We start from the raw sequence: 57,671 nt of genomic DNA, 5'->3' as shown, positions 1-57,671 counted from the left end.
TGAGCAAGCTGATTACAAAATATAATCTGGAGCGTAAGTGTTTTTCTTTGTATTTTGCGCGAAGCGAGAAAAATGACATCAATAAAATAAGACAGATAAAAAAGAGGATTGCAGCAGTATAGTGTATATACTGGGGATGATTAAAAGATATATGCATAATCCAGTTTGGTGCATCGGTGCATTTAACTTTATCTTCGAAACTACAAATTGTTGGAAATAAGGCTACTAAAAGCGCAAAAACACCTGCTGCTTTACTAAGCCAGAATTCAGTATCTCTTCTACATGTACCTGTCCCATTATAAGATGCCAAAGCAAAAGCAACTGCAATCAAGCACCCGACGAAAATATCACGTGAATCTGTCCAATAGGAGACACTAATAGATGACATCTCACTCCAGGAGTATCCTGAAAGCCACAATACGGCCCACGGCATCAGTAAGGCAATCAAGCCTATACCTTTACGCACGGTTTTATGATTGATTATTCGCATTGGTTTTACTTCTGACTGCATCTGAAACCCCTTCGTTGCACACCATGAATTACATATCATCAGTTAGACAACCACACCGTCCCATTTTATATTTCAAACAGGCTGTAAATTATGTGAAATGGGATTCAAACATATCGCATAACGCTAACCTATCGAGATTCAATAATAAAAATCGCCTCCAAGAACCCAGTACAACGGTCTTACTCAGATTATATTTGGCAAATATGAAAGTCGGTCTAAAGGTTGAACATATTCAGCTAGGTCATTTCTCTCACACAAGTTACAATAATTACCCATCAACACTGAGACATTTTATTGCATTCTCTTTTCTCCAGACTTGTTATGGCGACCTCTTACACGTCCGTTTTTTATTGTATATCCACTATTAAATCCAAGGGCTTACATCTATTTTTAAGACAAAATCTGCATAACGTGACTCAATGACCCTAAGTCGCTCACTGACCTCTAAACCTGTCGCTTGTAATGATTCATACTTCAATTTTAGTGAAGTGTATTCAGAGCTTATAGTGCAACATTTTTGTTAATGAATTTTACACCCATCCAGCTATGTAAACCAGCTAGTGCGCCTCCAACTAATGCCATATAATCGGCTTCTATAGTAAACTTTTCAGCCACCATTGCCGCACCGAAAGCAAGAAGAGAACCACCCGCAATTAAGGTCAGATTAGGGATACACAATATACGTAACCATCGATCGTATTTTATTGCTCCTTCGGAGCACTCTAATATGCGTTTGGATATCAATACATTCCTTATGGATTCATTACTCTCTTGATTGTCTCCCGACATAACTTACTTCTCTATTTACTCTATGAGTTTATTGAGGGTTGACCAAACTTGAGCCAAATCGAGAGTATTTCAATTTAAACCAATTCAATAATACACTCATAAAATTGGTTGTTCACCGACTACTCCTAAGGCAGCAAAGAGGTAATTAAGTCAATGGCATCGTCAATAAGTCCAGTGGCCACTACCCATTTTTTGGCATTACGTATATCGTCTTTAAGTTCCTTAATTGCTATTTTTGTTTGTTCTTCAGCACTCTTAATTCTTTCAGTAATAGCCTCAGCATTATCAATCCAGTCTTTCATTTGAGCCTGGATGAGTTTATCTCGAAGCTTGCTCAATTTTTTTCTTCTTTTTTTTAATTTATCAACAAGCTTGTCATTACCCGCATCGATTGCAACAAATCGAGCTTCTTTTATCGCGACCAATAAATCATTAATGTAGGAAATTAAATCTAATCTTGTTTCGGCATTCATGATTACGACCTTTCTATTGAGTGACTAGAGTAGTGGATGCTTTTTTAAGACCATCAACCGCTTCACGCATTGATTTTGCAGCTTCTTCTTTTTTCGTTGCTATCTCTAACAGTGAAGAAGCAATTTCCTCTAGCTCCTTCGCTTTATCTTGCTTGTCGATCACATTAGGATTAGCGTTGGCAGAAATACGAGCTGACACGGCTTGGGCTTGGGCTATAGAGGCATTGTATCTAGCTTTGTTCGCATCATATTCGAGTGCTAATGCCTCAGACTCTATTGGCTCAATTTCCAAGTTGATTAATGTGTTTTTGTTATTATTTCCTAAAGTGTTTGCTAACGATTTCAGCTTTTGCCCTTGTACTATCAACTCAGTTACAGCATCTAAACCGGATGTTTCACTCTCTGCCGCATTGACTAATGATTGATGTGCCAATGGAAAAGCAAGAGCCCCTTTATTTAGCGCTTTCAAGCTTTGTACATGCATATAATAATCCTGGTTCAATTTAATCCATTGGTCAATATAGCTGCCAATGTCAGGGTCACCTTTAGTGTGTTGTATTTGTTCACCAATATGATCAGACAATAGTTCAGAAGACGAATCGTACTCAGAATAACTTGCTTCCAAAATAGTATTAAGGGCTAAAGACAGGTGCTTTGAAAAAGCGACAACATGCTCATGATTGTCTTCAATTATCGAAACTACTCGCTTTTTGCGCTTCTGAGCTAAGTACTCTTTAAAAGCACTAACGACAACCGTAGATACAATGCCAATATTTTCAGCGCTTTGCTCACCAAGCGAACCATCCAAGGCGACTAGCCCTGAAAAAGCATTAGCATTTAACTCTGTTGCCATTACGGTTAATTCTTCTTCTGTCAGCGTTTCTGAAGTAGCTAGCTGATGCAACATGGAGGTATAGCCAACCATTGCAGATGTAAGATCCCACAATGCTACCTTATAGTTTTCATACATTAGATAAGCTGGCAGATTTTCGAACATAAATCTGTTTTCTGATTCTCTTGATTTTAATTTCAAAAGGTGAGACTTTCCAATTTCTTCCATTGAGTCTTCCGTCTCCCTTTTAGAGCGAGATAGTCGCTGAGGAATGAGCACATCCATAGCTTGGTTGGTTCCCTCTCGGAGGGTAAGGGATGATTTTTGAAATGCTTCAAACGGTTTTGGGTTGGGGGCTGATGAACTGCACCCAACCAGCAGGATTGACATCGAAAAAAACGCTACTGCTAGTATCTTTCTAAAAGTAATTAAGTTTAACATTTCAGCATCCTTCGGAAAAAAGCTCCCCATATGAGCACTAAAAAACAGCGTGCTAAAGAACTGAACAAAACAGCAGAGAAGAACGAGTCCTGGACTTACGCTCAGATAGCACTAATTGCATTCAACAATAAAAACTTTATATATCAATCAAATAAAACAAAAAAGACAATAATAACACTAGTCTGAATAATACTGACAATTTAATAATTAACTGCAGTACCTAGCGGTTACTTATAGGTATGAAGTCACTTTATGAGTAGTATTCCATACAGGTGTTCTAAAGACTTTCTATAAGTACTTGTGCTATAGTTGTTATGTATAAGCATTTAAATCAATTCTATAAGGAGTATTAATATGCTAGGTCCATTACCTCCAATCACATAATAGGCAAAGATTTTGTACAATCATTGTTCCATTAGTAATGGTTACTAACAATTTAAATATAGCTTTCGTTTAACATTACTTCATTCATATTTAGGTAATTAACATAATGTTAATTACCTAACATTCGAAATATGTAGTATTGGTAATACTAAATACCTAGCAATAATCATCTAAAATAAAAGGCAATGGTTTAAGTTTATTAAATTGCTCTTCTACCCCATCACATTTTGCTTTTTCCAGGAATTTTTCATCCATATAGAGTTCCTTAACAAGAACTAATAAATCCCCCCCCAAGTTTTTAAAAACTTTAACTGTTTGTTTTTTTCTTTCTGTAGGTAATTCTCCAAACATGTCAGTACCGAGTAATTTATAGTAATTGTAAAACTGCTCGGTCTTCTCTGTTATCTTGGTGAGTAAAATAAGTTGGTCATGCCCAAACTTGTGGCGATGATTCATCATATTCTGATAAATACTTATATTTAACACTACACTCACAACACACCTTGGGTACTTTGACTTACCTATTTCTAGTATTTTCCCAATGGTTTCATTGCTAGTCATTAATTCTACACTTTCTTTTACATAGGTTAGTTCTACAATAAAATCAATAAACGCCTCTTTATGAGATCGCTTGTCACAATAATACGTTTTAACGAATTGATACAATTCTTTAGCAGCATAAACTGCCACTCCAGAAATTACCACTTGTTGAAGCTTATTAATACTTTCGATAACTTCGACTATTTGTCTATCCTCCCCAAACATTATTCCACCAGTTTTTTATAGATGATGATAGGCGAATAAGTTTCTTTCCTAGCTGTAGTAGGCCTGTACCGTCTTGAATATCTATTCACTCAACTAGGGTAAAATCAATTCTGCTGTATCAAACTGTAAACATATTACAGCCTCATAATACAAAAAATTAACAATGGCAAATTTAACTTAACCACTTAAAAATAGCCAGCGAAGGGTTAGGAATGTGGAGCTTGTACAATACCTGTACCTACATCCTCTTCTTCAATATTTGGCTCAAGGGTGTCTGTTGTCCCACTGGCAATAATTTGAGCTATTAGAGAGCGACTTTCAACACTACCATTCATTTTACGCTGACGCTGTGCCCACAAAGCCGCAATACCTGCCACATGAGGTGTTGCCATACTTGTACCGCTCATACTAGTTAGCCCTCCACCGAGTGCAGCAGACACAACACCTACTCCAGGAGCGGAGACATCAACCTGATTATTTGAGAAAGTTGCCTCTTTGAATCCAGTATCCACTTCACCTAACGCTCCCACAGCAATAATTCCTGTTCCAGCAGCAGGAGGTGCCACTGCAATTTCATAATCAGGCCTTTTACTTTCATTGCCTGAAGCAGCAACTATTACGATTCCATCACCAAAAGCACTTTGTGTTTCCACAAACCGTGCTAATTCTGTAAAAAGATTTATGTTTTGACGATATGCTTCCAACGCCATTGATGTGACAGGGTTTATATCGTATCCGTAAGTATTTACCAATAAATCTACGTAGCCAGGGAAATCAATACCCAAAGACATTGAAATAATGTTTGCTCTTTCTGAAATAGCCCACTGTATTGCTTGAGCAATCGTAGCGGACGACCCACCACCGTCACCAAGTACTTTACCAATTACCGCTCGGTTTACACCCTGAGCAACTCCAATCCTTATTCCCTCGACATCACGCCCGAAAATTGTCCCAGCACAATGAGTGCCATGCCCATGAATATCGGCATCTTCCTCAGACGTAAAGTTTCGTTGAACAAGCGAAATACCATTAAATGCAGGATGCGTTGAGTCAATTCCTGTATCTAGAATCGCTACAGTGATGCCTGAGCCATCGTAAGGAGACTCAGAAGCCCGAACAGCTTGAATCCCCCATGTTGAAGAAGACAATATGCCCATATCTATATCTTTTTTTTCAACTGGGTTTATTAATTTTAATGGCATAGGCGGAGCAATAGCGCGAACACGTGGATCTCGGCGTAAATCTCTACGCTCACGAGTTGATAGTTCGGCTTCAATCAACTCTATATCATCAGAAGGTAAGTTAAACGCCTTCTCCTTTATAAAAGAACCAAGGTTATCCATGGTAGGAACCAAAATGTTTTTAGTGCGTAAAATTATACATTTACTCTCACTCATTTTTATCTCCCGAACTCTTGCTAAAGAATCGACATTTAAAATCTGCTTTATATACTATCGCTTAAGTGCAGTATTTTGTTGCATAGGTAACCTCCCATCACATAATTACCACTAAAGTATCTTTAAAATCAGGATAATAACTACAACTCATATTTTCTAATATTAAAACTATAAGGAAATAATCATATCAAATATTAAAGCGACATTTTATAGGTTAGCTTACTCTAACAAAATTGCATGATTATCTAGTCAATAGTTATGTAGATTGTAGTAATTTTGATTCCATATATAATGGAGCGAATTAGTGATATCCGAGATCGTACTGGCGCTCTGTGGAAAAAACATGTTAGTGGTTTTTCTAATTTAGACATTAATGAATTGATTCAGTTAATAAAAAACAGCCTCTGTTGTAGTCTCGAGTGAAGAGTAATACCTATTACATTAATTATATGATCTAATTATTGTACTGTTCATCAACGACACTACAGCTATGGTCGACATATCTTTCATTAGATAGCTTGCTCACAAAACTACAAATGAGCGACTTCGTATTCGCTATCTTGCCATTATGCATTTCCTCAAAAGGAAATCTCGCACTGAGATAGCACAATATCTAAAAGTCCGTAGTCGTAGTGTCAATATTTGGGTGAGTAAGTATCTTAATGCTGAGCTTGGTAGCTTAGTGGAGAAACGCCGCTCTGGAAGACCAATAGCATTAACCGATGCTCAACTCAAACAACTAAAAAGTCATATTAGCCAGGCGGAAAAGTACCCTGATGGTGGCCGATTACATACTATTGATATACAGCGATATATCACCAATCATTTTGATGTCCATTTTAAGATTAGTAATGTATATCGACTCTTGCATCAATTAAACTTTTTCTGGATAACTAGCCGGTCAAAGCACGCAAAACAACCTGAAGAGCATCAAGACGCTTTTAAAAAACTTCCAGCTGGAAACAATCCGTAACATCCAAGGCCATATCTCACTTGAGCAAGTCGATGCTTGGCTTCAGGATGAAGCTCGATTTGGCCAACAAAATACGACAACACGAGTAGGGGCGGAAAAAGGCTCTCTCCCGCGAACCATTAAGCAGCAACAATTTGAATACACTTATCTATTTGGTGCAGTCTGCCCCTCAACAGGACAAACAGAGGCTATCAATGCCCCATGGACGAATAAAGAAGTGATCATCGAGCATCTAGCTCTCATATCAAAAGCGACACCATTAGGAAGACACGCTGTCATAATTATGGATGGTGCAGGTTGGCATACGACAGACACATCGGCTGAATCTTCCAATCTTACAATAATAAAACTTCCACCATACTCGCCAGAGTTAAACCCTATAGAGCAAGTATGGAGCTGGCTGAGGCAGCATAAATTGGCCAATCAAGCTTTCACTGGTTATGACGATATTGTAGATAAATGCAGTCGTGCTTGGTGTGATTTTATAGCACAAGTCGATTTAGTGAAAAACTTATGCTCCAGTGCATGGATAGAATTGGTAAAGTTAATTAATGTAATTGATATAACTATGACTGCCCACTATTTTATAGACCAACCTCAACAAATAATGCATAGGTTACTAAAATTATTGATCATTAAATAATTGATACAATTTAATTTCCCAGGGTGAGATTGTGAACATTTCAAGATGCTCGGCATAAGGGAGCATTAGTGACCATTGACACGCAAGTACACGGCATAAACCCGCTGTAAGTACGCTTTTACCTGCGTCTGATGTTGTTCCCTGAACCATTAATGCTTGTGTGGTTAGTTGCATCTGTTTCTCATTATGTATTCGTTTAATATTTGGGTTTTATTTTCAGCATATATAATGAAAGCGCTCGTTAATACGAGTAGTAAATTGGTACATAATACTAAAAATCTAAAATTGTTGCTGTGTTGGCCATTGGATCTGAGGCCAATCTTTTCCTTGTTTATCGTGAAAAATAGTGACACGGTAACGTGCAGCATAAGGCAGCTGAATGCGGTGTAGATAACTCGCATTTTCTGGCATTTCTAATAAAATACGCATCAGCTGTCGCATTACACCTGAATGCGATACCAGAAGTATTTTTTTACCTTTGTGCTGTTCAACTAAATCTAACCAAGCTTGATGAATCCGTTTGTCGAAATCCACTAATGCTTCGCCACCGTGTGGAGTTTCTAACCAAGGGTTTTGCCAATAGCGAGTTAAGGCTTCATGATGATCTTGCCATAACGTTTTCTGTAATTGCCCGTCCCAGTTGCCAAAATCCATTTCTTTCCAGCAATCGAGCTGATGAAGAGGAACAGAGTGCTGATTGGCAGTTTGTTGGGCAAAATCACTGCATCGCTGCAACGAAGAAGTAACGACCACATCAACACTATCAAGATCAGCAATTGCCGTTGCCATTTGAATTAAACCTGTCGAGGTAATTGGAAAATCAGTATGCCCTCTTAAACAACCATCTCCTTCAGGTAACCCATGACGTAATATATCAATTCGTGTCTGTTGTGTTGTCATGTTCTACATCTCCTTGAGGTGACTTGGGTATAACTACATTGCACTCATTACTGACACAAACTCTGTTGATACTAGAAAGCTAATTTAACGCAGGTCCTTTCAACACTTGAGGTAAGCCTGCAGTTACAAATACAACGCGATCAGCTTGTTTTGCGATGGCTTGATGCAACCAGCCACTCTCGTCAACAAAGCGCCTTGATACTTCACCAAGAGGTACAATGCCTTGTCCTACTTCATTACTGACCAGAATAACACGCCCTTCGGCTTCAACCAGTGCCTTTAAAAAATCTGCCTTTCGATCAGACCAGCCGACGGTCTTATGATGATCGTTATACTCAGGTTGTTCAACTGTGCCAAATAGGCAATTCGTTAGCCAGAGTGTTAAACAATCGATTAATAAACATGTGCCCTTTTTACTGTGGGTACGAATAACCTCAGCTAAACATAATGGCTCTTCTATTACTGGCCATTGATGGGGGCGCTGCTCTTTATGCTGTTGAATTCGAGCCGTCATTTCATCATCACCCGCAGTTGCTGTTGCAACATAGGTAACAGTAAGGCCTGATGATTTTGCAAGCGCCTCAGCAAGGCTACTTTTACCCGACCTAGCACCACCTAATATAAGTTCTATTCCTTGAAAATCATCTTGAATGCTCACGGATTTATTTTCTCATCGCTTAATCACATCAATATGTTATCTGTTTAGCTCAAGAATGTATGCTTTGTTATCAGAGAATACCGTTAATAAATGCCCCTACTTTTTACTTATACCCAAGCTACCTAAGATACAAAAAGTCTGACAGTTAAATGATTTATATAATCTAAATGCTTCACATTAGAAAGAAAATTGTTATCATTTACATCCTTACACTAACACATTGATTACTTATGTTTTTTCCCAACGAATTATTACCTGAAGCAATAACTTGGTTACTGCTTGGTGCTACCGTTATTACCGCATTTATTCAGCCTCGATACTGGCTACATCTTCTTGTTATCACTTTTGCCAGTGCTTTATATTTCGCCAACGTAAATTTCGTGGGTGTATTAGCCATTACCGCTGGGTTAATAGTTTCGGCACTAGCAAAAGAAGCTAAGGGCAAATGGAAAGTAGCATGCCACTGCTTGGTTGTTATGTGGTGTCTAGCCTTGGTATTACATCTTATACCTGGGTTCAATAACCTATTAGTACTTGATAAGGTTATTACAGGCCCCGAAAGTATTCCCTTTACGCTTTATTTGAACTTAGATAATCCGATGATCTTCTTTGGTTTATTACTGTTAGTACCAACTATGTTGGGAAAACGGAACATACTTTCTTCAAAACACATATCAATATTAGCCATTAGCTTCATTTTATTGCCAGTGGTTCCACTCGTGTTAAATCTGGTAAAACCTGAATTATCAGTGCCTAGTTGGTGGTGGGTATTTGCATTAAACAACCTGCTATTCACCTGTGTTGCAGAAGAAGCACTCTTTCGTGGCTACATTCAGCGATTACTGACTCAACGTTTTAACCCCATTATTGGTATTGGGATAGCAAGCCTTTTATTTGGTGCTGCACATTTTTCGGGCGGCCCATTATTCATTGTTGTCGCAAGTTTGGCAGGTCTTCTTTATGGTTTGACCTATTACTGGTCAGGAAAGTTAAGTTACGCGATTGCTATTCACTTTGGTTTTAACATGGTGCATTTATTATTTTTCACCTACCCATTAGCAAATAATATCTAAATAAATGCTTTATGAACGAAATCTGAATAGCAGCCTCACGAATGGTTCAGTTGAAGTGTTGTTTAATAGCAACATCAAAACAAGGAGACGAACTCATGACTAAATTAATTTCTGTAAAAAATACTGTTATCGCAATCGCATCTGCAATGATCTTAGTTCCAACACTCGCTTTTGCAGGCGATCATAATGAACAGAAAGGCGCTGTTATTTCTTACTCAGGCCCGATTGATACGGTAACCGTTGCCGAACTACTCGACAGCACAAGCATGTTTACAGAACGAAATGCAGTTGTTGAAGGTAAGTTGATTAAACAAATTAATGCAGATACATTTATTTTTAGTGATGGTACGAAAGAAATTCAAGTTGAACTAGATGATGATATTCATTTACCACAAGCAATTGATGCAACAACAAGAGTACGCTTGTTTGGTGAATACGAAGGTGGAAATACCCCTGAAATCGAAGTAGACCGTGTACAAGTATTATAACGAACGTATACAAGCAAATTAAAAGTAGCCGTGTAATATCGCATGCACCCAACACGGCTCCGCTTAGCTAATTGAATGAAACGCATCAGGTTACTTATAATCTGATGCGTTTTTCATTCTAAACAGATAACTAAACATTAATACTTCAGGTATTTCTTCATATTTCCCACACTTTTATCACCTAACCCCGGTACTTTAGCTAAATCACTTGCTGATTTAAACTTCCCATTCTTTTTACGGTAATCAACAATTGCTTTCGCTTTCGCATCTCCAATGCCAGGTAGTGAAGCCGCCAGATCTTTCGCAGATGCCGAATTCACATTAACTGCTTTTAAGTTTTTAGTTACTGCACTTTTTTTCTGTGCATCTTCTAATTGACGACTTTCAGTATTGCCGTGCATCTTGGTACTGGTGTTTTGCCTTGAATCATTATTAGCCTGAGCACTGCTCGTTGTCGCTTGCGTGGTAAAAGGTAGTAAAAACAGTAAGGTGATAAATAATGCCCGTATCATTGTTGCTCTCCCAGAAAAAGCCTTCCTCTAATTAAAGACCACTAACCAGAAACGTCCACCTTTCGATAACTTGGGTATATAATCTCGTTATATGCGAATAGCTTGCTAAATAGGGAATGAATGAAAACACTTGAACAATGGTTCACTGAATATGGCGCAAGTCACCAGAACAAAACGAACCAACGCATTCACAAAGTTGCGGTACCGGGCATTTATTTTTCAATTGTAGGGCTAATCTGGTGCTTACCGTCATTCCGGTTTTCTGGCGTAGACATTGAGTGGCTATGGTTAATACTGATGCCTGTTCTTTTCTTCTACTACGGATTATCACGGAAAGTATTTACCATCATGTCTTTGTTTACTCTTGCTTGTGTGATCGGTATAGAGATACTTTTCCAGCTGAACATCAATATATTAAGCCTTAGCTTAGGCCTATTTATTGCTTTGTGGATTTTACAGTTTATTGGGCACAAAATTGAAGGGAAAAAGCCGTCGTTTTTCGAAGATTTACAATTTTTATTAATTGGTCCAGCGTGGGTCTTTGCCTTCTTTATCCCGCTTTCTGATTCGAAATAAGCCTAATTACACCCAATCAGCATAACCAGAATGAAAAACGCAGCGATAACTAGTCGCTGCGCTTGCTTATCTCTTATATGTACTTTAGACGTTTATAGAAAACTAGGCGTGCACATCATTCATAAAGCTTAATAGCTTCTCAGTAACAACCGCTGGCTGTTCTAAGTTACAAATATGACCAGCATCTTGCACAATAAAGAACTGGCTGCCATCAATCGCATCATGCATAAGCTGAGATTCTAGCGGAGGACGTGGCATATCTTGTACACCAACAACAACTAGCGTTGGTAAGGTTAATTGTTCAACATCATCAAACGTATCACGACGACCAAACACCATACGACCAATATTGGTTACATCAACAGCCTGTTGACCTTTGATTGATGATAAGTGCTCTCGGAATTTTGCCACAAGCGCTGGGTTTGCTTGTTCAGCATTACGCGCAAAAAACATTGGCGTAATTACATCTATCATTGGTTCTGGAACATGTTGAACCTGAGCAATAGCATCTAACATTGCGAAATATTTCGCGTGCATCACTTCTGGCTCAAAACCAATAAAGGTATCCATTAATACTAATGACTTGGTACGTTCTGGTGCAATAAGCGCTAATTCTGCCCCCCACATACCACCAACAGACAAACCTATAATTGAGAATGAATCAATCTGAAGGTGATCAAGCAAACATAATACATCGCGGGCATAATCTTGTAAGTTTTGCGTTTTTTGTGGTGCTGCATCTGAGCGACCATGGCTCCATAGATCTGGAACAATACAACGATAATGCTGGCTTAATACCTCTAACTGAGGTGCCCACATTTTGTTATCCCATAAATAGCTATGACCTAAAACGAGAACAGGACCTTCACCTATATCCACATAATGCATGGTTTGGGTGTCAATAGTGAACGTATTCATTGGCTAATCCTTTTTCTTGTCATTTTGTTATTTATTTTAAGCACATACTAGCAGCTCAACAGTAAAAAACTCATCGGCTCTCTAATAAATAAAAACCTAATCTTCAAACATTATTCTGTACAGTACTTACGAATAGCAACGTTAATACCTTGTTGGTAAAGCACCCACGCCATAATGCCAGCAGCAAAGTTGCCCACCATCGCACCGATGAATAAGCCATTTAACCCCAACAGTTGTATTCCAATCCATAGCATCGGTAAGAAGCAGATAAATAGACGTAAACCAGAAATCAATAAAGCACGCATTGGCAATGCAAGTGCATTACAAATCGATACCATCAACATACAAATACCCAATGAGCCTAAACTGATAGGCACCCAAGTCAGATGTATGAGCAACACACTTCTCACTGATTCCTCACTTGTAAGCAGTTCAGCTAAATAAGGTGAAGCAATAAACAATACCGCTGCAACGGCCAACTGCCAGCCCAATAGAAACTTAATACTAATGTTAACCAACGCTTTAATTCGATGAATGTCTTTTTCGCCGAGCATTCGACCGACCATCGGGGGCATCGACATAGTGAGAGCTAACACCACAACAATAGAAAAAAATTCTAACCGCGAGCCTAGTGCCCATGCGGCAACCGTTGCCGCACCAAAACTGGCGACTAATTTTGTCGCAAACATCGAAGACAGAGGTGGTAATAACTGACTTAACATTGCAGGTGCCATTATATTACCCAGCTCTTTTATTGATGCGGGAATATCGAGCCCTTCAAATTGAAAACTCATCCAATGGCGTTTAATGACTAAGGGAAAAACGGCCAGCATTCCGATACCAAATGCGACAATCGTAGCCCATGCAGCCCCGACTAAACCCATATCAAAGGTAAAAATAAACAATGGATCCAGCAGCATATTCAAAATGCTGGTTACCACCATCATGATGCCGGGTAGCATCGTATTGCCATTAGCACGGCACAGGCTGTAAGCAAAATAAAGCATCGCCCCAGTCCAAGAACTGCCTAGCCATACCGGCCAATAAGCATCAATAACAGGGTAAACATTCAAAGGAGCATCAAGCAGGTTTAATACTGGGCCACGAAGTAACCAAATAAGCCAGCAGATGGCAAATACACCAATGCCGCCCGTTATCACAACTAACCCACCAAGTTGTTTGGCTCGTTCTGGTTCATTAGCCCCTAACACCCGAGAAATCAGTGATGTTGTTGCAATACCTAAACCGACTTGAAGACCAATAATCACCATTTGCATCGGTAAGGTAAAACCTTGAGCAGCAAGAGGTAGTACACCGAGCTGACCTATAAACGCACTATCAACAAGCTGAAAACTCAACAACGAGAGTACGCCAAATAGCATTGGCCATGTCATTTTAAATAGCTGACGAGCAAGTTCAGACTGAGAGATTGGCGCTGATGATACCGTTTGTGAATACATGGTTTTATTACTGGGGAAGAATTAGCTGGATAGTTTACGGGGTTTGAAGAGATACCTAAAGAAGAAATAAAAGAGAAACGCCTTCTACTTATCATCAAAATGAGTAAGTAGAAGGAAATAGCAGCGTTATTTAATAGTTGAATTAACGAACAACTAACTTAACGAGATCCGCTGGACGATAGTAAACAGATTTTAACACTTTACCCTGACGAATTATTTTACCATTTAAATCAATATCTTTTGCACATTTAGCAATGATGTAAGCGCCTTTCTGGCTGCCCGTAAGCTCTACACCTTGCGTCGCATAATGTTTTTGGGTATCTGTAAATTCAGATTCATTCCGGCACACTTTGCTCATGTTGCTTGAATGCACTTCATCCCAACATGCTACAAAATCGATCTCTAAACGTTCTGCGACTTGAAGAAGTAAATCAATAAGGTAGCTAATACCAATATTGTCTTCTACTTTCTTTTCGCCAAGATGAACTAAGCGTCCCATTAATACATAAATTGAATCAACAATCGCATCAGCTTGCTCAACCAATGAATCAGCTTCTGCTAATTCAGTTAGCTCTTCAACGGCTAATGATGTGTGCAAGGTATCGCTTTTGTCGCTCATTGTTTCTGGCGATTCAATATCTAAATCGAAAGTACTGCGAAACTCATGAATGTCACGGTAAAGGTGGTCATAAAGTGGTTGTTCAAGTATGGAGAGTTTCATTCAAGGTTCCTTGTTTCAAAGATAAGCGTAGCTGCCATTGCAATAAGACCAATAGGCAATAAAAGCTAGACTGACAATTCAACATCTAACTCGCTAACAAGAAGGGAATACTAATGGAATCTGCCTTCAGATACAAAGCCTATTGGCATAGAAGTACTGCGCTAACGGTCACTTAAATAACAAAGAGCAATAAAAACGGATAGCGTATTTTTCTATCCGTTTATAGTTCATACAATTTGCGCAATTGTCGGTTAACGACGTTTCATATCAAGTAACTGCTTGGCAAACTCGGCAAAACCAAAACCACCAGGTTGACTCATAACGATAGAAGGGTGATGACTCAGCTTATCCCAGCAATGTTGTATATTAGCAACCCCTACTGTTTTGGGTAAAGCTTCAAACATCAGCTGATCATTCATTGAATCACCCACATAACAAGACAGATTCAGTATCTCGTATTTTGATAATCCCTTTTCTGCTAAATATTGTAACGACGTCGCTTTCTTCGAATGCTCGCCATACCACGCATTAATATGAATCGAACTGGCGGTTGCATGTGCGCCTAGCGCATGAATTTTAGCTACCACCTCTTCAATTATCGCATCATCAACACGCGGTCGATTCTGCCCAATATCTATCGCGACTTCGCATAAACGGAATGACTGATCGAGTGTTAAATTAAGATCTGGATAGTCGGCTAAAATCGCGAGAACTTGCTGCTTCAGTTTCGCTTGCTGTTGCTCTATTTCATTCATTGTACGATCGGCACGCAGGGTTAAATAACCATCCAGCTTTTCCATAATGAATGCACCATTTTCACCAAGAACTGCATCAATAGGCCATAGCTGAGCAATATGATCACACCACCCTGCACAAGCACCCGTAACAGCCACCACTTTTATACCGGCTTGCTGTAATTCAGCCAACGCAATCAAGGTTTCTGGCGGTAATTTACCTTGCCATGTTAGTGTGTCATCAACGTCGGTTAATACCCATTCCACATTACTCCAGTCAGGAGTTAATTCGTTTTGTACCGAATTCATTTCATACACCTCTAAGACTTAAATCAAATTCGGCACAAACATCACCAAGCTTTCTGAATAAGTTAAAATCAAGTACGCGTGTAAAACATCACACTCACTATGAATATTGTAATTCATCATGTGAAAATTATAAACTTACAGCGGAAAACAAGAAAACCCTGAACTTTTATTGGATAGCATTATGATTACAGGTCACCGTGGCGCGGCAGCACTCGCGCCAGAAAATACGCTTGCAGGCATTCAAAAAGCAGTCGAATCTGGTATTAAGTGGATCGAAATAGATACGCAGCTTAGTGCGGATAACATTCCTGTCATCATTCACGATAAAACAGTGAAACGTTGCACCAATGGTAAAGGTCGCGTGGGTGACTTAACGCTTGCTGAACTAAAGGTATTAGATGCAGGCAGCTGGTTTTCAAATGAATTCAAGGGCGAAACGATACCAACACTGGAAGAAGCCCTTCTTGCTTGCCAAGAAAATAATTTAAATATGAATCTCGAAATAAAAATTCATAAAGAGCATGAAGTAAAGCCTTTGGTTGAAAAGGTAGTGGAAACGGTTAAACACCTGAACTTTCCGATCGAAAAACTGTTATTTTCAAGCTTTTCAAAAACAGCATTGGCACACTGTCAAGCTTTGTATCCTGAAGTACGACGAGGCTTTATTACAGAGCATAAGCCATTCAATATGCTGGATACGATTAAGCCGCTCGATCTTTATAGCCTTCATATTGATCACCGTATACTCAATGAAAAACAGGCTAAATCGATCAAAGAAATGGGGTTAACATTAATGATTTGGACCTTAAACGACCCAAAGAAAGTCGATAAGTTTACAGCATGGGGTGTTGATAATATCATCACAGATAAACCCAACGTATTTTAGCTAGATATAAAAACACCTACCACTTTAGGGTAAAAGACGTGCTTCTACATTACTTCTAGCACGTCATCAACACCCATTTACGCATCATTACTTTACAAAATCATAATGATGGGAATTATTCAAAATTGCCTATTATATGCACCCACACCTCAATGCTCATATATTTCACCACAATTGAGGTAAATAATAATTCACGAAAAGCCTAAGAGTATTAGGAGCACATAATACATGTCAGTCTACGACACCATCTGCATTATCGCTGCAGTTGCCGTCTTCATCTCGATGTTCAACCACCGTGTGGGGAAGTTTCAAACTACCATCGCTATTACAGGCTGGTCTGTCATCATCTCACTTGCGTTACTGTTTTTAAGTAATATGAATTACATTCCGCTCAATAAAGAACACGAGCTGATTAACATAATTCAAAACATTCAATTTGATGACTTCTTGTTAAAAGGTGTTCTTGGATTTCTACTTTTTGGCGGTGCATTAAATATAAAGTTATCGCACCTTAAAGATCAAAAATTCGAAATTACCATTCTTGCACTTGCCAGTACTCTTTTCTCGACATTTTTCATTGGTACGGTGTTATGGCTACTCTTCTCGTTAGTCGGCATCAACATGGCCTTTATTCATTGTTGTTTATTTGGTGCACTTATTTCACCTACCGACCCAATCGCTGTATTAGCCATTGTCAAAAAGATGAACGCACCACAGCGAATTTCAACTCAAATCGAAGGCGAATCATTATTTAATGATGGTATTGGCTTAGTCATTTTTGTGACTTTATTCGAAGTCGCTTTTAGTGAAAGTACACCAACTGTATCTAGCACAATTGCACTTTTCACTCATGAAGCATTAGGCGGTATCACGTTCGGCTTAGTACTGGGTTTTGTTTTTCACTACTTAATCAAGCATTCACACGACGGAATGATGCGCTTGATCCTCACTATGCTAATTCCAACCAGTGGTTATGTTGTAGGTCAACACTTAGGGGTATCTGCACCGCTTGCTATGGTTGTTTCTGGCATCATGATTGGAAACTGGACACGTAACAGTATTGCTGAAGATGAATCCCACCAACTTAATCATTTATGGGAACTGGTAGATGAAACGCTAAATGCCATTCTGTTCTTGTTAATCGGTTTAATTATGCTGACATTCAGTTTTCATTATATCGATATTGTTGCAGTCGCTATCGCAATTCCACTAGTGCTGTGCAGTCGTTACCTCAGTGTAAAAATAGCTTATTTAGGCTTTAATCGATACCGCACGTATAACCCAGAATCCGTCAAAATTCTTACTTGGGGTGGCTTACGTGGTGGCTTAGCACTAGCGATGGCGATGGCAATTCCATCAGGCATTGCAACAGGGTACAGCCCAGAAATAGATGTTAAAGAAATAATAGTATTAATGACTTATGCCGTGGTTGTATTCTCGATTATTGTTCAAGGCTCAACCATTACCCCTATGATCCACAAAGCGAAAGAACTTGAAAAAACAGGTTACTAAGGAGCAAATATGTACTGGATTCACCATCACCATATGATCATCGCCTTTATTGGCCTGTTAGCTGCTTTCGGCATTGGTTTATTGGGAATATCAAAACAAGGTAAAAGCACGAAGTAAAACAAAAAACCGATACCCGCCAAATTCACCTATTTGGCGGGTATCGGCTTTATTATCTAGAGTCCAATTTAGGTCTCTTCAATAAACTCCATCAAACCCAAACTCCAAGATTCAGCCCTTTCTAATGCAATCGGATACGCAATTATATTATCAACGTGAGTAATTCTTAATCGCGCTATAAAGATTCTCATTACCAATCAAAGTATTTATGTTGGGCGAAAAGTAAACATAACAATCTTTTGCCATTGAAAAACAACAACATTTGGTAAATCTTTTACACCTTTAATACTTTAAAAATGCAGTTTTGGCTAAATAATCAACGATGATAGAAAATTAGTCCCCACAGGCTACAATTAATAATCTATAATACGCGACCAATTTTTTTTGGCTAATGGGTTACATTCATAAGCGTTAAGGCTTATGAATGTAATCGGCATCAGCCGACTGTTTAGGAACAAAGAATGTCATTTGCATCACAAAATTTTTCTCCAGAAATTGTACGCGCACTTACTGAGTGTGGTTACGAGAAGTTAACACCTATTCAAGCACAAGCAATCCCTCACGCACGTCGTGGTTCGGATATCCTTGCCAATGCACAAACAGGTACTGGTAAAACGGCAGCATTCTCTTTGCCGATTATTCAGCAAATCCTTGAAAAGCCAAAATCACGTGGTCGTTTTAATGTTCGTGCACTTATTCTTGCACCAACACGTGAATTAGCCGCTCAAATTGCTCAGAACATTGCTGAATACACGAAATACACCGATCTTAAGACTGCTGCAATTTACGGTGGCACTAAAATGTCATCTCAAGAAAGAACGCTAGAAAAAGGCGTTGATATTCTTGTTGCTACACCCGGTCGTCTAATCGAGCACGTTGATTTAAAAAATGTATCACTGACTAACATTGAATTCCTTGTTTTCGATGAAGCTGACCGTATGCTAGATATGGGCTTCATTACTGACATGCGTAAAGTGATGGGTGAAGTGAATAGCAACCCTCAAATCATGATGTTCTCTGCTACGTCTTCAAAACAAATGAATGCATTGGCAAGCGATATTCTCCGTAAACCTAAGCGCATCATGGTCGATCGCGAGAATACAACGGCTGATACTGTTGCTCACGTTGTTTACCCTGTTGATCAAGAACGCAAGCGTGAGCTACTGTCTGAGCTAATTGGTAAGAAAAATTGGAAACAAGTGCTTGTTTTCGTTAACTACAAAGAAACAGCTAACGAACTTGTAAAAGAACTTAAAAAAGACGGCATCAAAGCTGTTCTTTGTCACGGTGATAAAGCACAAAGTGCTCGTCGTCGTGCACTCGATGAATTCAAAGAAGGTAAAGCACGTGTAATGGTTGCGACTGAAGTTGCGGCTCGTGGTCTTGATATTCAAGCCCTGCCACACGTTGTCAATTTCGACATGCCATTCCTAGCTGAAGATTATGTTCACCGTATTGGTCGTACTGGTCGTGCTGGTCTTAAAGGTCATGCCATCTCTTTCGTTAGTAAAGAAGAAGAATTGACACTGGTTCAAGTTGAACAACTTATTGGTCAACGTATTCACCGTGTGCAACTTCTTGGTTATGAACCAACAAATCGTGATGCTTTCGTTCAGAAAATGAACACAAAAGCAGCATTTAAGGATCGTAAAGGTCGTACAAACAACCCTAGTGAGCAGCAAAGTTCATCAGAGCGTCGTGTACGTCTTCGCCAGGCAATCAAAGGCAAAGCAAAAATTACGACACTTAAAAAGTAATTCGTCATTTAGCCAATGACAAAAGGCGCTGTTATAACTTTCTCATCATCGAAAAAGTTATCAGCGCTTTTTTGTTTATTTAGTTTTAAAACTTATTCCAAGTAAGCCTTTAAGGCTTCCCCCGGTATAGAACTCTGCGTAGATACAGCAAAAGATGCCCACTGTGCTCCCTGCTTCATCGCTTCAGTGATAAAAGCATTATGCAGCAACCCGTTTATGACGCCCGAGGCAAAGGCATCCCCCGCTCCTGTTGTATCGACGACATCAGCTTGCACCGCAGGTATATAAAATTGCTCGTGTGCAGTATAAGCCGTTGCACCATTATCGCCATCAGTAATAATAAAATAACGTAACTGGTTTCCCGCAATCTTTTGTCCATACTCCCAAGCAGATAATAATGTTCTGCCTGCCATATCAGACTTAGACGAAATCAAGATATGACACGGTCTAACGCGTTCATCTTTCGCTAATTGTGCAATGACCAATGTTTCGTTTAATGCCGCCTCTGCCCAACATTCAGCGCCCACGGCTGATGAATTGATGTACAGCGCATCCCATTTTGCAAAATTTGGCGGTTTACCTAATTCAAAGATCGGTCTCTGTGGCCGAATAATGGTTCTTTCACCATCAGGCGTCATAATCAGCAACAATTCAGGTGTTGCTACATCGTTACGCTGTAACAAGTGACAATCTAAACCTTGTAAGCTCGCTTCCGCTAATAACCAATCTGCTGTTTCATCTCGACCTACTTGGCTTACCAGCGCAACGTGATGCCCTGCCCAGACTAAACCTAATCCAGTATTTGCACCACCGCCACCTAAACGTCTTCCACTGTCTTGATAATGGTGTCGTCCACCCATTACTAACGGTTTATCGAGCTGTAAAACACGGTCACAATTTAAGTTTGCAAGCAGCAAAATATTCGGCATAAATTCTCGATCATCCAAAGTCAGTTAGGTATTAACAAGCATCACAATACTTATGAACAAAACAGTTAACGATACTAGTCGTCACTCTAAAAAACACATTCGATTACGTCAGCACGTTCAAAAGACAACTAGCTAGATTAAAGAACCGACGGTTTAACGCTTAAAGTCCAACATATCATACATATTGGTCTAGTTATTGCTTCTTCTATACTTTCAATGTAATGGAGAAGCATCATGAAAAAATATTGCTTAGGGTTCTTACTTATATTATGTGCACAACAACCTGCTTTAGCCGATGTTGAACTGGTGTTTGGTATCTATACTTCAGATAAAGCCACGGCAATGGTTAAGCAGTTTCGCCCAATGCTTAATGTCATTGAAACGAAAATGACAAGCAAATTAGGAGAACCGGTGCAAATTAGGATGCAAATTTCAAAAAATTACCAAGAAGGGTTAAATCACCTTATCGATGGAAAAATTGATTTTGCTCGCTTTGGCCCCGCATCATACATTTTAGCAAAAGAGGCAAACCCGCAAATTACATTGTTAGCGATGGAAAGTAATAATGGTAGTAAAACATTTAATGGCGTAATTTGCGTACACAGCAATAGTACAATTGAATCGGTTAATGACTTAAAAGGTAAAAGCTTCGCGTTTGGTGATGAAAACTCAACCATTGGTCGCTATCTCTCTCAAGCTTACCTCGCTCAACATTCTATTACCTCAAAGCAATTAGAGCATTACAGCTACCTTGGTCGTCATGATAAAGTTGGAACAGCCGTCGCAACAGAACAGTTTGATGCAGGCGCCTTAAAAGAAAATACATTCAAGAAATTGGTTAAAAAAGGCGCGCCATTAAAAGCAATTGCTTACTTTGAAAATGTAACAAAACCCTGGATTGCCAGTGCAACTCTCAATGAAAAGATCACGACGTCCCTGCAAGAGACGTTATTAAGCATTACCGATCCTAATGCGTTAAAAGCAATCAAAAAAGATGGATTTCTCTTAGCTACAGATAGCGATTATAAAAAAATTCGTATGGCTATGGCTAATACTCAATTCTTTAATTAATAGGCACGCTTATGATTTCTCATTTTCGTAAACTGCCTTTATGGCTAAAATATGCGGTAATAATTTCATTTATTACCCTTATCCTTTGCCTTATTTCTGGTGAAATTGTTCGTGTTTATGAAAAAAACTACCTTGAAGAGAAAGTTGAACGTCAACTGCAGCAATATTTTACGGTTTTAACTGCTGCAACCATTGAAGATGTCTTAACAGAAGACATTCCTCATCTTGAAACCATTCTCGAATACGTTACTTCAGATATACCTGACTTAAGCTACGTTGCCATTCACAATGACCAAGATAAAACACTGGCTACTTGGGGAGTAAAGCCCTTAGACAGCAGCACAGAAAGTTCACAGATATATAAAACGATTTCTGTAGAAGGCGAAATATTTGGTTCAATGTCGATTGCAATAAGTAAAAATAATTTCATTAATGATATTGATCATCATGTTGAACAAATGCGGTTTTTCTCTGCAATTTCACTATTACTTCTTGGTGTACTGAGTTATTTCATTTGCCAGTATTTACTGCTATCGCCACTTACAAAAATTAATAACAAATTATTATCACTAAAATGTCTTCAAAAAACACCAAAGGAACCGCTCACTGAGCAATCAGAGCTTGATCGCTTAAACGCATCTGTAGACACTCTTGAAGATGTATTAAAGCAACAAATAGAACGTGAAAAGCAGCTTCAGAAAGCAAAACTAGAAGCAGAAGCAGCTAATAAATCTAAAGTTGAATTCATTGCCACAATGAGCCACGAAATTCGCACTCCTCTGAGTGTCATTTTAGGTGCACTGGAAATTTTAGAAGAAGAGCCCCTTACCCTGTATGGTCAAAAATTTACAGTTAGTGCGCATAATGCAGCCAAAATATTATTAAGCCAGTTAAATGATATTTTGGATTATTCAAAATTAGATTCAGGAAAAGCAATCTTAAACAACACCCGCTTTTCGCCATTTCAAATGGCGCAGTCAATTGTTGCAATCTTTACCGATCAAGCACAACAAAAGGGCATTACATTACAACTAAACTCGGCCCTACTAGCTGATGATTATGTACTAGGTGATGAAGGGAAGTCATCTCAAATACTCACGAACTTACTCGGAAATGCGATTAAATTCACAGATAGTGGATCTATTTCCATTAATCTGAAATCAAGTATTTACAAGGAAAAACAGTCAGTTACCTTTTCCGTTATTGATACCGGCATTGGTATCGACAGCAATAAAGTTCAATCCATATTATCTCCTTTTGTTCAGAGTGATGCTTCATTTTCCCGACGTTATGGCGGAGCTGGAATGGGGCTAGCCATTAGCCAGGCTTTAATCCATTTAATTGGAGGAGAGCTTAAAATTACCAGCGAACTACACCAAGGTTCAACATTTAGCTTTACACTTCAGCTTGAACCTACATCCGCGCCGCTTGAAACAAGCGATAAGCACACGTTGAACAATACCAAACACCAAGCAGCGACTATTTTGCTCGTCGAAGATAGTCCATCTAACCAAATGATAGCTAAAGCAATATTGGCTAAAAACGGCTTCAATGTTGCTACAGCGAATAATGGGAAAGAAGCAGTAGCTGCATTGGAGAACACAAGCTACGATCTCATTTTAATGGATTTGCAAATGCCTGAAATGAATGGTTTTGAAGCTTGTACTTGTATACGTGACCTTCATAACAATAAAAGTGACATACCGATCATTGCGATGACAGCCAATGTTAGCCAACAAGACCAAGTTCAATGCCTATCTGTTGGGATGGATGATTTTCTCACTAAGCCTATTAACAAAATAAAAATGTTAGAGGTGCTACATCATTGGTTGGGACGAAGTCACTCCCATAAAGCCGTCTCTTAAAAAACGCGAGGCTGTTATACCCATTCAAGAAAGAATGAGTTATTAACAAGACTCGCGTTTTTATCTTTTTACGTACCTAACCGCTGTTGATTAAGTTTATATAACGTTGGCTTTAGCTGTAATCTGAATACGGGTTCGTCATTGCTAACGGTATCGCCTGCTCAAATTCAGATAAACGTATTTCATTTTGCGTCATCGAAACCGACGTTTCATCCATCACATTCTCACCAAACTTATAACGGATTTTTTCATTACCCAAACATGTTTGTTGATCGTTCTCTAGACTATTCGCTTGAATCGCTACGTTCTTCTCATGATAAGCGGTGATAACATCTGCACCATATTTCGAATGCAGCATCGATAAAGTTTGGTTGGGTGATAGAACAAGCCCTGTTGCATTATTACCACCAAAACCTTTTGCATTCAAAACAACGGCTTTATAATCTTCACCGCGTTGACCTGCAAAAGCATGCTCAGTCAATATATTCAAATTGGATTGGTGCACATCATCAGCAATATGATCAATAGTTGTAATACCCGGAACCCAACCGTATTGCCACACGCCGAGTGACGCCATTAACTGATCACCAGCAGCAACACTCATTGAGTGCCCAACATACGATTTAATTGCTGTAACAGCCCAATTATCAATATCGAATGTTTTAGCAACTTCGTTCAAAATATGACTTTCAGTTACACGGTTTTGAGGTGTACCTGTACCATGTGCTTGAACAAATGTTTTCTTAACACCGTCTTCGCCTAAAATCGCTTTTGCCAATGCTGTCGCTTTAGCAACGGTGACATAGTTACCTACACCCGGTGCAGAAATAGATTTCTTATTTGCATCAGCATTAATGAATACATCAGCCACTGAACCATAGATATTAACGCCTAATTTCAGCGCTAATTCGTCATCCATCAATACTGCAAACTGTGCCGATTCTGCCATCGTAAAACCAGCGTTAGATGAGAATGGACGACACGCACGACGATTATCAACCACATCACTGTTATCGAGAGCTTTAAGCTGTTCATCTTCAGCCAACGCGCCCATTACGCGGAAGCCTTCCATTATTTCAGTCAAGACTGGCGCTTCTGCATTACCGACAATAGCAATCTTCGATTTACCTTGCTGAATATCATGCATGCCTTGGCGTAGATTATAGAGGAAAGTGGCACACGCCCCCATATTCGTACCCGTTGTACCAATGCTGTTAATCACATAGCCATTAATGAAGTCGGCAGGCATTTCTGCAAACGATAGCGCCATCATTTTAGTACTAACACGACCACCCGTTAATGGCGCTGCTAACATACCCGCAATTGATTGGTCATCGATTTGTGCTAAACCAGAACCTGCATATACAGATACTTCATCAGGTTTTATGTGTGTTAGCACTTCAGACCAGTCTATACCTAACGAATTTAGGGCATCAGATGCACCGTAAACAGTAAGTTTTAGACCACGAGGATGAAAACGAGAGTTATACATTTTACCAGGATCAAACCCAGTAGGAATATTACCGCCACTTGATACAGGGAATGTCACACGATCTTCTAATAACGCATCAAGGCTACCATTAACGGTTACCTTGGCTTTACTACCTTGTAAATCGACTGTCCAGTTATCTGGAATCACATTCGGTAGCTTTGATTTGCGCAGCGTAAATGTAATTTGATCATTCGATTCTGTATGCGTTTCAGCATTCAGGGTCGCTTTATATTGGTATAAAACGTTATCTGGATCGAATGTTTCAACACGGCGTACCAATGTACCTGCTTTAATCGCTTCAATGATTTCTTCATTGATAGGCTCTTCATCAGTAATTAACCCCATACGACGGGCTAAATCTTGCCACGTTGTTTTCATCTCATCATCGGTTAAAACATCAGAAACCATACGTTTATAACTGTGAAAACCAGAAGTACGACCGGCAGCATTAATACCGCCTAAGCCGACGATAAGAGGTAACTTTGTCATTTCGAACCTATATCAAACATTGTTTTAAACAAGATAATATCAACTTGGGCTGGTTAATCACCCTGCATTTATGCCAAAATCACTGCCATTAGCGCCATATTGATATATTGATATCTATTTTGTATAAAAACGGTGAAATTAGCACCGCATAACAAATACTTGGAGGGAAAAATGAAGGTCGGATTTGTTCTCTATAACCGTGCGTTAATAACTGGTGTTTCTTTAGCCGCTGAAATGTTAAGCAGTGCAGCCAGCTTACGAGATAGAAAAACACAGCGTAAATACCCTTTTGAGATTAAATTGATTGCGCCCTCTTTGAATCCACCCAAGCTAGCCGCAGGTATTCGATTACAGCCAGATATTACCTTTGAAGATGAAGACAATTTTGACATCGTGGTTTTACCTCCGATGTGGGGTAATCCTTTTTCTTCCATTAGCCAATCTCCCACGATAACTCCTTGGCTAATAAAACAATATCAGCATGGCGCACAATTAGTAGCGACTGGCACAGGTGTGTGTTGGCTTGCAGAAACAGGGCTATTGGATAACCAAGTCGCGACAACGCATTGGTATTTTTATGAAAAATTTACGTCTCGTTACCCACAAGTAACACTTAACCGCCAAGCTTCGATTACAGCTGCAAATGGGCTTTTTTGTACCGGCAGTATCAACTCCCAATCAGAGATGACTCTATATCTGATTGCAGAAAACTATGGTCAAAAAATCGCTGATACTATCGAAACGCATTATGGGCATGAAATATCGAAAACCAGTCAACAACCCTTCTATCAAATTGGCGGACAGATGCAATTTGATGAATCAATTGCGCTTGCTCAAGACTGGATGAAACGACATCTGGCACAACCAATTACAGCCCAACGCGTTGCACAGGAATGTAAGCTTCCTTTAAGAACCTTCAATCGAAAATTTAAGGACCAAGTGGGTCAATCCCCACATCAATACCTTCAAAAAATCAGAATGGAAGCCGCGCAACATTTATTACGTGATTTTGGTATGTCTGTACAAGATGTCGCAGAGCAAGTGGGATATAAAGACGCTTATCACTTCTCTACGCGTTTTCAACAACAATTTAGCATTACCGCAAGCCAATACCGAAAAATGGTAAAAGCTAAAATTTACAATGCGGAATAATTCTATTTCATGATTGAGCACTGAGAATCTAATATCGGATTATTTGTTACTGTGAAATAAGCATACGTTAAGTATATCTATGATAATTATGTCTATGCTTAGGGTGAAAATGTCAAAATCATAAATACTGCATTTTCTAAATCATCAGCATTAGAGGCGGAATAATACGTATGGGTTTACTCTCTCAGCTTAAAAGTTTAATCGGCATTACTGTTTTTATAGCACCAGGGTTACTGAGTGCGGAAGTGTTACCCACCAGCTCAACCAAGCTAACGGATACTGGTTGCCAACTGAATTTCTTTCACCTAGAGAAAGGTCAAGACGGTAAATTTAAAGAAGGATTAAGGGTATCTCTTGTTACTGATGATATTTATCAGCACCGTTATGTCGCAGTAAAAGCAGACGTCACCCGTCCATTAGGGTTTGAGAACATCAATTATAATCGCGCAGGAAAACCCATAGAAGTATTCAGCGTTAATTGGCGTAAGCAAAAAGAACAATTTACTTATGGACGGCTAATGTTGTTAGCTAGCACCAGTGATCGCCAAGCCTTTGATGACTTAAAAAAGCTGATCACACAAGACAAAGGACACTTTGAATTAGAAGCATCGAAACAGCATTATAGATTTAATGCCAACGCTACCCATTTAGATGACTTTTTAGCATGCGAGAAAAAACGCACTCAGTAGCTTTCTTCTACTTATACCCAAGCTACCTCAAGATGCTCATTCATCACAATTGATAATGCCTTCTAATTTCAACAGAAAGGCTTTGTGCTCTACCCCACCAGCGTAACCTGTTAATTTGCCATTCGCACCAATAACACGGTGACAAGGCACTATAAATACAAAAACGCCAGCGAAGAGATTAATCTTTACGCTGGCGTTTGTATTGTCTGTTCTGCCGTTTTGTATCACTTACGTTACAATTTGCTTTTTACGGTTATGTCTTCACACTCACCATCAATCACATTATGCGACGGTGCTGCTTTATTTAAAGGCGATTCATCGAAAGATCCTTGCTCGGCAACAGAGTTAGCATATGCCATTTTTCGTTGAATAAATGGCTTGGCGATAAATGCCGCCACACCGATAAATAATGCCATTATTGCTGCAAACGACACCGTGAATAGACCAATGACAATAGCAATAAAACCAGCAATAAGATTTCTCATAGTCGTGTCTCTTTCATAATTCAATTTAGGCTAAACCATCACTTGCTGTGAACTTACCTCAGTAAATGCAACTTAGCAAATCACATTAGACCTCTTACCATTATGTTAGATTACTCTATTGAGTATGAATCTAACTTGAACAAAAGTAATATTTTGCAACTGGTTCATGTATGATTTAACGCAAGTTACCTCAATGTCATCATGTTCCGATAATTACAGCAGGCTTTATGATCACATCGCTTTCCATCAATAACTATCGCTCTGTTTTACAATTAACATTACCTTTAGGCCCGCTAAATGTTATTACTGGAGCCAACGGAAGTGGAAAATCAAATCTATATAAAGCTCTGAAATTATTAGCAGATACTGCTAATGGTGGCGTAATAAATACATTAGCTTCTGAAGGCGGATTAGATTCCACCTTTTGGGCTGGTCCCGAAAATATTACCGCAGCAATGCGTCGTGGCGATGTGCCAATAGAAGGAAGTGTACGTACTGAAGTACGGCGCTTACGTTTAGGATTTGCCACCGAAGATTTTGGGTATTCGATCGCACTTGGTTTACCTGAACCATCCAACTCATACTTTTCACTCGATCCTGAAATAAAACGCGAATGTATATGGAGTGGTCCGTTTTATCGTCCAGCCTGTTCATTAGTTGACCGTAAAGGCTCGATGATAAAAGTACGCAACGGACGAAGTTGGCAAGTAGTTGCTCAACACATTCAGCACTTCAACAGTATGTTCGACCACATATCAGATCCTAATGGTGCACCTGAAGTCTTTCACATGCGCGAGCTCATTCGAAGCTGGCGATTTTATGACCATTTCCGTACAGATAAAGACGCACCAGCCCGCAAGCCACAACTAGGAACTCGCACTCCCGTATTACATCACGATGGACATGATTTAGCCGCTGCGCTACAAACCATTATTGAAATTGGTGACGGCGTCACTTTACATAAAACAATTGATGATGCTTTTCCAGGCGCTCGCCTTCGCATTGTCTGTCACGAAGACAGCCGGTTCTCAATTGAATTTCATCAAGAAGGATTACTCCGCCCTTTATCCGGCGCAGAACTCTCTGATGGTACTTTACGTTATTTACTTTGGGTAGCAGCATTGCTAACACCACGCCCACCCAGTTTGATGGTTCTGAATGAGCCTGAAACCAGCTTGCATCCTGATTTATTACCAGCATTGGCCCGTTTGATTTTACATGCTTCAGCACAAACTCAAGTCTGGGTGGTATCACATGCTAGCCGCCTAATTGCAGCCCTAGAAGAACACCCTTCTTGTAATGCCATCAATTTAGATAAACAGCTCGGTGAAACCATTATTCCCGTTCAGGGCTTGCTTGATGCTCCCTCTTGGTATTGGCCTGATAAACACTAGCCTGATTACTTTTTGTCTTCATTTATAGCGTAAAAAAAAAATCCCTCAGTGAATGTATTAATACTCACTGAGGGATAGTTTTTAGTAGAGATCTACCGTGTTACTAAGAAAGATAACAACACTTAATTATGCAACTCGCTATATCGTTGTCGCGTAATTATTTCGAGGAAACTGGTAAGCCAGTACCGCGTTCACCACTACGTTTTTGTACAAAGACAACTGGTGTCCATGCTGGTATTGTTAACTTGGTATCCGCTACTGATGCATCCGTTGCTAATGCTGTCGTATGCTTCTCACTAACCGTGAAACCAGCCTGCTTGATATCAAACGTCTGCTCTGTTGGGGTAGCGTTAATCACAATGACCATCGCATCTAACGTTGGATCCACATCTGCACCTGAAGTGGTACCGTTATCGATACTCATCACAATCAGACCCGCCTCTTGTGCTGCGCCAGTGTTATGGAAATCAACACGCGCATTAACATCTTCACCCGTACCTAACGTGATCAGAGGATAAGATTGACGAAGATTAGCTAGTTCTTGATAAAAGCTCACCATGTCTTTCATATCCTGTGATGTTGGCTTAGCTTTTTCGCCACTGCCTTCGATCACTTTGGTGATGATGTCGTAGTTGCTGCTGTCTTTATCTGCACGTGGCAGACCTTTATTCCAGTTATTGTCCTCTAGCGTGAAATCAACTTTGTTGTACCAATCACCTGAATCGTACGAATCACGCTGCATGGACTTAGAACGTAAAAGCTCTGAACCCATATGCAAGAAAGGTACACCTTGACCTAACATAGCCGTTGATAAAGACACCGTTTGCATTCTTACACGCGTCGCAGATGTTACGTCATACGGGATCTTGTATTGATTGTTATCCCATAAAGTTTGATTATCATGCTTTGATACGTAGTTTTGTACTTCTGATGGATCCTTCGCATAACCCGCAGGTTGACCATTGTAATCAACTTGGTCACCACGCACTTTACTTCCAGTTGAATCAACCATTACGAAAGTTTCAAGGTTTCCAGCCATACCCAAACGCGTCAGATCAGCTAAGTGTAATGCTGTTTCTTTATCAGTTGTTGTAATGTCATTTGGTTGAACAAACGCACCGTTACCAAAACCTTGGTTTTTACGTAACCCATCACCACCATCAAATGGACCACCGCCACGTACGGCATCACGTAAACGGTCAGAGAAGCTACCTATGCCCGTACCACCTAAGTTAGGTTGTGTTGCTTGTACAAAGAGGCTATCGTTTGCGACTTCACCAAAGTTCCAGCCTTCACCATAAAAGTAAGTATTAGGATCGACATTTTTAACGGCTGCCAATGACTCTTGGATTTGTGCTAATGGGTGATGCCCCATCAAGTCAAAACGGAATGAGTCAATCTTGTAATCACGAGACCAAACAACCAATGAATCTTTGATCAACTTACCCATCATCGCGCGTTCCGGCGCGGTATTTGAACAACACGTCGAGTTCTCGACAGAGCCTGTAACCGGATTCAAGCGGTTGTAGTACCAAGGTACAATCTTATCTAGCACTGATGTTTCAGATTCTGGACCTGCCGAGTTCGTATGGTTGTATACCACATCCATAACAACGTTCATGCCAATGTCTGTTTTAATCGACTTTACCATTTCACGCATCTCTAAAATACGTTGTTTACCATCAGGATTCGTCGAGTAAGAACCTTCTGGCACAGTGTAATGCAATGGGTCATAACCCCAATTAAAGCTATCGGTAGCAGACACTAAACGGTTAAGTTCTTGAACCGATGGATTATCTGCCGTGTCGTTACCCTGCTCACGCTCAAGTACTTCAGCAATAGTTAACCCTGATGAACAATCATTCTTAAACGATGACGTTTTCACATCTGAGTTCACATCACATAACTTGCTGAAAGGTTCATCAATATTAGCAACTTGGTTTGGATCTTCATTGATGGTCGCAATATCAAAGATTGGTAATAATTGCAGGTGAGTAACACCGTTCTCTTGTAACGACTTAAGATGACGAACAGGCACAGTGTCGTCTTGAGTAAATGCCTCAAACTTCCCACGAACCGCTTCTGGTGTTGATGTATCTTGAGCAGAGAAATCGCGCACGTGCGATTCGTAAATAACAAACTTTGATGGATTATCTTGTTTGAACGGACGCTCTAATGAGTCCCAACCATCTGGCTTCAATGCTGGATCATCAAGATCTATCACTTGGCTATATTCCGAGTTCGTCGACAAGCTCAGGGAATATGGGTCAGTAACTTCGTATTCTTCAACATCACCCGTTACAGGGTGAACGACTGACACTAAGTAACGGTAGAAGGTACCGCTTGGTGCTTTATCTGTCTTAAGGAACCACACACCAGAGTCTTCATCAAAGTCCATCTGTAAGCGACCTAACTCTTTCTTGTTGGCATCGTATAATACGGTAACAATATTTTGTGCCGACGGTGCCCATACTTGGAATGTCGCTTCACTACCCGCGAGTACTACGCCTAATTCAGCATTACGCGCATACAGTGCAAACATATCATCATAGGCGCCAGCTGGTTGTACTTTGGTACCGCCAAGAACATTGCCGTCTTTATCTACAGCAATCACTGCCATTTCGGCTTTCATTACTGGGCGCATATTAATTGTGCTATCGACACTGAATGCAGGTTTACCAACCAATTGTGGGAATTTCGCAATAGCATCGGCAGACATTGTGCCACTGTCTAATACGATGTAATCATTTTCATACGCGTAAGCATCCCCTTTAGGTTCAATGTCTGCCGCCAAAGATACATATAAACGAACTTCATCTGCCCCTTCTGCGCCATCCCACACTAGCGTATTTTGGTCAACTAAATGCGCAGATGCGTTAGCTATACCAGAAATGGAAACAAATGCACTTTCACGGCTATCAACTGAGGTTCCACTCCCTGCAACAATAGAAGCGGTTCGGTCGGTAATATCATCAAAATTGATTGAACCATCAGCACCAAGCAAATTTTGCTTATTGTTATCTCGTACAATCAAGTTAATACAATTCGTACTACCTGCCGTTAATGGCAACTTCCAATACGGACCATACTGATCGGCACCAACTGGTTTATTGCTTTCATCATCCCACCCTACTAATAGTTCATCATCAGCACGGTCACATTTGTCATTATTCCAAATATGCAGGCTGTAATTTAAATAATCAGCGGCACTTTTAGCCACCGCAGAATCACTTTTTTCAACAAAATAGAGTACAGCCTCGCCATTAGCGGCTTGAATAGGCTCTTCAACAGCACCACCTGCTGGCAGTTTTGCAACTGGGCCATCCGTTGCCGGTAGGTTGATATCAATCGCTGGTGGATTTGTGGTATCAAAATATCCGTTACCAGAATCACCAGAAGAATCTGATGAACTATTACAACCAAAAATGGCAGCAGTAGAAAGCAGAGGGAGCATCAGTTTAGCTATCGTAGACAATTTAAAATTCACGTTTCTTTCCTTGAATAATTCATTCTTATTGGTCTTGGGGAAGATAAGAGTGTTTTATTTTTATGAGCGGAAAGTAAAATAAAACTGTCTATACAAACTGTGATTTCAGACACTTACTGGTAATTTATATAAGTAATTTTATGCTTATTGGCAGATGGTCACAGAATGTAGGTGTACAAATTAACCAACTGTAATGTACAAAATGATAGACACATCAACATTTTAAGTAGAGAACGAAATGGGCCGTTTTTTATACCATGTAAATTATCACTAATGCTTAATAATAACCGTCTGAAATTAAAACAAATAGATCAAAACCCCTTCATGTGTATTTTCAACTGTTACCCTTCACTGCCTAGAGCTTGTATCCATTCTTCGTTTAATCAGATAAAACATAACCATTAGAGAGATATAAATAATCAAAAACCATAAATGTGATAATATTTTGTTATCATTTTTCATTCAACGTTAAAAAATATCATGCTGAATAACCAATGGCTGAATACATTTATTACACTGGTCGATATAAGGCATTTCACTCAAACGTCAGACAAACTATTTATGACGCAGCCTGGTGTTAGCCAGCATATAAAGAAACTAGAAGAGCAAGTGGGCACCCTGCTATTACAACGTATTGGCAAGAAGTTTGAGCTAACTCAAGCAGGTGAAGCGCTTTATAATTTTGGTAGGCTACGCGCAACCGAGGAAGCTGACTTATTGATTTCATTAAAAACTGACGACCCCTATTCAGGTGACTGTCGTTTTGGGTGTTCAGGGTCTATGGCAATGTTTCTCTACCCTAAATTTTTATCAAGGCAAAGCAAGCACCCCGAGCTTCATATCTCTATTGAAGCTGCACCAGACCAACGTATTATCAATGCAGTTTTGAATAACAATATTGATATAGGCATTATCACACAGCATGTTATTTCAACAGAACTCGAACAAGAATCACTCGGACATGACGCCCTTTGTTTAGTTGTACCTCATCAATATAAAAATCAAAAAATGACCTTCGTAGAGCTTAATCAGTTAGGGTTTATTAATCACCCCAATGGTGAACAATATGCCGAACAAGTATTACGTGCGAATTATAAAGATGATTATCAATCGATAAAGCAGATCAGAAAAATCAGTTACATCAACCAACTCAATCAGATTTTACTGCCAGTATCTATGGGGTTGGGCTACACCGTACTGCCTAGAACAACAATCGAACAATTTGAATTACAAGATAGTATTGCCATTTTACCAAGCGATACAATTGTGAATGAAGAACACTTTTTGATTAAGAAAAAGTTTCGACAACTCCCTAAACGTTACCAGTGGTTTATCGATCTGATAAAGAAACAATAATGGTGATTGAATAAAAATAGAAAGCCTCGATAGTATGTCTTTTTATTCCAACAAGCTTTGGTTCTAATAAGCTTTCGTTAAAACTAGACATGCTATCAAGGCTGTTATACTCAAGATATTACGTATTAGTCTTTATCTAATTCAGCAAGTGGTAACCAATCAACATCAACCCCTGCCTGTGTAAACATACCTTGGCTGATTTTAATTTTATCACCCCAACGCGATAAAAAGTCTTCACTCTGCTCAGGGCAATGCACCATTGATATACCCGTTTGGATAATTTTTGCAGCACAATTTGGGCAAGGAAAGTGTGTTACCCAAATTTCACACCCTGACAGATCCCTTTTTGCAAATAGAATTGCATTCTCTTCCGCGTGAAGTGTTTTCAGTAGTTTCATATCACGATCGTCGGTATTTGCACTGTCTGAAATACCGTGTGGGTAGCCGTTAAACCCAACAGAAACAATGCGGTTATGCTCTGTAATTACTGCACCTACCTGCGTAGAAGGGTCTTTACTCCAAGAGCCAACTAACTCTGCCATTTGAAAAAAACGTTGTGCCCATTTTGAAATCATATTCTCTTCCTCTACTGCAAATGCGTTCTATTCATTATTGTGCAAAACTTAACGCGAGGTCTCAACTAACATTCGCTTTTAAGGTTACTTTTCTTATACATTTTATGCGTTAATACTTAATCGAGTTGATTTTGGCCGTGATACGTTCATAAGGCAAGCGCATAAAGTCATTGATAACGTGTAAATATTACAAGCATAAAAAACGACGCTCAATATAGAGCGTCGTATTTAATAAAGAACAATATTATAAAAGCTATATTAAGCCATTATTTTTGCGCTTTAGGCTGAATAATTAACATGATGCCATCAACATCAATAACCTCTACGAGTACACCTGCCTCTAAAGCAACATCTGTTCGTACAAGCCATGTTGTATCACCTAACCTCATTCGCCCAGTACCTGCAGCTAAGGGTTCGTCTAACACAGAAACTTGCCCTATAAGCTGTTCTGAACGTTTATTGAGCGTGCGCCCTTCATCTTCAGCTCGGTCTTTCTTGCTTTGATAACGCCACCATAACCACGTTGTAAATAACGAGAAAACCGCAAACGTTAGCCATTGCAATGGCCAGCTCAGTGGTAGAAACGACAAGAGCAATCCAACAAGAACAGCAGAGACACCCAACCAAAGCAAGTACCCAGCAGTTCCGAGTAATTCAAGTAGTAGCAAGGCTAAACCAAATGCTACCCAATGCCAGAAGTTCATCTGTTCAAGTAGGGCTATCATGCGTTGTTACCCTTCGTGTTATCTGATTTAGATTGACTTAATAATTCTGCAATACCCGCAACAGAACCCATCAAGCCTGTTGCTTCAAGTGGCAGCATTATCACTTTGCCATTCTCAGATTGGCCAATTGCTTTCAATGCGTCGGTATAACCCTGTGCAATAAAGTAATTAATGGCTTTCACGTCACCTTTTGCTATCGCCTCTGATACAACACTTGTTGCTTTTGCTTCCGCTTCTGCTTCACGCTCACGCGCTTCAGCTTTAAGAATAACCGCTTGCTTGTCACCTTCAGCACGTAAAATTTCTGATTGCTTATGCCCTTCAGCTTTAAGGATCTCGGCTTGACGAACACCTTCTGCTGATAGAATATCTGCACGCTTATTACGCTCTGCTTTCATCTGCGCATTCATCGCAGCAATAAGATCAGCAGGTGGCTGCACATCACGAATTTCAATACGTGTAACTTTAACACCCCAAGAATTAGTCGCCAGATCAACAATGGTCAGCAACCGAGTATTGATGGTATCTCGCTGAGATAGCATTTCATCAAGTTCCATCGAACCTAATACTGTACGCATATTGGTAAGCGTTAAGTTACGAATCGCATGTTCTAAATCATTGACTTCATACGCAGCCTTCGCTGCATCAATAACTTGAATAAAACACACAGCATCGATAGTTACACTTGCATTATCACGAGAAATAACTTCTTGTGCTGGAATATCGAGCACTCTTTCCATAACACTGATTTTATTACCAATAGTGTCAACGAATGGCACAATTAAATTCAAACCAGGTTTTAGTGTTTTGGTGTAACGTCCAAAGCGCTCTACTGTCCAATGGCTGCCTTGAGGCACCATCTTTACACCAGAAGCAATGAACGCGATTGCAACAACAATCAGTACACCGATAGTAATTAATGAATCATATGGCATTTACTTATCTCCTTGACAAAAACCGAGGTGGTAAAAGAGGTGTCAGGGGTCTATTGTATATGCCTCACCAAATAGCTCTACTGCTTTATGCTTGATTTTTCAGTGAAATTAAATGATTCAGTGTTTTATTGAATATAACAGGCAAAATTTTACTCGTCTATATAAAATGAAATATCATTCATACAAATTATGATTTTTTGTCTTCATAGCTAATAATTGACAGAACCGAACCACAATTATCCATGAAGGAACATAAACGCCCCACACCGGGTACATCCATCGGGGCAAAAACAGCTTTACCACCCGCCAATTCAACTTGCGACAATGTGGCATCAACATCGTCCACCGTCACATACACTCCCCAATGATTAGGCACATGGCTAGCTTCTTGTGGCTTTGCCATCACCCCACCAACAGGTTGCCCATCAGCTTTTAGTACATAATAGGTTCCAGTAGACATCGGCATTTCTTCGACATCCCAACCAATCACATCTTTATAAAATGCGATTGCTTTTTCTGGTTCATCCACCATCAATTCAGACCAACTGAATGCACCATGTTGTTTAAACTGACTGTTCATTATTCGCTCCTTTATGCATTGCACATGCTAGAAATTAAAAAGATAACTGCATACTGATTACTTATAAAAATAGCTTATTCTGACAAAGCAGCACGATGAATACCCAGCCTATGGTTTTGCACTACCTTGAGGCAACTTAGGAGTAGCGATGTGGATTTCTTGCAATTCATCACAAAGCTCATACACTGCTCATACACTGCTCATACACTGCTCATTATAGGTAGCAGCGTGTTGATTTTGATTACAAAAGAAAAGAAGAAAAAAGGAAGACAAAATGGATGTGACAGAGCAGCTTCCTCTTAACTTACTGTCTCGGTATGCTTTGGATGCGTTTAATAGCAAAAACCGCTTGCAGTACCCTTTAAATGGGCAGCTTGTTTCAAACTTAGAAGCCGTCGTTTTTTACCTGCAAGAAGCGCTTACGGTGTCACCATTAAGCTTTGAACATCACTTCACCTTGGCCAACATGCTCACCTTTAGTGGTGATATACATTCTGCCCTAAAGTCTTACCAGCAGGTTTTGCTAACAACTCAAAACCATCAAGATCAAGTCACGGCTTTAGCCTACCTTACTGTTTGGTTGCACCATCAAAACGACCATCAAAGAGTGACATCTTATCTGAGCCAACTCGAGGCGTTAGATTCGCATCACGCGTTACAAGTAAAAACATTGCTCGCGACATTAGAAGTAATTCTAAGTTACCCAATGGATTGTTTATCTCGATGTGCAGCATCAAAAAAAGCGATTGATAAAATGGCATCTTCTAACCATGCCATTATCGCCTTGGGTTATTTATTGAATGACGACGGATCAATCGCAACACCATTATTAAAGCGATTAACGCTAACGCTATCTCTGGCGAATAAATATCCGAAAGCGCTTATTATCGTTACGGGAGGGTTAGCTAAAGCAGGAAGAACAGAATCTTATGCAATGAAAACGTGGTTAGTTGAACAAGGAATAAGTGAAGATAGAATTATCGAAGAAAATAAAGCGACGAACACCATTGATAATGCCAGATTAAGTTTAGCGTTATTGACTAAATACAACATTCAAACAGCAACACTGGTGAGTGCTTCTATTCATGTTCACCGCTCTCATATTTTATTCGATGTTTTACATTGGCAGGATCGTTTACAAAATAACAATATAACACCAAGCATTAATTTTAATCATGTTGCAGTTAACGACCAACTCTCAATATCTGATTTTCCAGAAGGCAAAGTAAAGCGTGATTGCTATATCGATGCCTTACGCAGTTTTGGGTTACCCGCTTTTAATTGTCCGCCGTTTGTACAAATTTAATCGCCTGCGCCTATGTCCATTCCGTCTTACTTAAAATAGGCAATTTCTTCTGGTGTTAGAAAGCGCCACTTCCCGACCTCAACATCCAATTTAATATTACCAATCTGCTCTCTATGTAACGTAACAACACGATTACCAATTGCAGAAAACATACGTTTGACTTGATGGTACTTACCTTCTGTTATCGTAAGCAACACCTCGTTAGAAGTTACCACATCAAGTTTTGCAGGCAATGTAAGTTGCTTCTCACCTTGTAACTGCACGCCCTGTGCAAACTTCTCGGCGGCATCTTCTGCAATTGGATCTCTCAACTCAACACGGTACGTTTTTTCGCATTGTTTATTTGGTGTAATAATATTAAAAGACCAACGGCCATCATCGGTTATCAATACTAAACCTGTGGTATCTGCATCTAAACGTCCTGCAATATGCAGATCATCTGCTTTTTCTACATCGATGTAGTTAAACAATGATGGGTATACTTCATCAATGTTCGAACAGATAGTGTCCAAGGGTTTATGCATCAAAATATAGCGCGAAGCACGTGCTATTAGCTTTTCCCCATCTAACAGGACATCATTGTTTTCATGAACCTGAGTAGCCTCATTGCTAACGACTTCATTGTTAACGGTGACATGCCCCACATTGATCAACTGAGTCGCTTCAGCTCGGGTTAGATCGGTACTTTTACAAATGAATTTATCAAGACGCATAAAAGGCAACATTAAGACAGCAAACAGAGGTCGCTATTATCCTTATTCATTAATAAAAGACCAGCAAGGATGATTATAAATTTGCAGTATCTGACTATCAATGTCGTGAATGGTCAGGGTGTCAGACAACAATAAAAGTACTTACTGATTCGTCGAACGTCTAATGAGTATGGTTATTTAATTTAGAGCTACAAAATTCCACTCAATTGTGGCTCTAATTCTCTTCTCTAAAAAGTAAAAAACTCCCCAGCACGAAGTACCAGAGAGTTTTACTGTAAACCTAATTATTAATCTAACGACTAACTAACGTGATTAGTTAACTTGGTTAGTCGATACCTGAGGTTTATTAACTTCCGTCAACAGCCCTTTAAACAGGCTCACACTGCCCAACAGAAGAATAATAGTAAACGGCATTGCTGCAATAATGGTGATTGATTGCAGAGCTTGAATAGATTGAGTGCCACCAATCCACAACATAACCATTGCGATAGCACCAGAGATAACAGCCCAAACTACTTTCTGCTTAACGGGTACTTCTAACTTACCACCCGCAGTCATGCCATCAATAACAATAGAACCCGAATCTAATGTTGTCACAAAGAAAACGATAATTAGTGCTACAGCAATAAAGGATAGAATATCCCCGAACGGGTAAGCATCTAGCATATGGAACAAGCTTAGAGAGACATCGGTAATCCCTTGATCTACACCTAATTTCCCAACTTTATCTATTACTTGTTGAATAGCAACGCCACCGAAGATTGACATCCAAGCCGTTGTTACCATTGTAGGAATAAGCATTACACAAAGAAGGAATTCGCGAACGGTGCGTCCTCTAGATATACGAGCTACAAACATACCAAAGAAAGGTGCATACGCAACCCACCACGCCCAATAGAACACAGTCCAACCATGCAACCACGTTGTATCATCACGACCCGAGGTTTGGCTTAACGGAATAATGTTTTTTACATAACCCGTTACAGCGGTTACTAAGGAATCCAATACTGTAGTGAAATTCAAAACAGCAATAAGGCCAAGGAATATAAATGCGATAACCATATTTAGGTTGCTGAGAAACTTAACCCCGCCATCCATACCACGCAGAACAGAAATAATGGCTAAGCCCATAATCAATACGATAATGGACTGTTGAAGGTAGATATTATTTTCCATTCCGAAAACATGGCTGATACCACTAGCCGCCTGTGTGCCCCCTAAACCAAGAGACGTTGCTAGACCAAACAAAGTAACCAATACCGTTAAGATATCAATCACATCACCTGTTTTCCCCCAAACTCGATCGCCTAATAATGGGTAAAACACAGAGCGCATTGAGAGTGGCAACCCTTTATTGTAAACAAAATAGGCAAGGCAAAGTGCTGTCATGCCATAGATAGCCCATGCATGTAAGCCCCAATGGAAGACGGTTGCGCCTAATGCCAGTTCACGCCCTGCCTCTGTAAAAGGTTCTACATTAAGCGGAGTTCCAAACCAGTTAGTAAAGAACGCGGTTGGTTCAGCAACACCCCAAAAAATAAGTCCAATGCCCATACCTGCAGCGAATAACATTGAAATCCAAGAGGCTTTCGAATAATCAGGAGTCGCTCCTTCCCCGCCTAAGCGAATTTTACCTAAAGGTGAAAACGCTATAATAATGGCAAAGATTAATAAGATGTTAGCTCCCCACATAAAGAGGAAGTCAAAATTTGACAATACAGCACCTTTAATGGAATCAATAGCTGCTTTTGCATCTGCTGGCGGTAATGCGAGAAGGGTGACAATGAAGAGAATAGATAAGCCGAGTGAGGCTACGAAAACTGTGTTATGGACATCCATGCCCCATTTACTGATGTTATCTTGACCAACTTGATAATCAGTAGAATCAATACTGTACTTTTTTGATTTAAAACCCATAAATTATGATGTTCACATACCCGAATCAACGAATACAAGGACCAACTCCATATCCAGTTACTACTTGATTGGCTAGCCGCACCATATAAACAAACATGATGAGAATCACCGCTGTAGGTGATTAATGGCTTTTTGCTCAATCCCAAGTGGCGCATTGTAACACAAAATGGCGGTCCTTGATTAGATGCTAGCCAATAGCTTTAGGGCTTCTCTGTCTGCAAAAAAGGAAAAGGCTATGGGGATATTGCGAAACCATGGGCTTCGCAATCAAAAGAACTGACAGAAATATCTTTAATTGTTGCTGGAATCAACGCATTCTGCAACCATCACAAATGGCTCAAATCTATCCGCGCTACTGCTATCTAATCAATGCTTGCAACTCACTTTGGGGCCGTTCTGAGTGACACTGCCCCTGTGATACACAGGCTTCCATTAACACGGATTTGGACAAAACCTTGTCAGCAACTTTGCTAAATTAGCAATACGTGAATTACTCCAAGTATAGAAAAGTCACTTAGCTCAGTGTCTAGTATTGATGATACAGATCACTCATGCGGTCACCCTGCCCGTAACACAATTTCACTCTGCTAAGATTCAGTCAATGAAAAAGTACGATTGTCATTCTGGCTGACAACTAAGTTAACACCGAGCTCTGCTGTGAACCTAGCACATCGTTGTACGTTTCTAGTATGTTTTTCACGGTGCTCAGATAGTTCACCGTAAACAAAAAATGCGGCTATAGCATCATAAGCAGCTCGATGTTTGTCTTTCGCTTTTGAAGCGTCCCAAAACCCATACTGATCTTGAAGAGCATAAGCTAAATCACGGCAATTAATGCCTTCCCGAGCGCTTTGTTCAAAATAAAAGCGAGGGTTATTATCCGTTTTATCTTTAGAACGATGAGTACCAAATATATAGTTTTCTAGTTGATTCACCCCCACTCCGCACTCTTTTGCCCATCGATTCATCCTTAGAACAAAGTCTTCAAAAGCAGCACTGCGAGTTGCCGATCTCAATTTAACTTCGACTCGTGAGATATACTGTTTTGCCAGTTGCTCATTTCCCTCATCAATCAACAATGCGCAGTACGCGAGTTTCGTCCACTTATCAAAAATGGGAGGGATAATATCCAAGCCATCCGCGGCGGCAACGAAAAAAAACAGCTTTGTACAATACGCGTCGCCCAGTCCTTTTAGTTTTCCCTCTCCTTCCATGTAGTTGTACGCTTGAGAAAACTTCTGTTGTTCTAGTAGTTGTTTAACGACGAGCACGATACTTTCTAACCGCTCTGGAGCAACGTTAAGTAATTTGGTTAGGTTATCTCCGGTGACACCTCCCGTAGAAATGCCCCCCCAAATCATCACTGCAAAGAAACCTTTATAGTAATTCTGGTTTTCAAAATATGCCGTAACTTGTTTCCGGCCAATATGACCATCTGGGCTCTCACCTAAGATTTCATTGATAACGTCATACTGGCGATACTTAAAGTAGGCACTGGCAATTTTGAAACTAGGCTGTTGAATTCGTTGTATGTTTTCGAGATTGTTTATTAAAAATGAAGGAGCCATCTTGAACCTTGTTTACTCAATAAGTAATGGGTAGCAGCCGGCCAAATGCCGAAATCGAGCAATAGTCTAAGCTCGCGTTGTTATGCTCGTTTAAGCAACTGATTTAAAGTGTATTTCAAATAGTCAACGACTTCATCCCGAGACTTTTGGCCTTTGAAGTTTTCAATCACTTTATATTTATTCCCAGTCGTATTTTTCCAGTCCGACAGCTCTAACGACAGAAATTCTGGAATATTTTCTGCGTAATCGGTCACGAGAAGTTTTGGCTTTAAGCTCTTTGTGACGATCAAACATAATGTTAAACCATCAAAGTTCACCATAAATCCCACTTCCCCATTTGGAGGGGTTAACGGTGTACCAATATGGTTGGTATCAACGGCGTTGTTGCAAAAAATTCAGCCTAGGCTCAATCGCTTCTTTCCCATCTAACCTAGCGATTTAATGACCAACCACGAATTCAAGTGGAAACACTTTGCTCCTGATATCATCCTTTGGTGCCTTCGGTGGTATGGTTCGACACCAATGAGTTACGCGAACCTCAGTGACATGCTGGCAGAGCGGGGGATTTCGGTTAATCGTTCGACCATTTATCGTTGGTTCATTGAATATGCCCCGACATTACGTAAGAAGTTGCGTCGCCATCAATTCATCCGGACAGACTCTTCGTGGCAGCTCGATGAAACCTACGTCAAAGTGAAGGGAAAATGGCACTACCTTTACCGTGCCATCAATAAGCAAGGCGAGACACTAGATTTCTATTTCTCTCACAAACGTAATAAAGAAGCCGCTTATCAGTTTCTTAGGCGCTGCCTAAGATATTACGACGTAGACAATCAGCCTAAAAAGTTAAATACCAACAAACACTCCTCATACGCCAATGCGATAGCCCGCTTGAAGAAGGAGGGCCGACTGAGAGCGGATGTCGAGCAACGGCAAGTGAAGTATCTCAATAATGGGATCGAGTCCGATCACGCCCCCATCAAGAAACTCGTTGTGGCCACCGGTGGTTTCAAAATACGAAAGCGGGCCTGGTCAACGATCCAGGGATTTGAGTCATTGCGAATGGTAAACAAAGGCCAGTTTGATTTCTGGCTTCGTAATGATGAACGCAAAACCTTAGTGCGGGAGAGATCCGCCTTCATCAATCGTCTCTTCAATGTTGAGGTGGTTTATCAGTAATCATTAAGTCATCACTGGATAAATCTCTGCCCTATCTGATTATTTGCAACGCCCCCATTTAAGCTTCCTTATGCGAAAGGTATACACATAGGCGTGTATACCCCTCTGGTAAAGATCTAATTAGGCTTGAAGCTTGGAGTATTCAGCCAAGGAAACTACTTTGTTTTTACTTAACTCTTGTTTAATCTCCTCCTGATCCATACCTATCGTTATCTCATTTGTGAATAGTTCCATACTTACCTCTAGAGGAGCCGCTTTAGCGACCGCACTCTGCCATTTACTTCCAATATCAGAGATATCACCATTTACCGAATTTAACTCGTCCATGGACAGTTGCCCGCCGTTTGCTATTGTTTTTTCTGCAGCCTGACAACTAGCTAAAGCATTTTTAACGTCCGAGTTTATACTCTCCCACTCTTTCACGATATCAGACAAATGCTCTTTTGCTTCATTAGCAGAGTCAACTAACCCGCTAAACTGGGCCGCTGTTCTTTCAAGTGTAAACCCATCCTTTTCCCGATCTTCTAGTAACTTATGTTTTGCTTCGATAAGATCTTGACAGGCTACCAATTCTATGGAGTCCAAGACGATGTAATAGCCCGTTATCGCCGCAGCTACGGCGAGAAAGGGAGCTGCTGCCCAACCTACAGGACCCGCGGCAATAGAAACAGCAGTTAGTCCTATTACTCCTGCTTCCGCTACCCCTAATCCAACCAGCTCCCAACTTAATTTATTTACTCTATCTTCTAACTCTTTAACTAATTTATTGAGTTCCTTAATTTTATCTTGTTCTACCTCATTCGCGGCTAAAGTTTGCTTCGTTAATGAGTTCAAATCTTGCGTTTGAGTTTCTAAACTACCATTGTAATGGTGAAGCGAATCTACTAATGCAGCAGTCTGCCTCACGATCATTGATATGTTTGTATCAATCATCCCAAGCTGGAATTTCAGTGTACTGAGAACAGAGCTTTGCTGCTCTAGTGTCAAAGGGCCTAATAATTGGCTCGATAGTGTTTTGGCGGATTCTATATCAGGCTCAATAATTGAGTTAGAAGACTTGATCTGTCTGGGGAGGTTAACTAATTTTATTCCAATATTAGAAGTCCAAACGTCTGCACTAGTCTTGGTTCGAAAAAACTGCTCAGTATATAAATCCCAATCTTTAAACACGTCCATTTTTAATAAAGATGGCATCCCCGTTTTGGCCACAGCAAGTGCATACCGGCTGACATTTACAATAGCGTTTTTGTATTCTGTATCGAGCTCTTCGGAAGGTGAGACTTGCTTTATAGCGACAGCTTCATTCATAGTAATTTCCTACTCTTTTCAGGTGAAAAAGAATCATATTCGAACCACTAATGATTCATTCAATATAAAACAATGCGCATATTATTGGCGCGCGTCAAGGCTATATTGAGGATTCTGAATGGTAAAAATCAAAGTAAGAGGCCAAATCGAATAAAAAGCATCAAGATCAAAGCGGCAGTTGCTTATATACATATTCCAGCATGTGATATAAATCACATCCTCCCCTTCAAATATGAATCATTATGCATATACGGGAAGGTAGACCTTTAAAGGCGCTTCATTGAGATCCCTCACCACTTTAAAATTGGTTAAAAAAGTGGCTGACGGAACGTACAAGGAATGTGTAAAAAAACAGATGATATTTAACTATGTTTTTTTAAAAGCATAGCCATATTCACATCAAATGTTCTAATGGAGAATTATATGTCAGAATTAAATACTACGTGTGGTGGATGGTCAACGTTCAGCTCTGAAATGACGGAGCAGGCTCAAGCTGCATTTGAAACTGCTTTATCTGGTCTTATTGGTGTCGATTACAACCCTGTTGCATTTGCTGAACAGGTAGTTGCAGGCATGAACTACCAATTTTTCTGTAATGCAAAAGCAGTGTATCCTATGGCTCCTAATGCAGCGGCAATGATTCATATTTACCAACCTCTGGATGAGAAGGCTCACATTACTAAAATTGATCCTTTAAATTAAAAAAATGCTTCAGTTTAACAAAGTGCCCGACGTTCATCGGCGGGTATTTCATATAGCTCCCAACCACAGTTTTTCCGCCATTAGACATCCGTCTCTACGTATAAAAATTTTTGGTTTCCCTATTGCTGTCCAAGGGGCATTGTTGCAGCACTAAAACTATGTGGTCTTTTGATACGGTTAGGCGACTCGATAGCTATTGGGCATCCCGATGTGAGTAAAGCGATTTAAAATAGAACAACCGATAATGCCAAGAGCAAAGCAACCTATCAGGTTGCTCATCCTCTTAGAGTGATGATCTTCTAATGTTTGGTACACCGCATTGGTATCATACATTTTATCAGCACTTACGTGTTCGACATCCGTAATGATGAACTGACAATCGTGGTAGAGTGGCCTGTTACCAGACCGACCCCACACAGATCCGGACGTGCGGAATTACCGCATCCGGCTCTTCAGTTATATATTCACTCGTGTTAAACACGACCCTAGTACCAGTCAACCAGCAAGAATCTTTTGCTGACTTTTGGCTGCACAATATTGAAATACCCTAGCATCTTTACGACATACTTCGGCTATTGTCCGGCAATCCAAAATAATTCCTAAATCCGACCAGTTTACGTTTTAACTTCGGGAGCAACTCGCTCAGTTTCAATGAGCGTTTCGCTTTGATCCAATGATAATATTCACACAGGGTCGCTTTCTGATTTTTCACGGCGGTACGCCGTCTGAGCGGGTCTGTTGCAAAAAATTTAACCAAGGCTCAGAATCCCTTCTTTTCCCTCTCTAATCTAGCGACTCAATAACCAACCCAGAATTCAAATGGAAACACTTTGCTCCTGAAATCATCCTTTGGTGCCTTCGTTGGTATGGTTCGACACCAATGAGCTACGCGAACCTCAGCGACATGCTGGCAGAGCGGGGGATTTCGGTTAATCGCTCGACCATTTATCGTTGGTTTATTGAATATGCCCCAGTATTACGTAAGAAGCTACGTCGCCATCAATTCATCCGGACAGACTCTTCGTGGCAGCTCGATGAAACCTACGTCAAAGTGAAGGGGAAATGGCACTACCTTTACCGTGCTATCAATAAACAAGACGAGACGCTGGATTTCTATTTCTCTCACAAACGTAATAAAGAAGCCGCTTATCAGTTTCTTAGGCGTTGCCTGAGATATTACGACGTAGACAATCAGCCTAAAACGTTAAACACCGACAAACATTCCTCATACGCCAATGCGATTGCCCGCTTAAAGAAGGAGGGACGACTGCGAGCGGATGTCGAACAGCGACAAGTGAAGTATCTCAATAATGGTATCGAATCTGATCATGCGCCTATTAAGAAGCTTGTTGTCGCCACCGGTGGCTTCAAAATACGAAAACGCGCCTAGTCAACGCTTCAGGGATTTGAGTCATTACGGATGATAAATAAGGGTCAGTTTGACTTATGGTTGCGCAATGATGAACGTAAAACCCTAGTGCGGGAGAGATCCGCCTTTATTAATCGTCTCTTCAATATTGAGGCTGTTTACCGGTAATAATCCCCCATTACTGGATAGTTCTATATTCTCTAATTAATTGCAACAGCCCCCGCCAGCCTATGTCCATGGTAAGGAATATTGAAATTCCTTACCATGAACTCAGTGTTAATGGAATAATTGAGCATTATCTGAGCGCTTCAACAAAGCCACAATGAGTTGTTAATTACGATGATTATTATCAGCCTGCCATTTTTTCCAATCAGGTAAGTTTAGCTTTTTAGCTTTTAACTTTACTTGAATGCCTAATATCAAGCCAGTGGAAAGACCAAAAAATAAAGATGCGATAAATAGAGTACGAATGTCAACAACCTGATACAGCCCAGTGACCAACCACATTCCTCCTCCCCAAAAAATAGTTCCTAATATTGTTTGGAGAATGAAAAGCTTTATTGGGCTCTCAAATAACCTCGGCTTTCCGAAAAGTCCAGTTAACTTATAAAACAGCACTGGATAGGGTTTTATTTCTGACTTACTTGCACCTAGTGAAAGTAAGTATTCACGAGCCTTTTCTTCAGTTTTCATTTCGCACCTATATGAAGTTGTTGTTAGTTTATTTATTTTACATGAGATTGTGGTTTATTTTTTTAAAACCAAGTTCAACAATCCTATCAGCTGATTTAATTGTTTCCGGTCTATGAGCGATTAATAAAACCGGCAAGTTAAGTTTCTTAATTGTCTTACTTATAGCTAATTCATTTTCGATATCGAGGTGACTTGTTGCTTCATCTAAAATAAGAAGTTTAGGCGTTTTGTATAATGCTCTTGCTAATAAGAGCCGTTGTTTTTGCCCTCCAGATATTGAACTTCCCATTTCGCCAACTAGTGTTTGATACCCCATTGGTAAACTTTCGATATACTCATGAATTTCTGCTAATTTTGCGCAGTATTTAACCCTCGATAGATCAGCCTCTGAAGAAAAAAATGTTATATTATCAAATAGGGAGCCTGAAAAAAGCTCATCATCTTGAAGCACTGTCCCTATTTTCTTGCCTATACTACAAAAACTTGGATTACTGCTATTTACACCTAATATTGTTACCTCCCCTTTGTTAGGTTTGTATAATCCTAACAAGAGCTTAACTAACGTTGTCTTTCCGCACCCAGAAGGTCCAATTAGTGCTACAACTTCGTTTTGGTCAACTTTAAAAGATATATTCGAGAGGATTTCATTCTCACCTTTTCCATAACTAAATGATAAATTATCTACATTTAATGCTGGTGAGCTGGATGAAGCGGAATCATCATTTAAGTTTTTAGTATCCAAACTTAGATGTTCAAAACTGAAATCACTCTTTGGCGTAAGTACAATGTCAGCAAGCCTTTCATTATATAGATCTAACATTCTATACTCAAATATCTTATCGATTAGCGAATAGGTACTCATAGAGAATCGTGATTGAAAAGACATAAACGCAACGAGCATACCGATTGTAAACTCACCGGAAATGACTGTTTTAGCACCAAACCATAAAATAGCCGCTGATACTAAACTTCCTATTAAAGTGTTGGCTGTATCATATATCATATACAGCTTATCTTCCTTTAGTTGTTTATTTCGACGAGTGACGTTCAGGTTCATCCACGCAGATTCTCGCCAAGGAAGTGTATTATTAACTCTAAGGCTGACTATGCCACGCATTGTTTCTAAAAAGTGGCTACTTTCTTCGGTATTAGCAACCCAACTATCCTCTTGTGCCTGGCGAATAGTTCCAAACCAAAAGAACCTTAATGCACCATAAATAGTCGCAGACAAAACAGCAATAGCAGATAGCTTTGTATTGTAAAACATCATCATGGTAAACGTACTAATTACCAAGATAGCATCCAATAATGCTTGTAATGTACTTGTAGTCAGCGTGTGTTGAATGGTGTTTATAGAGTCGAATCTTGCGCAAATACCACCCATATTTCTTTTTTCATACCAATCAATTGGAAGCCTAAGTAAATGATGAAAAATATTGGCAGTCCACTGCATGTTAAAATTTACTGACATGGTAATTGTTGCCCACTGACGAACTAAACTTATTACTGTTTGTGATGCAGCCAACAAGAGCATAGCTATGATCACTAATGAAAGTAAATCATCGTCAAGACCTACCAGTACTTCATCAATAACTAATTGATTCATTAGTGGTCCAGCAAGTACGAGTAGTTCCAGAACAAAAGCAAAGAAAAAAATGCGAAATAAGGCAGATTTCAACCCAACAGTTTTGCCTATTAAGCTTGATAATTTTACTTTTTTTCTAAGATCTTTTTTCTCAAAATCATGCGATGGAGTAAGCTCAAGGGCGACCCCCGTAAAATGATTGCTTACCTCTGACATGGGCATACAAACAGCCCCAATTGCAGGGTCATGAATTTCAATTTGATTTCTAGTTACTTTTTTTAGAACAACAAAGTGATTAAGATTCCAATGTAAAATACATGGTAAAGTTAACTGGCATAATTCATTTAACTCTAGGCTTACAGCTCGTCCAGAAAGTTTCAATAATCCAGCACATTCAATCAGTCTGGCAAGTGATATACCGTGCAGTGTCACTCCAAAATTTGTCCTTAAGTGGGCTAAATTTGTTCGGTAACCATGCCAATCTGCAATCATTGCTAAGCAGGCTACACCACATTCAGCTGATTCTGTCTGTCTTATTAGTTCTAGTTTTCGTTTTATCCCCCAATTTAGATTTGAGATATATTGCATATTTATATATTTCCTTTTAATCTCCAAAGTGGTTCAAGTAACCACTCGTATAAATAACGAGTATCAAGATCCACGGCCGCTGAAACAGTCATACCAACAAGAAGCGGTTCTTCTTTTCCATATGCTGTAACACTTTTTTTATCTAAATTGACAATAATTCGATAATAGGTTTCGTTTGGGTTGAGTGATATAGGTACTGTTGAAACCATATCAACAGGAGATAGAGAAGCCCGAGAAACTTTCACAACTTCTCCATGCTGTATGCCAAATTTCTCATATGGGAAGGGGGTAAATCTTAATCCGACATTTTGACCTAAACCAATGAAACCGATAGCTTTACTTGGAGCATAAAGTTCAACTTGTAATTTTGCATCAGTCGGAACAAGTGTTAGCATTACTGTGCTGCTACTTACTTTTTGTCCTAGCTTGGAAAGTACTGCAGCTATTGAACCATCAACCGGTGAATTAATTGTTGTATTTATTCGTGTTAATAATTCTACTTGTTTTTGTCTAAGTTCCTGCTGCTGACCATCAAAATCCAGCTTTATTTTATTTACTTCTAAAGCGATTTCTTTTAGTTCATTCCTAATATCTAACAACTCTCTATCGGTATGTAGCAATGCTAGGCGTTTTTCTTCAATATTTTCATTTGCAATTACCACCTCTATTTGTTTTTGTTGAAAATCCAATTCTGAAACAAAACCCTTCTTGGCTAGAGTTTCAAAACGTTGTTCTGCAAAAGTTTTTAACTTAGATTGGCTTATAGCTAACTGCAATGTAGATCTAGAGCTTTTTCGTTCTAAAATCAATTTAATTTCTTTATCTTTTAATGCATTTAGTTTTAAACTAATTAGTTTTTTTCCTTGTTGGTATTGCTGTTGCGAAATAACAGTTTGCTTCGAAAGTGATTCGGACATCGAGGCTAACATTCCTTTTCCAAATTGATCATATTGCTCTCCACTGATTTGATATAACTTATCACCAGCATAAACATTGTCACCTTCTTTAACAAATGTGTGAATGATTTGGCCATCAGTGTTAGTCGTTATTTTAATGATACCAGTGGATGGCATTACCACCCCTTCTAATTTAACTTTTCGAGTATACTCACCGTGAAAAATGAAAAGAAATATAGCTACAACAATAAAAAAACACAATGAAGTAAATGCTCTTATATTTAAGCTGGCTGGAATTAATATATCACCATTCTTTTGTCCTTGTGATGCAATAAAGTCTTTTCTATATATTTCTTTTTGTGATGGTGTCATGATAAAATTGATTTTACTTGTTGATGAATAAATAATAACAGCCAGTCATTTAGTGTAATGGATTTAAAAACCAACCTCGAATGAGATTGGTTTTGACTTACTAATGACCGCCAAAACAACCGCCAGAGTATGCACCAGCAACACCACCCATAGCTCCCCAACCTGGTCCGCCAGACATGCCCATAATGGTTCCAGCTATTGTGCTCCCAACACAACCAACAGATGGACCGCGCCCACTTAAATCGGAGTTGCTTGTGCGGCCGCCATTATTCGATGCAGCATAAGAGTAGCCGCTATTTCCGCCATGGCCATAACTCGCACTATGCCCATAGCTTCCACTAGGACTGTATCCTGTAGGGTTTCCTTCGCCACCACCATCAACCATTGAAATTTCTTCATCGCTTAAACAAAACATATTTATAATTTTCCATATAAAAGCAGCTGAAACGCGCTGCCCGCATTTATTGAACCTGTTACTTTTATGTTTAGGTAGTTGTTAAATTTCAAATGCTTTTATTCGATTTAATTTACAGCTAACATCAAAACAAGCAATGATACCACCACACAGAATCACATATATCTATTTAATGTAAGAGTCTATATATTCTACAATGTCTTTGTTTTTTATTGATCTTCCGGCTGTTTTCCTTAATGTGTTATTTATTATTTCTTTTTGTGAATACTTGGATTTCCTTAAGGGAAAGTTAATATCACTGGTGGTCTTTATTCCAAATTTACTTGCGGCTTGTTCTATTTCACCCAAAAGGTCTTTATCTGCTCTGCCATCAAAGGTCTTGATGAACTTTCCATTTTTACAAAGCTCTTGTTTTATTGATTGGATGGTATTGAAATTAACACCTTTAAGCCTTAATGCTCTAGATAACTCAATGTTCTCCGTTGTATTCAACTTGTTTATAAAGTTTTCTTTTATATGGTTGAACTTTTCATTATCTATTTTCTCATCACTGTACTTGTTAATGAATAACGTTAAGTGATTTAACCATTTTATAATTAGCAAATGATCGTTCCAAACACCAAACTGTTCGCTCCCAAAAATATGATTTGAGAAATCAGGAAGCGCAGTAATTGTTCCAAAGTCAACAAATCTTCCGTCAACGCACACATTCGAGCTAGTTAATGACCGATGAGGTATACCCTGTATGCGAGAGACTGCAATTTGTTCGGCTAATTTTTCAGTAAATGTAATTAGGACATCATATATAGATTCGTTTTTACTATTACAATCCAATTTAAATAATTTAGGTAAAAATGAAATAGTTTGTCTAACGCGTTCGCAATCATTATCGCGTAACTCTTGATAAGCTACATCAGGGAAAAAAAATGTTGATCTTTCAAAGTGAGCAGGTCTTACGGCGACTTGGCGTATTGCTAAGGCGCATGGTAAGACTTTAGTCTCATTAAGCCCGTAAAAACTTCTTACTGTTGTGTGTGTATTGATTATTGCTAAAGTCCTGACGGCTCCATGAGGAAGGTGCTGATGACACACTTCTCCCCAAATCGCCTCATTGACAGCCTCTGATAAGCAGAGTTTACCATGAGAGTGATGTTCATCTATATTAATAGCAACAAGAGGATTGGCTCCAATTCCCTTTATTTGAAAGTTTCCATTAATACCACATCTTGCACTTCCGCCATTACACACTTCATATCGAGACCCATATCTATCTGCAAGAAATATCTTTTTATCCAAATTATCTATGTTTCTGGTATTTGTGTAACCATCAGAAACATATGCATAATTATCTATAATTTCTTTTCCTGCATTTTTTACAGACATACCTAATTCTTTTACGAGTTTTTTATTGAACCATATTAACTCTGCATTTTTTAATTTATAGGCATCAAATGGAACAAAACTAATATTAGGCAGTTCTTTCTCAAATAAAACAGTGTTATTTATGTTGGGGAATTTATGTGTGCATATATTCATCATTTAAATTTCCTGACTTTTTCAGGTATACCAACTTCGTTTCTTACGCAATAACTAATGGAATCCACATTTTTATTAATTAATTCAGCTATAGTAAAAAGCTTTCTTATGTTGTTTGACGATTTTGTTAAGTCGCAATAGTCAACAATAATAAGGTTACGTCCTTCATTCCATTCAGAAGGTTGTAAAAAAAATCGGTTTGAATTTATGTATCGATGAACTGTATCATTATTTACCCACGCCCAAAAAATAAACCCTGTGCATCTGATATTATCTTGAGTATAAAAGAGTTTATATTGTCCGTGTAATATTGCAGGTTTAACCCAATGTAAAAAAGATTGAATATCTACTTTTTTATACCTGCTATCCCTGGCACATATTTCGACAATATTACCTAGACTCCATGCCACCATGTTATTATTGTGGCAATAAGGGGTACTTGGTGAAATTGTTCTATTTAAAGTATTTAATGACAGCATAAAAATAACTCATTTGATTTCCAAATAATATTATTCACAATCATTTGTATGATCAATCCCTAACACTGTGACTCGTGAACAAAATCACCTTTTGTATGGCATAATCGGTGTTTTTGATATTAAATTTTTCTTATTAGTGAGTTTTTGTTTCAACTCATGCGGGTTACTGAGGGCGGTTTTGGGTTCTGTCGCAAATAATAAATTTTGACGTTTTTTCATTTTTTAGGGCTTGTTGCAAAAAATTCAGTATAGGCTCAAAATTCCTTCTTTCCCATCTAATCTAGCGACTCAATGACCAACCCCGAATTCAAATGGAAACACTTTGCCCCTGAAATCATTCTTTGGTGCCTTCGTTGGTATGGTTCGACCCCAATGAGTTACGCAAACCTCAGTGACATGCTGGTAGAACGAGGGATTTCGGTTAATCGTTCGACTATTTATCGTTGGTTCATTGAATATGCACTGGCATTACGTAAGAAGTTACGTCGCCATCAATTCATCCGGACTGATTCATCGTGACAGCTCGATGAAACCTACGTCAAAGTGAAAGGGAAATGGTACTACCTTTACCGTGCTATCAATAAACAAGGCGTAACGCTGGATTTCTATTTCTCTCACAAACGTAATAAAGAAGCCGCGTATCAGTTTCTTAGGCGCTGCTTGAGATGTTATGACTTAGATAATCAGCCTAAAACGTTAAATACCGACAAGCATTCCTCATACGCCAATGCGATAGCCCGCTTGAAGAAGGAGGGACGACTGCGAGCGGATGTCGAACAGCGACAAGTGAAGTATCTCAAGAATGGTATTGAATCTGATCATGCACCTATTAAGAAGCTTGTTGTCGCCACCGGCGGTTTCAAAATACGAAAGCGAGCCTGGTCAACTATCCAGGGATTCGAATCATTACGGATGTTGAACAAGGGGCAATTTGATTGTTGGTTACGTCATGATGAACGTGAAATCCTTGTGCGGAAGAGATCCGCCTTTATGAATCGTTTATTCAATGTTGAAGTGATTTACTCGTAACTTTAAGCCAATGACTGGCTAGATCTACCTTATCTAATTATTTGCAACATGCCCTTCAAAACAGCCTGTAAAGTAATAACAGTTTTTACCGATTTTGGTACTCTAATTTCTTTCCCTAATGTTCATACACAAATCTTCATTAAGAGTCTGTTTTTATCATTAATAAATAATACCAATTAAAACATAAAAACCAGTCTTCGAAATCAATTAATCGTTACTAGCAATCAATACTAAAACATCAATCAGAAAACAGCGTGCCATTTACGTATGCCATGCCGTCTGTGACGTATAGGTTATGAATTTAGAGTATCTATGTGGCTGTCACCTCAGAATTAATCTCTAACATTTATTAAATAGATAGATGAATAATCGTGTATGTTTTATGACACAAAATAAGAGTGACAGCGTAATAACAAGGGAGTTTCCATTACTGGATAATCATAAATTACCGAACATAGAATTTTTTGAAGAAAGCCAATATCAAAAACGGATTTGGACATAAACGTGCTGTGTACATTTCTAGATTAGCGAATAAATGAATTAGCAGAATTAATGCTAAGTCTCCATTACTGGGCATGTTGAGCAGCCAAATCAGGTGTTATTTAAGTTCACATTACTTATAAGTCGAAGCTCTTCTTTTGAAATGAATGACAGGGAGGGTTCTATTAAAGGGCTAAAATATTGCTAGTTTGCTTACCAATGAAATTAGGCATCCTCGGAAGAAAAGTACAACGCTTCATACTCGTTAATTAAACGTTGAGTTTTATTTATATGTTTACTAATACGTTTGGTTAAAACGTTGGAAATATAAGCATTTAAGTCATCTAAATCATCTAAATCATCTTTTGTATTATTTTTTGAGCGCCAAATCGTAAAATCTTCTTGTAAAAAATCAAACTTATCAAATAGTTGACTTTTAATAAAACTCCTGAAACCATCAAACTCCATGTTATATTCTAAGTCTTTTATCTCTTTGTATTTACTCATGTTTTTAATGCAATATAAACCGATGATATATCGCTAGCATCTTCTCTGGTGGTGGTATCGGGATATCTGAAGTTTCGGTTTGATTTTGGGTTGAAGTGTATTGCTCAATATGGTGTTTTACCAGTTCTTCACAGTAAGCTAAAACCTGTTGTCGATGCTTATTGTTTAGCTTTGCTAACTTGTAGTTGCTGATTAAACGTATTTCATCGTTATTTTTCTCAATTTTAATATCAATTAATTCATACTTCTTATTTGAGGTGACTAGTTTAGGTTTGTCTTGATTAACCTTTTTGGCATTCCGCTGGTTTTTGATTATCTCAGTATGAAATACAAGAATCTCTTCTAGGTTATTCTCCAACCAAAGGTTTTCAATATTAAAGCATTCGTTGAGCTTTGGTGACTTCAAGCATGGCGGCAGGCAATTTTCCCCTGTTTGTATCATCAAGTACTCTACAGTACGTATCGCAATCGGGTATTTATTGGTAAGTGCGTTTTGTGCTTGCTTACTTAAGTCTTCGAAACTGGTTTTTTCAATTACTTGTAAGAAAAAATCATGTTCATCTAAGAAGCGTTGCGTCGCATTCAGACTCTCTAAAGATCCTACCGAGCTTATTAGCTCTGCTAGCTCAGTGTCGTCCTCAGTTTCATAAAGTTTATCCATATGAATAAGCAAGGCACTAAGCAGCTCTTGCTCTAGTGCCATAGGTAATGGATCAAGGAATAAGTCGCCAGCCTCGATGACTCGACTTTCAACGAGGTAGTGCAATACTTCATGTCTAATGACTGCATCCAACTCAATGAGCCATTGGTTAACTAATGGACTATCTAGTCTCTTTTTCGTCATAGTTCTATCCAAATCAAGGAAAATATCGGGGCGTAAAATAGAACCGTATCGTTCCTTGGAACAAGGTTTTTATCAAAGTAAGCTAATTCGTATAGCCGATTGAAGTTAGCTTACGGGATTTAATAAAATCTTTTGTTTCATTAGGTTATTGACTATCTACTTATTACATTAACTATCGTTAAGGAGCGTATTATGGACAATCATGAATACAGAATCAAAGAGCTTGAAAGAAAACTTAGGGGTATGCAGGTTCAAATTGAGAAGACTAAAAGTATTACCCAAAAGCATGAGAGAGCAATACGCGATCTTGAAATCAAAAACGCGGTTAACTCTGGTTTACCACAGAAGAAAGTCGCTGAAATTTATGATTTGAGTGCGGCTAGAGTAAATCGCATCGTGAAAAAAGCGGTTTGAGGCACAATAGAAGTTCGAGAAAAATCTAGGACAGGAACACAAAAAAAAAGAACTAGCGAAAGAGTACACCCTTTCTGCTGGGCGTATAAGTCAAATTACCAAAACACATTTAGAGGGAATCATGAGAACACTCACACAACAGAGCGCATTTCGTAAAGACAGAAACGCTCTAAATCGAGCTAAAAAAGCAGACGTATCTACTGCCGATATAATCAATAAGATGGCTGAAACACACTCTAAACCAAACTCAGCACAAGCTTTTGCTGAAGCAGCTGGAGCTGTTATTCATGTTGAAGCTAACATTAATAAAGAAACTCCTATCCATGATGCTTTTGAAGCCATCCTCGAAGAACGTAGAGCGCTCAATGAAGCTGGTAGCACAACCTAATCCATGCTTTTAATCGTTCACAATATAACCTTTTTTTGGTAGTTAACGCTATATATACAGCCAAATTTCGTCTTTTCTGGGTATATCAGGTAATCTTTCTTAATCACATACAACGCAAAGCTAATACTCACACATTCGGATAACTCTTAGTATTGCAAAGCTGTATTAACAGGACATGAATAAGTATTTAACCTAACGCACAATGGTCGGGTGGACGACACTTGTTGCCAAGTGCCGTCTCCCTAAGAACCCAGCGTGCAACTTTCACTGCACTAGGCTCAAGCCTCCACGAAGACATCGTTTGATGCCCAGCAACTTATAAAGCAGTCG

General features: G+C 39.3%; 53 protein-coding genes and 4 pseudogenes (1 of these 57 running past the window's edge). 20 read left to right on the top strand and 37 right to left on the bottom strand.

What is annotated here, in order from left to right:
* From C9J12_RS15380 to C9J12_RS15360, 6 genes are all read right to left on the bottom strand, one after another.
* A protein-coding gene (locus C9J12_RS15380) for a DUF998 domain-containing protein (protein WP_170111792.1) crosses the window boundary here: on the bottom strand, positions 1–511 show its start. The gene continues 596 nt to the left of window position 1, outside the view; the window shows 511 of its 1,107 coding nt (coding positions 1–511); the start codon lies at positions 509–511; its stop codon lies off the left edge, out of view.
* A 501-nt stretch (positions 512–1,012) separates the two neighbouring features.
* The gene (locus C9J12_RS30715) at positions 1,013–1,189 is read right to left on the bottom strand and encodes a hypothetical protein (RefSeq protein WP_170111791.1); all 177 of its coding nucleotides are present in this window, start codon (positions 1,187–1,189) and stop codon (positions 1,013–1,015) included.
* Positions 1,190–1,425: 236 nt separating this feature from the next.
* Entirely contained in the window at positions 1,426–1,773 is a 348-nt protein-coding gene (locus C9J12_RS15375) for a hypothetical protein (protein WP_107243518.1), read from the bottom strand.
* Positions 1,774–1,786: 13 nt separating this feature from the next.
* Positions 1,787–3,046 carry a hypothetical protein gene (locus tag C9J12_RS15370; protein WP_146150090.1) on the bottom strand — a complete coding sequence of 420 codons (1,260 nt, stop codon included), beginning with the start codon at positions 3,044–3,046 and terminating at the stop codon, positions 1,787–1,789.
* A 540-nt stretch (positions 3,047–3,586) separates the two neighbouring features.
* Positions 3,587–4,195, bottom strand: a complete 609-nt coding sequence (locus C9J12_RS15365; protein ID WP_107243516.1) for a hypothetical protein — start codon at positions 4,193–4,195, stop codon at positions 3,587–3,589.
* 206 nt (positions 4,196–4,401) lie between these two features.
* A complete protein-coding gene (locus C9J12_RS15360; RefSeq protein WP_107243515.1) occupies positions 4,402–5,592 on the bottom strand; it encodes a S8 family peptidase in 1,191 nt (396 codons plus the stop codon).
* Positions 5,593–6,142: 550 nt separating this feature from the next.
* On the opposite strand from C9J12_RS15360, the pseudogene C9J12_RS15355 reads away from it, so the two are divergent.
* Positions 6,143–7,103 (top strand): annotated as a pseudogene (locus C9J12_RS15355) (IS630 family transposase); the annotation flags it as partial.
* 87 nt (positions 7,104–7,190) lie between these two features.
* Here the strand turns inward: C9J12_RS15355 and C9J12_RS15350 are convergent.
* The 3 genes from C9J12_RS15350 to cobU form a co-directional block, all read right to left on the bottom strand.
* Positions 7,191–7,382, bottom strand: coding sequence for a hypothetical protein (locus C9J12_RS15350; protein ID WP_107243514.1), 192 nt, complete (start codon positions 7,380–7,382; stop codon positions 7,191–7,193).
* Positions 7,383–7,487: 105 nt separating this feature from the next.
* Positions 7,488–8,108, bottom strand: coding sequence for a histidine phosphatase family protein (locus C9J12_RS15345; RefSeq protein ID WP_107243513.1), 621 nt, complete (start codon positions 8,106–8,108; stop codon positions 7,488–7,490).
* A 79-nt stretch (positions 8,109–8,187) separates the two neighbouring features.
* The gene (gene cobU, locus C9J12_RS15340; RefSeq protein WP_107243512.1) at positions 8,188–8,766 is read right to left on the bottom strand and encodes a bifunctional adenosylcobinamide kinase/adenosylcobinamide-phosphate guanylyltransferase; all 579 of its coding nucleotides are present in this window, start codon (positions 8,764–8,766) and stop codon (positions 8,188–8,190) included.
* A gap of 230 nt (positions 8,767–8,996) precedes the next feature.
* Between cobU and C9J12_RS15335 the strand changes: the two genes are divergently transcribed.
* Together C9J12_RS15335 and C9J12_RS15330 are read left to right on the top strand one after the other, a co-directional pair.
* A complete protein-coding gene (locus tag C9J12_RS15335; RefSeq protein ID WP_107243511.1) occupies positions 8,997–9,839 on the top strand; it encodes a CPBP family intramembrane glutamic endopeptidase in 843 nt (280 codons plus the stop codon).
* 95 nt (positions 9,840–9,934) lie between these two features.
* Positions 9,935–10,327 carry a YgiW/YdeI family stress tolerance OB fold protein gene (locus C9J12_RS15330; protein WP_107243510.1) on the top strand — a complete coding sequence of 131 codons (393 nt, stop codon included), beginning with the start codon at positions 9,935–9,937 and terminating at the stop codon, positions 10,325–10,327.
* Between the two features lie 137 nt (positions 10,328–10,464).
* On the opposite strand, the gene C9J12_RS31415 is transcribed toward C9J12_RS15330, so the two are convergent.
* A complete protein-coding gene (locus C9J12_RS31415) occupies positions 10,465–10,839 on the bottom strand; it encodes a ComEA family DNA-binding protein (RefSeq protein WP_107243509.1) in 375 nt (124 codons plus the stop codon).
* A 120-nt stretch (positions 10,840–10,959) separates the two neighbouring features.
* Between C9J12_RS31415 and C9J12_RS15320 the strand changes: the two genes are divergently transcribed.
* Positions 10,960–11,415, top strand: a complete 456-nt coding sequence (locus tag C9J12_RS15320; protein WP_107243508.1) for an Mpo1 family 2-hydroxy fatty acid dioxygenase — start codon at positions 10,960–10,962, stop codon at positions 11,413–11,415.
* A gap of 102 nt (positions 11,416–11,517) precedes the next feature.
* Here C9J12_RS15320 and C9J12_RS15315 read toward each other — a convergent pair whose 3' ends face one another.
* The 4 genes from C9J12_RS15315 to C9J12_RS15300 all read right to left on the bottom strand — a co-directional run bounded on the left by C9J12_RS15315 (position 11,518) and on the right by C9J12_RS15300 (position 15,557).
* Positions 11,518–12,333, bottom strand: a complete 816-nt coding sequence (locus C9J12_RS15315) for an alpha/beta fold hydrolase (RefSeq protein WP_107243507.1) — start codon at positions 12,331–12,333, stop codon at positions 11,518–11,520.
* A gap of 110 nt (positions 12,334–12,443) precedes the next feature.
* Positions 12,444–13,793, bottom strand: coding sequence for an MATE family efflux transporter (locus C9J12_RS15310; protein ID WP_107243506.1), 1,350 nt, complete (start codon positions 13,791–13,793; stop codon positions 12,444–12,446).
* A 142-nt stretch (positions 13,794–13,935) separates the two neighbouring features.
* Positions 13,936–14,514 carry a nucleoside triphosphate pyrophosphohydrolase family protein gene (locus C9J12_RS15305; protein WP_107243505.1) on the bottom strand — a complete coding sequence of 193 codons (579 nt, stop codon included), beginning with the start codon at positions 14,512–14,514 and terminating at the stop codon, positions 13,936–13,938.
* 251 nt (positions 14,515–14,765) lie between these two features.
* Positions 14,766–15,557: an HAD-IIB family hydrolase gene (locus C9J12_RS15300; protein ID WP_107243504.1), complete on the bottom strand. Its 792-nt coding sequence runs from the start codon at positions 15,555–15,557 to the stop codon at positions 14,766–14,768.
* Positions 15,558–15,738: 181 nt separating this feature from the next.
* On the opposite strand from C9J12_RS15300, the gene C9J12_RS15295 reads away from it, so the two are divergent.
* The 3 genes from C9J12_RS15295 to C9J12_RS15285 all read left to right on the top strand — a co-directional run bounded on the left by C9J12_RS15295 (position 15,739) and on the right by C9J12_RS15285 (position 19,829).
* On the top strand, positions 15,739–16,443 hold the full coding sequence (locus C9J12_RS15295) for a glycerophosphoryl diester phosphodiesterase (protein WP_107243503.1): 705 nt from the start codon (positions 15,739–15,741) through the stop codon (positions 16,441–16,443).
* A gap of 228 nt (positions 16,444–16,671) precedes the next feature.
* Complete coding sequence (locus C9J12_RS15290) at positions 16,672–17,955, top strand: cation:proton antiporter (protein WP_107243502.1); 1,284 nt, start codon at positions 16,672–16,674, stop codon at positions 17,953–17,955.
* A 578-nt stretch (positions 17,956–18,533) separates the two neighbouring features.
* Positions 18,534–19,829 carry a DEAD/DEAH box helicase gene (locus tag C9J12_RS15285; RefSeq protein WP_107243501.1) on the top strand — a complete coding sequence of 432 codons (1,296 nt, stop codon included), beginning with the start codon at positions 18,534–18,536 and terminating at the stop codon, positions 19,827–19,829.
* Positions 19,830–19,921: 92 nt separating this feature from the next.
* On the opposite strand, the gene C9J12_RS15280 is transcribed toward C9J12_RS15285, so the two are convergent.
* Positions 19,922–20,758: a carbohydrate kinase family protein gene (locus tag C9J12_RS15280; protein ID WP_107243500.1), complete on the bottom strand. Its 837-nt coding sequence runs from the start codon at positions 20,756–20,758 to the stop codon at positions 19,922–19,924.
* 234 nt (positions 20,759–20,992) lie between these two features.
* Between C9J12_RS15280 and C9J12_RS15275 the strand changes: the two genes are divergently transcribed.
* Both C9J12_RS15275 and C9J12_RS15270 read left to right on the top strand, forming a co-directional pair.
* Positions 20,993–21,829, top strand: coding sequence for a PhnD/SsuA/transferrin family substrate-binding protein (locus C9J12_RS15275; protein ID WP_107243499.1), 837 nt, complete (start codon positions 20,993–20,995; stop codon positions 21,827–21,829).
* Between the two features lie 11 nt (positions 21,830–21,840).
* Positions 21,841–23,694, top strand: a complete 1,854-nt coding sequence (locus C9J12_RS15270) for a response regulator (RefSeq protein ID WP_107243498.1) — start codon at positions 21,841–21,843, stop codon at positions 23,692–23,694.
* Between the two features lie 112 nt (positions 23,695–23,806).
* On the opposite strand, the gene C9J12_RS15265 is transcribed toward C9J12_RS15270, so the two are convergent.
* Positions 23,807–25,675 carry a beta-ketoacyl synthase gene (locus C9J12_RS15265; RefSeq protein ID WP_107243497.1) on the bottom strand — a complete coding sequence of 623 codons (1,869 nt, stop codon included), beginning with the start codon at positions 25,673–25,675 and terminating at the stop codon, positions 23,807–23,809.
* A gap of 171 nt (positions 25,676–25,846) precedes the next feature.
* On the opposite strand from C9J12_RS15265, the gene C9J12_RS15260 reads away from it, so the two are divergent.
* Positions 25,847–26,827: a GlxA family transcriptional regulator gene (locus C9J12_RS15260; RefSeq protein ID WP_107243496.1), complete on the top strand. Its 981-nt coding sequence runs from the start codon at positions 25,847–25,849 to the stop codon at positions 26,825–26,827.
* A 170-nt stretch (positions 26,828–26,997) separates the two neighbouring features.
* Positions 26,998–27,516 (top strand): hypothetical protein, encoded by a 519-nt coding sequence (locus tag C9J12_RS15255; protein WP_107243495.1) that lies wholly within the window; start codon positions 26,998–27,000, stop codon positions 27,514–27,516.
* 36 nt (positions 27,517–27,552) lie between these two features.
* On the opposite strand, the pseudogene C9J12_RS15250 reads toward C9J12_RS15255, so the two are convergent.
* Positions 27,553–27,669: pseudogene (locus C9J12_RS15250) on the bottom strand (methylated-DNA--[protein]-cysteine S-methyltransferase); the annotation flags it as partial.
* Positions 27,670–27,749: 80 nt separating this feature from the next.
* Positions 27,750–28,001: a hypothetical protein gene (locus C9J12_RS15245; protein ID WP_107243494.1), complete on the bottom strand. Its 252-nt coding sequence runs from the start codon at positions 27,999–28,001 to the stop codon at positions 27,750–27,752.
* 227 nt (positions 28,002–28,228) lie between these two features.
* Between C9J12_RS15245 and C9J12_RS15240 the strand changes: the two genes are divergently transcribed.
* Positions 28,229–29,395, top strand: a complete 1,167-nt coding sequence (locus C9J12_RS15240; RefSeq protein WP_107243493.1) for an AAA family ATPase — start codon at positions 28,229–28,231, stop codon at positions 29,393–29,395.
* Between the two features lie 157 nt (positions 29,396–29,552).
* Here the strand turns inward: C9J12_RS15240 and pulA are convergent, their stop codons facing one another.
* Positions 29,553–32,882 carry a pullulanase-type alpha-1,6-glucosidase gene (gene pulA, locus C9J12_RS15235; protein ID WP_107243492.1) on the bottom strand — a complete coding sequence of 1,110 codons (3,330 nt, stop codon included), beginning with the start codon at positions 32,880–32,882 and terminating at the stop codon, positions 29,553–29,555.
* 480 nt (positions 32,883–33,362) lie between these two features.
* On the opposite strand from pulA, the gene C9J12_RS15230 reads away from it, so the two are divergent.
* A complete protein-coding gene (locus C9J12_RS15230) occupies positions 33,363–34,238 on the top strand; it encodes a LysR family transcriptional regulator (RefSeq protein ID WP_107243491.1) in 876 nt (291 codons plus the stop codon).
* Positions 34,239–34,363: 125 nt separating this feature from the next.
* Here the strand turns inward: C9J12_RS15230 and C9J12_RS15225 are convergent, their stop codons facing one another.
* The 4 genes from C9J12_RS15225 to C9J12_RS15210 form a co-directional block, all read right to left on the bottom strand.
* A complete protein-coding gene (locus C9J12_RS15225) occupies positions 34,364–34,813 on the bottom strand; it encodes a dCMP deaminase family protein (RefSeq protein ID WP_107243490.1) in 450 nt (149 codons plus the stop codon).
* Between the two features lie 266 nt (positions 34,814–35,079).
* Positions 35,080–35,538 (bottom strand): NfeD family protein, encoded by a 459-nt coding sequence (locus C9J12_RS15220; protein WP_107243489.1) that lies wholly within the window; start codon positions 35,536–35,538, stop codon positions 35,080–35,082.
* Complete coding sequence (locus C9J12_RS15215) at positions 35,535–36,473, bottom strand: SPFH domain-containing protein (RefSeq protein WP_107243488.1); 939 nt, start codon at positions 36,471–36,473, stop codon at positions 35,535–35,537. Before C9J12_RS15215 ends, C9J12_RS15220 begins: the two co-directional genes overlap by 4 nt.
* A gap of 187 nt (positions 36,474–36,660) precedes the next feature.
* Positions 36,661–37,053, bottom strand: coding sequence for a VOC family protein (locus C9J12_RS15210; RefSeq protein ID WP_107243487.1), 393 nt, complete (start codon positions 37,051–37,053; stop codon positions 36,661–36,663).
* A gap of 274 nt (positions 37,054–37,327) precedes the next feature.
* Here C9J12_RS15210 and C9J12_RS15205 point away from each other — a divergent pair, with 274 nt between their 5' ends.
* The gene (locus tag C9J12_RS15205) at positions 37,328–38,359 is read left to right on the top strand and encodes a YdcF family protein (RefSeq protein ID WP_107243486.1); all 1,032 of its coding nucleotides are present in this window, start codon (positions 37,328–37,330) and stop codon (positions 38,357–38,359) included.
* A 26-nt stretch (positions 38,360–38,385) separates the two neighbouring features.
* Here the strand turns inward: C9J12_RS15205 and C9J12_RS15200 are convergent, their stop codons facing one another.
* The 4 genes from C9J12_RS15200 to C9J12_RS15185 all read right to left on the bottom strand — a co-directional run bounded on the left by C9J12_RS15200 (position 38,386) and on the right by C9J12_RS15185 (position 42,877).
* Complete coding sequence (locus C9J12_RS15200; protein WP_107243560.1) at positions 38,386–39,072, bottom strand: pseudouridine synthase; 687 nt, start codon at positions 39,070–39,072, stop codon at positions 38,386–38,388.
* 312 nt (positions 39,073–39,384) lie between these two features.
* Complete coding sequence (locus C9J12_RS15195; protein WP_107243485.1) at positions 39,385–40,989, bottom strand: BCCT family transporter; 1,605 nt, start codon at positions 40,987–40,989, stop codon at positions 39,385–39,387.
* Positions 40,990–41,576: 587 nt separating this feature from the next.
* Positions 41,577–42,557 carry an 8-oxoguanine DNA glycosylase OGG fold protein gene (locus C9J12_RS15190; RefSeq protein WP_193944677.1) on the bottom strand — a complete coding sequence of 327 codons (981 nt, stop codon included), beginning with the start codon at positions 42,555–42,557 and terminating at the stop codon, positions 41,577–41,579.
* Between the two features lie 80 nt (positions 42,558–42,637).
* Entirely contained in the window at positions 42,638–42,877 is a 240-nt protein-coding gene (locus C9J12_RS15185) for a hypothetical protein (RefSeq protein WP_107243484.1), read from the bottom strand.
* A gap of 121 nt (positions 42,878–42,998) precedes the next feature.
* On the opposite strand from C9J12_RS15185, the gene C9J12_RS15180 reads away from it, so the two are divergent.
* Positions 42,999–43,736 (top strand): IS6 family transposase, encoded by a 738-nt coding sequence (locus C9J12_RS15180; RefSeq protein ID WP_107243483.1) that lies wholly within the window; start codon positions 42,999–43,001, stop codon positions 43,734–43,736.
* 120 nt (positions 43,737–43,856) lie between these two features.
* Here C9J12_RS15180 and C9J12_RS15175 read toward each other — a convergent pair whose 3' ends face one another.
* Complete coding sequence (locus tag C9J12_RS15175; RefSeq protein WP_107243482.1) at positions 43,857–45,044, bottom strand: hypothetical protein; 1,188 nt, start codon at positions 45,042–45,044, stop codon at positions 43,857–43,859.
* A gap of 423 nt (positions 45,045–45,467) precedes the next feature.
* Between C9J12_RS15175 and C9J12_RS15170 the strand changes: the two genes are divergently transcribed.
* Positions 45,468–45,746: a hypothetical protein gene (locus C9J12_RS15170; RefSeq protein WP_227876374.1), complete on the top strand. Its 279-nt coding sequence runs from the start codon at positions 45,468–45,470 to the stop codon at positions 45,744–45,746.
* A 177-nt stretch (positions 45,747–45,923) separates the two neighbouring features.
* Here C9J12_RS15170 and C9J12_RS15165 read toward each other — a convergent pair whose 3' ends face one another.
* Complete coding sequence (locus C9J12_RS15165; protein ID WP_193944676.1) at positions 45,924–46,079, bottom strand: hypothetical protein; 156 nt, start codon at positions 46,077–46,079, stop codon at positions 45,924–45,926.
* A 466-nt stretch (positions 46,080–46,545) separates the two neighbouring features.
* Here C9J12_RS15165 and C9J12_RS15155 point away from each other — a divergent pair.
* Positions 46,546–47,283, top strand: a pseudogene (locus C9J12_RS15155) (IS6 family transposase).
* A 162-nt stretch (positions 47,284–47,445) separates the two neighbouring features.
* On the opposite strand, the gene C9J12_RS15150 reads toward C9J12_RS15155, so the two are convergent.
* The 6 genes from C9J12_RS15150 to C9J12_RS15125 form a co-directional block, all read right to left on the bottom strand.
* A complete protein-coding gene (locus C9J12_RS15150) occupies positions 47,446–47,808 on the bottom strand; it encodes a DUF6404 family protein (protein ID WP_107243480.1) in 363 nt (120 codons plus the stop codon).
* 37 nt (positions 47,809–47,845) lie between these two features.
* Positions 47,846–49,981, bottom strand: coding sequence for a peptidase domain-containing ABC transporter (locus C9J12_RS15145; protein ID WP_107243479.1), 2,136 nt, complete (start codon positions 49,979–49,981; stop codon positions 47,846–47,848).
* 2 nt (positions 49,982–49,983) lie between these two features.
* Positions 49,984–51,249, bottom strand: a complete 1,266-nt coding sequence (locus C9J12_RS15140) for an HlyD family secretion protein (protein ID WP_107243478.1) — start codon at positions 51,247–51,249, stop codon at positions 49,984–49,986.
* Between the two features lie 100 nt (positions 51,250–51,349).
* Entirely contained in the window at positions 51,350–51,664 is a 315-nt protein-coding gene (locus tag C9J12_RS15135; RefSeq protein WP_107243477.1) for a hypothetical protein, read from the bottom strand.
* A 165-nt stretch (positions 51,665–51,829) separates the two neighbouring features.
* Positions 51,830–53,203, bottom strand: coding sequence for an MchC protein (locus C9J12_RS15130; RefSeq protein WP_107243476.1), 1,374 nt, complete (start codon positions 53,201–53,203; stop codon positions 51,830–51,832).
* Positions 53,200–53,679, bottom strand: coding sequence for a toxin-activating lysine-acyltransferase (locus C9J12_RS15125; RefSeq protein ID WP_107243475.1), 480 nt, complete (start codon positions 53,677–53,679; stop codon positions 53,200–53,202). The genes C9J12_RS15130 and C9J12_RS15125 overlap by 4 nt, the downstream gene beginning before the upstream one ends.
* A gap of 291 nt (positions 53,680–53,970) precedes the next feature.
* Between C9J12_RS15125 and C9J12_RS15120 the strand changes: the two are divergent.
* Positions 53,971–54,708, top strand: a pseudogene (locus tag C9J12_RS15120) (IS6 family transposase).
* Between the two features lie 705 nt (positions 54,709–55,413).
* Here C9J12_RS15120 and C9J12_RS15115 read toward each other — a convergent pair.
* Both C9J12_RS15115 and C9J12_RS15110 read right to left on the bottom strand, forming a co-directional pair.
* On the bottom strand, positions 55,414–55,695 hold the full coding sequence (locus C9J12_RS15115; protein ID WP_146150089.1) for a hypothetical protein: 282 nt from the start codon (positions 55,693–55,695) through the stop codon (positions 55,414–55,416).
* Between the two features lie 4 nt (positions 55,696–55,699).
* Entirely contained in the window at positions 55,700–56,539 is an 840-nt protein-coding gene (locus C9J12_RS15110; protein WP_107243473.1) for a hypothetical protein, read from the bottom strand.
* A 192-nt stretch (positions 56,540–56,731) separates the two neighbouring features.
* Here C9J12_RS15110 and C9J12_RS15105 point away from each other — a divergent pair, with 192 nt between their 5' ends.
* Entirely contained in the window at positions 56,732–56,953 is a 222-nt protein-coding gene (locus tag C9J12_RS15105; RefSeq protein ID WP_107243472.1) for a hypothetical protein, read from the top strand.
* Between the two features lie 121 nt (positions 56,954–57,074).
* Positions 57,075–57,341: a hypothetical protein gene (locus tag C9J12_RS15100; protein ID WP_107243471.1), complete on the top strand. Its 267-nt coding sequence runs from the start codon at positions 57,075–57,077 to the stop codon at positions 57,339–57,341.
* Positions 57,342–57,671: the final 330 nt, after the last annotated feature.

The sequence above is a fragment of the Photobacterium frigidiphilum genome, assembly GCF_003025615.1.
GTDB classification, from domain to species: Bacteria; Pseudomonadota; Gammaproteobacteria; order Enterobacterales; family Vibrionaceae; genus Photobacterium; species Photobacterium frigidiphilum.
The sequence above is the reverse complement of the archived record's forward strand: the minus strand, read 5'-3'. Positions and strand labels throughout refer to the sequence as shown.

Bases quoted from the DNA above. Each gene is read 5' to 3' on its own strand.
- C9J12_RS15375 (WP_107243518.1), bottom strand. From the start codon at position 1,773: ATGAATGCCGAAACAAGATTAGATTTAATTTCCTACATTAATGATTTA.
- C9J12_RS15370 (WP_146150090.1), bottom strand. From the start codon at position 3,046: ATGTTAAACTTAATTACTTTTAGAAAGATACTAGCAGTAGCGTTTTTT.
- C9J12_RS15365 (WP_107243516.1), bottom strand. From the start codon at position 4,195: ATGTTTGGGGAGGATAGACAAATAGTCGAAGTTATCGAAAGTATTAAT.
- C9J12_RS15360 (WP_107243515.1), bottom strand. From the start codon at position 5,592: ATGAGTGAGAGTAAATGTATAATTTTACGCACTAAAAACATTTTGGTT.
- C9J12_RS15350 (WP_107243514.1), bottom strand. From the start codon at position 7,382: ATGCAACTAACCACACAAGCATTAATGGTTCAGGGAACAACATCAGAC.
- C9J12_RS15345 (WP_107243513.1), bottom strand. From the start codon at position 8,108: ATGACAACACAACAGACACGAATTGATATATTACGTCATGGGTTACCT.
- C9J12_RS15335 (WP_107243511.1), top strand. From the start codon at position 8,997: ATGTTTTTTCCCAACGAATTATTACCTGAAGCAATAACTTGGTTACTG.
- C9J12_RS15330 (WP_107243510.1), top strand. From the start codon at position 9,935: ATGACTAAATTAATTTCTGTAAAAAATACTGTTATCGCAATCGCATCT.
- C9J12_RS31415 (WP_107243509.1), bottom strand. From the start codon at position 10,839: ATGATACGGGCATTATTTATCACCTTACTGTTTTTACTACCTTTTACC.
- C9J12_RS15320 (WP_107243508.1), top strand. From the start codon at position 10,960: ATGAAAACACTTGAACAATGGTTCACTGAATATGGCGCAAGTCACCAG.
- C9J12_RS15315 (WP_107243507.1), bottom strand. From the start codon at position 12,333: ATGAATACGTTCACTATTGACACCCAAACCATGCATTATGTGGATATA.
- C9J12_RS15310 (WP_107243506.1), bottom strand. From the start codon at position 13,793: ATGTATTCACAAACGGTATCATCAGCGCCAATCTCTCAGTCTGAACTT.
- C9J12_RS15305 (WP_107243505.1), bottom strand. From the start codon at position 14,514: ATGAAACTCTCCATACTTGAACAACCACTTTATGACCACCTTTACCGT.
- C9J12_RS15300 (WP_107243504.1), bottom strand. From the start codon at position 15,557: ATGAATTCGGTACAAAACGAATTAACTCCTGACTGGAGTAATGTGGAA.
- C9J12_RS15295 (WP_107243503.1), top strand. From the start codon at position 15,739: ATGATTACAGGTCACCGTGGCGCGGCAGCACTCGCGCCAGAAAATACG.
- C9J12_RS15290 (WP_107243502.1), top strand. From the start codon at position 16,672: ATGTCAGTCTACGACACCATCTGCATTATCGCTGCAGTTGCCGTCTTC.
- C9J12_RS15285 (WP_107243501.1), top strand. From the start codon at position 18,534: ATGTCATTTGCATCACAAAATTTTTCTCCAGAAATTGTACGCGCACTT.
- C9J12_RS15280 (WP_107243500.1), bottom strand. From the start codon at position 20,758: ATGCCGAATATTTTGCTGCTTGCAAACTTAAATTGTGACCGTGTTTTA.
- C9J12_RS15275 (WP_107243499.1), top strand. From the start codon at position 20,993: ATGAAAAAATATTGCTTAGGGTTCTTACTTATATTATGTGCACAACAA.
- C9J12_RS15270 (WP_107243498.1), top strand. From the start codon at position 21,841: ATGATTTCTCATTTTCGTAAACTGCCTTTATGGCTAAAATATGCGGTA.
- C9J12_RS15265 (WP_107243497.1), bottom strand. From the start codon at position 25,675: ATGACAAAGTTACCTCTTATCGTCGGCTTAGGCGGTATTAATGCTGCC.
- C9J12_RS15260 (WP_107243496.1), top strand. From the start codon at position 25,847: ATGAAGGTCGGATTTGTTCTCTATAACCGTGCGTTAATAACTGGTGTT.
- C9J12_RS15255 (WP_107243495.1), top strand. From the start codon at position 26,998: ATGGGTTTACTCTCTCAGCTTAAAAGTTTAATCGGCATTACTGTTTTT.
- C9J12_RS15245 (WP_107243494.1), bottom strand. From the start codon at position 28,001: ATGAGAAATCTTATTGCTGGTTTTATTGCTATTGTCATTGGTCTATTC.
- C9J12_RS15240 (WP_107243493.1), top strand. From the start codon at position 28,229: ATGATCACATCGCTTTCCATCAATAACTATCGCTCTGTTTTACAATTA.
- C9J12_RS15230 (WP_107243491.1), top strand. From the start codon at position 33,363: ATGCTGAATAACCAATGGCTGAATACATTTATTACACTGGTCGATATA.
- C9J12_RS15225 (WP_107243490.1), bottom strand. From the start codon at position 34,813: ATGATTTCAAAATGGGCACAACGTTTTTTTCAAATGGCAGAGTTAGTT.
- C9J12_RS15220 (WP_107243489.1), bottom strand. From the start codon at position 35,538: ATGATAGCCCTACTTGAACAGATGAACTTCTGGCATTGGGTAGCATTT.
- C9J12_RS15215 (WP_107243488.1), bottom strand. From the start codon at position 36,473: ATGCCATATGATTCATTAATTACTATCGGTGTACTGATTGTTGTTGCA.
- C9J12_RS15210 (WP_107243487.1), bottom strand. From the start codon at position 37,053: ATGAACAGTCAGTTTAAACAACATGGTGCATTCAGTTGGTCTGAATTG.
- C9J12_RS15205 (WP_107243486.1), top strand. From the start codon at position 37,328: ATGGATGTGACAGAGCAGCTTCCTCTTAACTTACTGTCTCGGTATGCT.
- C9J12_RS15200 (WP_107243560.1), bottom strand. From the start codon at position 39,072: ATGCGTCTTGATAAATTCATTTGTAAAAGTACCGATCTAACCCGAGCT.
- C9J12_RS15195 (WP_107243485.1), bottom strand. From the start codon at position 40,989: ATGGGTTTTAAATCAAAAAAGTACAGTATTGATTCTACTGATTATCAA.
- C9J12_RS15190 (WP_193944677.1), bottom strand. From the start codon at position 42,557: ATGGCTCCTTCATTTTTAATAAACAATCTCGAAAACATACAACGAATT.
- C9J12_RS15185 (WP_107243484.1), bottom strand. From the start codon at position 42,877: ATGGTGAACTTTGATGGTTTAACATTATGTTTGATCGTCACAAAGAGC.
- C9J12_RS15180 (WP_107243483.1), top strand. From the start codon at position 42,999: ATGACCAACCACGAATTCAAGTGGAAACACTTTGCTCCTGATATCATC.
- C9J12_RS15175 (WP_107243482.1), bottom strand. From the start codon at position 45,044: ATGAATGAAGCTGTCGCTATAAAGCAAGTCTCACCTTCCGAAGAGCTC.
- C9J12_RS15170 (WP_227876374.1), top strand. From the start codon at position 45,468: ATGTCAGAATTAAATACTACGTGTGGTGGATGGTCAACGTTCAGCTCT.
- C9J12_RS15165 (WP_193944676.1), bottom strand. From the start codon at position 46,079: ATGTATGATACCAATGCGGTGTACCAAACATTAGAAGATCATCACTCT.
- C9J12_RS15150 (WP_107243480.1), bottom strand. From the start codon at position 47,808: ATGAAAACTGAAGAAAAGGCTCGTGAATACTTACTTTCACTAGGTGCA.
- C9J12_RS15145 (WP_107243479.1), bottom strand. From the start codon at position 49,981: ATGCAATATATCTCAAATCTAAATTGGGGGATAAAACGAAAACTAGAA.
- C9J12_RS15140 (WP_107243478.1), bottom strand. From the start codon at position 51,249: ATGACACCATCACAAAAAGAAATATATAGAAAAGACTTTATTGCATCA.
- C9J12_RS15135 (WP_107243477.1), bottom strand. From the start codon at position 51,664: ATGTTTTGTTTAAGCGATGAAGAAATTTCAATGGTTGATGGTGGTGGC.
- C9J12_RS15130 (WP_107243476.1), bottom strand. From the start codon at position 53,203: ATGATGAATATATGCACACATAAATTCCCCAACATAAATAACACTGTT.
- C9J12_RS15125 (WP_107243475.1), bottom strand. From the start codon at position 53,679: ATGCTGTCATTAAATACTTTAAATAGAACAATTTCACCAAGTACCCCT.
- C9J12_RS15115 (WP_146150089.1), bottom strand. From the start codon at position 55,695: ATGAGTAAATACAAAGAGATAAAAGACTTAGAATATAACATGGAGTTT.
- C9J12_RS15110 (WP_107243473.1), bottom strand. From the start codon at position 56,539: ATGACGAAAAAGAGACTAGATAGTCCATTAGTTAACCAATGGCTCATT.
- C9J12_RS15105 (WP_107243472.1), top strand. From the start codon at position 56,732: ATGGACAATCATGAATACAGAATCAAAGAGCTTGAAAGAAAACTTAGG.
- C9J12_RS15100 (WP_107243471.1), top strand. From the start codon at position 57,075: ATGAGAACACTCACACAACAGAGCGCATTTCGTAAAGACAGAAACGCT.